Genomic DNA, 57,094 nt, shown 5'->3' with positions numbered 1-57,094 from the left:
CGCCGCCGGCCCTGCAGCCCGTGGCCGTCGGCTTGAGTGCCCTGGGGCAGCAGGTATTCGATGGCCAGAACGCGGAGCGTGGCCGCTCCGGGTTGGCGCCGCTCCGCCTCGATGCCGGCCTGACTTCGGTGGCGCAACGGCGCGCCGCGGACATGGCGACGCGCGGCTACTTTGCTCACACCTCGCCCACGGGCGAGACCGCCTTCTCCCTCATCGACGCGGCCGGCATCCCCGCGCCCTACGCGGCCGAGAACATCGGCTTCAACAGCTATCCGGAGGCGACCAGCGCCGCCTCGGTGCTGGCAGCCTTCCTCGCCAGCCCCGGCCATCGCGCCAACATTCTGAGCAGCCGGTTCACGCGCGTTGGGGTCGGAGTAGCCGTCTCAGCGTCCGGCATCAAATACTACGCGGTCGTCTTCGCCGGGCCCTGAGGCCACCTGGCCGCGGCAGCGCTCCCGCGCCGCTCGGCGCGGCTCGGCCGCGACGGCGGCCCCCGGCGGCCCAGGCCAGCAGGCCGACAATCCAGCCCCCGAGGGTGCTTGCGGTGAGGGCCGCCTCGATCGTGACGAGGCCACCCCTGCCGTACCAGTCGAACCAGTTGAGCGGCCAGGCCCAGCCTCCCACCACGTTCGCGGCCAGGAGCCCGATGGCGCCCGGCACCGTCACCCAGAAGGCGCCGCCACCGATCGCCGCGCCCAGGCCCACGACCCAGGTGAAGTACCATGCCTTCGTCCAGAAGGAGAGCACCAAAAGGTAGAGGAGCAGTATCCAGTAGCTGCCCCTGACCACATCGAGACGGCGTCGCAGCACAGCCAGGAAGCCCAGGGAGAAGATCGCGATCGCTGCCGGGCGCAACCACGCGTAGGGCAGATAGAAGTCCGCCACCGCCGCCAGCGAGGATGTCGAGCGCGAGGCCTGGTCTCGGACGCCGTCGAACGTCGCCGCGCCGGCCCAGAGCGGGGCAAAGAACATCCCGGCAAGCAGGACGGACGCGGCGAGGCCGGTCAGAGCCGCTCGCGGCTCGCGCCGCGCCTGCCAGAGCAGGAGGGGGAACAGTACCGCCGGCACGAACTTGACCAGGACGGACAAGGTCAACACCGGAAACGCCACCTCCCAGCGCCGGTCCAGCGCCAACCACACGGCGGCCAGCAGGAAGAGGAGGAGCAGCGAGTCGTTGTGGCCGTCCACGGCGAAGTGGATCACGGCTAGCGGGTTCCAGGCGTGGGCAACGAAGGCGAAGAGCTCCTTCCCTGGCGTCAGCCGCCTGGCGAGCAGGTACACGGTACCGGCCGCGGCCCAGTGCGCCCCGACGGACAGGGCCTTGGTGGCAAGCAACGCCGCCAGCGTATTGGAGCCGCAGACTTCCGTAAGCGCGGCCATGACCGCAATCCACACTGGGCCGTACACGGCCGGCAGGCCCTTCCATCCCACGGGCGGGTAGTAGGGGTCCGCCGCGAACTCCAGGGGCGGGTGGGTGTACGGGTTCATCCCGTACTCGGACACCACCCGCCCGTTCATCAGGTAGTCGAAGACATCCGCCGCAAGGGCCGGGTACGTGTAGACCAGGGTCACCGGCGCCAGGACCGCGACCCCGATCGCGACCCTCCAGGCGGTGCGGGCCGGCACGCGCGGGAGGAGGAGCAGCGCCGCGACGTAGAGCGCCATCGGCGCCGCGGCCGCGACGGCGTATCTGCCGGCCCCGCGCACGTCGAGGCCGAGGATGGGCCCCAGCGCAAGGGCCTCGCCCGTAAACGGGTTGAAACGCCCGAGCCACAGCGGCTCCAGCCAGAGCGCGGCGTAGGCGGCGAGCGTCGCCGCACCCGTCGCCGCGAACGCGGCCGCGCTAAGGGGAAGGCGCCCGAGGCCGGCAAAGCGATCGCTCCGCCCCTTCGGCCTCAGGACCTCCTGAGTGGCCATGGTCCCTACAGGCGCAGCTCGCTCGAGTGTCCGGGGAAGATGCGGGCCTTCGGGTCCACGCGCTGCTTGGCGGCGTTCGCCGCGATGGCGGCCTGGCCGAAGCCCGTGACGATGAGGTTCAAGGGCTCGGAGCCCTCCACCGCGGCAATGTCGCCGGCAGCGAAGACCCCGGGCAGGTTCGTCTCCATGAAGCCGTTGACGCGGATGTGCCGGTTGTCGGCCATCTGCAGGCCCCACGCCTCGATCGGCCCGAGCGCCGCCTTGAACCCGATGCTGATCAGCACCATGTCGATGTCCAGGTCGCGTTCCTCGCCCGTGCGGTTCTCGTAGATCGTCGCGTGCTCGACCTTACCTTCCCCCCACACGCGTTTGAGTTCCCAGTACGTCAGGACGGGTATCTCCGAGACGCGGAGCGCGGCCAGGCTGGCCTCGTGTGCCCTGAACTCCGCGCGCCTGTGGATCAGGGTGATGCTCGCGGCCCAGTCCTTGAGATTCAGGCACCAATCGACGGCCGTGTCGCCGCCGCCAACGATGAGGACTCGCTTGCCGCGGAAGGGGCGCTTGTCCTTCACGAAGTAGTACACGCCCCGGCCCTCGTACTCGTCAACGCCGGGGCGGTCGAGCTTGTTGGGCGCGAAGGCGCCGATCCCGGCTGTGATGAGCACGGTGCGGCTCAGGTGATGAGACACGCTCGTGCCCAGCCGCCACACCTCTTCTTCGCCGGCGCGCGTCCGCGTCAGCGTCTCGATGCGCTGCTCGTACGCATACTCCGGCGCGAAGAGCTCGTTTTGCAGGAGCAATTGCTGCACGAGGTCCTTCGCCAGGATTTTCGGGTGGCCGGGGACGTCGTAAATGAACTTCTCCGGATAGAGGACGGCGAGCTGGCCGCCGGGCTCGGGCAGCGACTCCACGATCTTCGTCGTCATGCCCCGAAGCCCGGCATAGAAAGCGGCGAACAGGCCCGTCGGCCCGGCGCCAATGATCGTTATGTCGAAGACCCGGTCATCACTCACCTCCCCGATTTTACGCGACTCCTCCTTCCACCCTAGAGCCATTCGGCGGGGCCCGGGTCAGGCCAACCGGCCGTCCGTGAGCCTGCCGGACTCGATTAGCCTCGTGGCCGGCGATCGAGAACGCCACCGCGGGGCTAACCGCCGGCGCCTTCGGGCTGGGCCTTCAGCGGTCCCGTGGGTCCTCACTAGCCTCCGGGTTGGCCGGGGCCTGCCAGGCCGTCACAGGGGAGCAGTCGCGTCTGGGCGCGCTTCGCGGCCGCGGGAGTGGAGGAGCCGGCAAGGCTCTGGCGCTCACCCCTGCCTCTTCAGCCTCCCCGTCTTCTTCGCCCAGCGCTCGCCGGCCGCGAATACCGCCATTCCTCCCGGCAACAGGAGCACCCCGAAGCCCGCCAGCGTGACGAGCGTCCCCGCCAGGTCCGCCGGCGTTTCGCCATCAACCAACGCGCCGCGGATGCCCTCCAGGATGTACGTCGCGGGCGAGATGGTGGACAGCGCCTGCAGCCAACCGGGGAGCACCTCCACGCTGTAGTAAACGCCGGAGACCAGCAGCAGGGCCGACTGGATCATGAAGGACATCTGCGTGCCCCGCTCGGGATAGAGCAGGGGCAGTACTCCCGCCAGGATCGCCAGCCCGGCGACGCTGAAACTGCCGATGCCAAGCACCAGCGCGGCCGAGGACCAGTTCGCCGAGCTCAGGTCCACCGTGAAGAACGGGACGGCGCAGGCGAAGATCAGCAGTGTGCGCACGACGGCGTGCAGCACCCCGAACACAGACATGCCTACCAGGTGCAGCATGCGGGGCACGGGCGCCATCAGCGTGTGCTCGATCGTCCCTTCCCAGCGCTCCCACGTAACCACGAGGCTGATGTCGTCCAGCACCGCGGAGAGATAGGCCCAGACCAGGGTGCCTATGAGCAGGAAGAGGACCAGGCCCGATACGTCCTGCCCGCCGGCGAGTCCCGCCTGGTCAACCTGCTCCGCGATGAACGTAATCGCCAGCGTGTTGACGACGCCGTACAGCAGCCAGACCAGTTCCCAGGCCCAGTAGCGCTTCCACAGGTTCGTCTGGCGCTCGACAAACGCCCAGGCCAGCCCGGCCGGGTTCATGCTCCCGGCGCGCTCGATCCGTTCCGCAACGCTAAGCGCCAACTGCCACCTCCTCCGGCTCCTCGTCCTCCTCGATGCTCCGGCCCGTGAGTTCCATGAAAACCGTCTCCATGTTGATCAGTTCCAGGGGCCGCCCGCCGGCCACGCGCCGCCGCAACTCCTCCGGGGTGCCCTCCGCGGCAATGCGGCCTCCGGCAAGAAAGGCGATCCGGTCGCAGAGCTTTTCCGCCTCGTCCATGTCGTGCGTCGTCAGCAGGATCGTCGCGTCGTGCTCGGCCCGAACCTGGCGGATGAAGGCCTGCACGTCGCGCTTGCTGCGCGGGTCCAGCCCCGTGGTGGGTTCGTCTAGCAGCATCAGCACCGGCGAGGTCAGGAAGGACCGCGCCACCGCCACCTTCTGCTGCTGGCCCCGCGAAAGATGACTCATCGGCTCTGCGGCCTTGTCCCACTCCAGGCCCAACCGTTCGAAGATCACCGGCGTGAGCCGCCTGATCTCCGCCGGCGTCAGCCCGTACACGCGGCCGAAGAACAGCAGGTTCTCCATCGCGGACATGTTCCGGAAGAACGAGGGGTCCGCTGAGACCCGATTGATCAAGGAGCGCACCTTCGCGGCCTCACGCACCACGTCGAAGCCGAAGACCGCGCAAGACCCGTCGTCCGGCAGGAGCAGCGTGCTCAACATGCGGATCAGGGTCGACTTCCCGGAGCCGTTCGCGCCGATGACGCCGTAGATCTCGCCGCGCTCGACCTCGAACGAGACCGACCTCACGACCACGCTCGGCCCCTGCCGGGCGTTGCGCTTTCGCGCCCACGGCAGCACGTCGAGCAGGTCGCGCCCGCCCCCGAACGACTTCGTGAGGTTGTCCACCCTCAAGGGGATCGAGTTCATGGCTGGTGCCTCGCTTCCGGCAAATCAAAAGCCCACCTTGCGGCGCAGGTGGGCTGGAGGGTCTCTCGCTGAGCTCTGGACTCAGGTATTCGTCCTGGACACACTCCTCCTGCCCGCGTGCGGACCGCCGCCAGACGCATCGCGCCCGGCCGCACGGAACAAAGTGACGCCGCTGCCGCTCATGGGTTCTCGCCGCCGCCGACTTGGAACCCGCGCATCATAGGCCTGCTTCGCAAGGTTGTCAACGAATACGTGGCTCTCGTACGAACATGTGGCAACGCCGTGTCCGGCATCGCCGCGGACTTCTCGCCTCCGTCTGCAGACGCGCTGTGCCGTCTGTCACTTTCGTTCGACGACAGCGTGGCCACCGAACTTGTTCCGCAGCGCCGCCAGAAGCCTCGCGGCGTAGCTGTCCTCCTGCCTGCTGACGAACCGCATCATCAGGGACAGCGTGATGATCGGCGCCGGCACGTCGAGGTCGACCGCTTCCGCCACCGTCCAGCGGCCTTCGCCGCTATCCGCAACCCAGGGCCTCACGTCCGCGAGCTCCGCGTCCTCGGCCAGGGCCGCGGCCGTCAGGTCCAGTAGCCACGAGCGCACGACGCTGCCGTGACGCCACGTCTCGGCGATCCGCGCCAGGTCCAGGCTGAAGTCTCGCTTCGCCTTCAGGATCTCGAAGCCCTCGGCGTAGGCCTGCATGAGGCCGTACTCGATGCCGTTGTGCACCATCTTCACGAAATGGCCGGCCCCCGACGGCCCGACGTGGGCCCAGCCGCGTCCCGGCGACGGCGCAAGCGTCTCGAATACGGGCCGTAGGCGTTCCACGGCCGCCGCCTCGCCGCCGGCCATCAGGCAGTAGCCCTCGCTGAGCCCCCAGATGCCTCCGCTCGTGCCGCAGTCCACGAAGTGCAGGCCGCGTGACCGCAGGGCCTCCGCCCGGCGCATCGAGTCCTTGTAGTTGCTGTTCCCGCCGTCGACGATGGTGTCACCCGGCTCCAGGACGTCCGCAAGGGCCTCGACGGTCTCCTCGGTCGGCGCGCCGGCTGGCACCATTACCCAGACGTGCCTCGGCGCAGACATGGCCCCTCTAAGCTCGGGCAGCCGCCTCACGCCCTTCGCGCCCCACGCCTCCGCCTCGGCGACGGCCGCCTCGTTCAGGTCGTAAGCCAGCACGCGGTGCCCGCCGCGCAGCAGCCGCTGCGCCATGTTCCCGCCCATCCGCCCTAGCCCAACCATCGCGATCTCCATATCCCGCCTCGCCTTCTAGCGTCGCTGAGACCCGAGCGTCCTCAGTCGCTATCTTGCCATCCCAGCCAAATGATCCCGGTCGAGAGCCCGAAGCCGCTCCCGACCTGCTACCCTACACCCAATATGCCCGTGATCGTCGAAGCAGTCTGCATCAGCACGCCCGGCCGCCGCGTTGCCAAGGAGCCGCGCGAGCAGGCCTACTGCGCCCCGGCCGGCTTCGAGGGCGACCGTCATGCCGGCGAGACCCGTATCTCCTCCCGCAGCGGTGGACCGATCCCCAACCGGCGCCAGTGGTCCGCCGTCTCGACCGATGAAGTCGAAGCCTTCTGCCGGGAGCTGGGCGTCGCGCCTTTCGCCTTCGGGGAGATGGGCGAGAACATCCGCCTCCGCGGCATCCACCTGGCGTCCGTCACGCCGGGCACGGTCCTCGAATTCCCCAGCGGCTGCCGCCTGCAGGTGAGCACCCAGAACGACCCCTGTGACAACGCCGCCGAGGAGCTCTCCCTGACCTACGGGCCAGCCGTGCGACGCTACTTCGTGAAGGCCTCCTTCGGTCGTCGCGGCGTCGTGGGCACCGTGCTCGCGCCGGGCCTCATCCGCCCCGGGGACGAGGTCAGCGTCCGGCTGCCCAGACCAGCCTCGTCGCTCCCCGCGTAGTCCTGCGGCCTCGCGCCAACGCCGTGGCTGCGCGCTGATCCGTCGGCTTAACACATCGCCGGCGCCCGGCCTGGTATCGTCTTCCCTGTGAAACGCGCCGCCCGCGTGCTGGCCGCCTTTGCCGCACTGGCCGCCCTCGCCTGCGGGGACGCCGGCGACGAGATTCCCCTCGCGCCGTCGCGGCCGGCGCGAGGGGAAGACGCCAGGCCGTCGCCAACGGCCGTGGCCGCGGCTGCCCGGCCGGTCCCTCCCGACCGCCTGCGCATCGTCGAGTTCGCCGTCCCACGCGGTTCCGGCCCGCACGACGTCGCGCCCGCGCCGGATGGGCGCGTATGGTACACGGCCCAACGCACCGGCGAGCTGGGTATCCTCGACCCCGTCAGCGGGGCCACGCGTCACGTGAAGCTCGGGACCGGCTCAGCGCCCCATGGGGTTATCGCCGGCCCTGACGGCGCCGCCTGGATTACGGACGGCGGCCTCAACGCCATCGTCCGCGTCGACCCCGTCACCGACGAGGTGCGCGTCTTTCGGCTGCCGCCCGACCGCCCGAACACCAACCTCAACACCGCGGTCTTCGACCGCGCCGGCATCCTCTGGTTCACCGGCCAGGCCGGTGTCTACGGCCGCCTCGACCCCAGGAGCGGCAACATCGAGGTCTTTTCGGCGCCCGGCGGCCGTGGCCCCTACGGCATCGCCGCGACACCGCGCGGCGAGGTCTTCTATGCCTCGCTCGCTGGCAGCCACATCGCCCAGATCGACCTCGAGTCTCGCCGCGCCGTCCAGGTGCAGCCGCCGACGCCGAACCAGGGGGCGCGCCGGGTCTGGTCCGACTCCTCCGGCCGCATCTGGGTGAGCGAGTGGAACTCGGGACAGGTCAGCGTTTACGACCCGGGGGCGAAGTCGTGGAAGCAGTGGCGCCTGCCCGGCGCCAACCCCATGACCTACGCGGTCTACGTGGACGAAGACGATATCGTCTGGCTGAGCGACTTCGGCGCCAACGCGATGGTGCGCTTCGACCCCCGCAGCGAGCAGTTCACCGTCCTGCCGCTTCCCAGCCCCAACGGCAACGTGCGCCAGATACTAGGCCGCCCCGGCGAAGTCTGGGGCGCCGAGTCCGGCGCCGACAAGCTCATACTCATCCGCACGCGCGAATAAGGCCTCCTGGGCCGCCTGCAGATATAAGCCAGCCTAGGGCACGTGTATTTACGTGTAGGAACGATAGCCAGGCAGACCGCCCCTTAGATCCCCGCCTCCCTGAGGAACGACAGCACCGCCTCGTTGAACGCCGCCGGCTGGTGGATGTTGGCCGCGTGGCCCGCGTCCGCGATCACCACCTTCTTCGCCCCCGGGATCTTGTTCGCCATGTAGTCGGTCGCCTGGAGAAATGCCTCGTCGTTGGCGCCCACGAGGACCAGCGTCGGTACCTTGATCGACTCCAGCGACTCGATTACCCGCGAGTCAAACTGAGCCAGCATTCCCCGTGCGGCCTTTGCCAGGCCCGCTGCTGAGCGGTGCATGCTCTGGCGGACTTCGTCGCCTCCCGTCAAGGACGCGAGCCCGCCCTGCTCCAGGCGCTCCGCGCGGCGGAACGCCGTCTGGTTCCACGCCTCCCGCCCCTGCGGGTTGCGGTAGCCGGGCCCCGTATCGAACAGCATCAGGGCGCGCGTCATCTGCGGGTACTTGAGATAGAAGGCCAGCGACATATATCCGCCGAGCGAGAGCCCGCCGATGACGGCCTCGCTCACCCCGCACTCACGCAGGATCGCCGCCATGTCGTCCACCGTCACTTCTTCCGAGTACAGCGACTGGTCTTCCGGACTGTCCGTCTCGCCGTGGCCCCGCATGTCCCAGGTGATCACGCGATAGCTGTCCTTCAGCGCCGCCACCTGTCCCCGCCACATGCGCCCGGTCGCGCTGTAGCCGTGGCTGAGCAAGATCGCCGGCCCCTGCCCTTCGGCCTCGTAGTAGACCTTCACTCCATCCCGCTCGATGTATGCCATGCAGGCGCCTCCTCCGGCCTGAACCTTCGCCGATTCTACGCGAGCAACGACCGCAGGCTACCGTTTCCGCTGCTCATGAGGGGCTGCGGCAGGCTTCCGACCCCCGGCCACCACCACCCATGCACCGCCGCCGAGGCCACTCCTACCCCGCGTAGGACCAGCCCAGGATCCGCTGCGTGAGCGGTTCCTTCTTGTAGTCGACTACTTCGCCGCTGAGCACCCGGCCGATTACGAGCGTGTGGTCGCCGGCAGCGACCTCGTCCTCGAGCTCGCACTCGAGCCACATCATCGCATCGGCGAGTATGGGGACGCCCGTAAGCTCGCCCTCAAAGTAGTCGACGCCGTCGAACTTGTTGTAGATAACGTGACTTGCGGCCTCGGAGCGTCCCTTGATCTTGGAAGCGTCGCGGGGCTGACAGAACCTCGCCGCCAGCGCCTTGCTCTCGGAGTCCAGCAGGTTCACCGTGAACACCTTCGAATGGCGGATGTTTCGCAGGGTCGTGCTCGTATTTTCGAGTGACACCAGGATGAGCCGTGGCTGGAAGGACACCTGCATCACCCAGTCCGCCATCATGCCGTTGATGTTGTCCTCGCCCCTCGACCCGATGATGTACAGCCCGTAAGGCATCTGTTCCAGCGCTTCCGCGACCGGGTCAAGCTCCACACGCCTCGATGTCATTCGCGAGCTCCTTCAGACCCTGCGAGGACGCCACCCCAGGAGAAGGCCTGGGGGGCAAACCATCGCATCAGGTAGATCGATCATACAGGAGCCCCGCCGGCCCATCTTGTGCCAGTCGCGCGGGGCCGCCACCCACCGTTCGATAAGGCCCGAGCGCTCGTCAGCTTCTACCGGACGACGATCGTCGCCGCGAATGTCTCGGCCGGGGCTGCTGATGAGTCGAAGGGGCGCCGGTAGCTGAGGCGGAGCTCGGCAGTGCCGCTCTTCGCCGCCCTGAAGGTAAAGACCTGCTCGCCAGGGGCCCCGGCCGCCGGCGATGCCCCGCGAGGCGGCACGTACTCCGGTTCGCCCTGCAGCCGAAGCTGGTCCGGGAGCGGCTCCAGCACCGCCCAGCTGAAGCCGCTGGAAGCGTTGCTCGACAGCACGACCATGATCTCGCCGCCCTTCGCGATATCGAAGGTACGCCCGTTGTCTTTGGCCGTCAGGTGCAGATGGTCGTCAACTGACGAGGCCGGCGAGCCGCCACAGGCAGCCGCAGCAAGCGTGAGCAGCGCAAGGAGGAGAAACGCCTTCATGCGCCGAGCATCGCCTGCCGGCCGGCCTGCCGCGAGTGCCATTCGGTCCAAAGCCGCCCGCCTTCAGGCCCAAGCGCCGCCGCGCTGCCATCCGCCCGGCGGATCCTGGCTTCTACACCATCGGCCAGCCGCGCCTCATCTGCCCTGAAATTGCGGCGCGCGCTTCTCACGGAACGCGCGCGGACCTTCCCGCGCGTCCTCGGTCGCCGACGCGATCGTCTGCAGCCACTGCGCCATTCGCAGCGAGGTATCGAGGTCCACTTGCTGCGACTTGTACGCCAATTGCTTGATGTACTGGATGGCCACCGGCGGCCCCGCCGCAAGTTCCTCCGCGAAGGCCATCGTCTCCTCCATCAGCCGCTCCGTCTCGACGACGCGGCTCACGTAGCCGATCGCGAGCGCCTCGTCGGCGTCGAACGTCCGGCTCGTCCAGAGCAACTCCAGCGCCTTTGCCATGCCAACGATCCGTGGCAGGAAGTAGCAGCCGCCGTTCCCGGGGACGATAGCGTTGCGGGTGTACGCCTGGGTGAAGCGCGCGTCCTTCGCCGCGAAGCGGATGTCCGCCATCGATGCCAGGTCCATCCCCGCACCGGCTGCCGGCCCGTTCACCGCCGCGATATAGGGCTTGTCGAGGCCCAGCACCGCCCGTCCGACCTTCTGCACCCCTCGCAGGTTGTACCGCCTGTCAGCGATCGATGGTGGCCGCTCGGGTGTCCCCGCCGGCCCGTCAGCCAGCGTCCTGCCGCTCGGCGGCGTCAGGTCCGCCCCCGAACAGAACCCGCGCCCGGCGCCGGTCACGATGACCACGCGCACCTCGTCGTCCTCCTGCGCGTCGGTCAGCGCCTTCGCCATCCCCGCCGTCAGTGCAGCGGACAGCGCGTTCAGCTTTTCTGGCCGGTTGAGCGTGATAACGCCCACATGCCCCTTCACCTCGTACAGCACGTCCCCGTAGTCGTTCACCCTACCCTCCTCGTATTGGCCACGGATTAGCGCGGATTTCCGCCGACTTGCTCCGGCGTGAAGACCATTCTCTTGAACTTGAGCGACGGCCCACCGAAGTTGATCAAAAGCCCAACTGTCCTGGCGGTGCCCTTCAGGTAGTGAATGAGTTGAGCTTCATGCTCGGGCAATATGTCCCGCACAGCTTTGACTTCGCAGATTACCTGGCCCTCAACCAGCAAATCGGCGTAATAGACTCCAACGAGGCGTCCCTTGTAGAGGACGTCGATCGCCGCTTCGGCGACCACGCCCAGCGATCGGCCTTCGAGTTCCATCTTGAGGGCATTGGCATAAACCTTTTCGAGGAAGCCCGCGCCCAGTTGCCTGTGGACCTCATAGGCGCACCCAATGATGGCCTGCGTGACCTCGGAGTACGGCAGTCTCACACTGGCCATCCCGAACAGTCCGCGAAAATCCGCGCTAATCCGCGGCTATTCCCGCGGCCGCCATCGAAAGCATTGGCACAAACCTCCTCGATAAAGCCGGGGCCGAATTGCCTGCGGACCTCATAGCGCCTCCAATAAAGGCCTGCCTGACTTCGAAATAGGACAGTCTCACACTCGCCATCCTGAACAATCAGCGAAAATCCGCGCTAATCCGCGGCCGCCATTCCCGTACGACGCCGCTCGCCAGCAGCGCCTCGATCTCCCCCGCCTCGAACCCCAGCTCGCCGAGGTACTCCCGCGTGTGCTGCCCCAGGGCCGGCGATGCCGACTTCGCACCCGTCTCCGCGCCGCTCATCTTTAGCGGGCTGTTCGCCATCTTGATCGGCCCCACGACCGGGTGCTCCAGCTCCACGATGAGGTTGTTCACGCGCACGTGCTCGTCCTCGAACATCTCCGCTGGCAACCTCACCGGCCCGCACGGCACCCCGACGGCATCGAACGCCTCGCACCACTCCGCCACGCTCTTCGTCGCGATGATCGCTTCCATCTCCGCCGTGATCTCGGCCGCGCGCTCCGGGCCCAGGCTCATCACGGCGAACTCGTCGCCATCCACGCGCGGGTCATCTACGCCCACCACGTCGCGGACGGCCCGCCGCAGTCGGTTATTCAGGCAGGCGATCACCATGTAGCCGTCGCGGGCCTCGTAGGCCCGGTAGTAGGGCCCGACCGCGCTCGGCGGGCGCCCCGGGCGCCGCTCGCCAAGGATCTCCTCGTACCTCTTGCCGGCCTTCCGCCCTTCCTCCAGGTCGCGCAGCAGCTGCTCACGCGCCTCGCGGTCCTGCGCCTCGATGGAGAGCATAGGCCGGTACTGGATTGCCACGCCGGCGGCGAACAGGCTGTTCTCGATCTTCTGGCCCTTCCCCGTGCGCTCCCGCTGGTACAGGGCGCTGGCCACGGCGAAGGCCATGAACATGCCGGACGAGATGTCCGTTACGGCGGTCGTCACGATCGACCTCGGCAGGCCGGCGCCGCCCTCATAGGCCATGATCCCCGTCATAGCCTGGGACACGAGGTCGAATCCCGCCTTGCCGGCGTACGGCCCGACCGTCCCGAAAGCCGTGTTCTCGACGTAGATGAGGCGTGGATTGATCAGCGACACGCTCTCGTAGTCGAGGCCGAGCCGTTCAGCGACGCCCGGCCGGTAGTTCTGCAGCAGCACGTCAGAGCGCAAGACGGCCCGCCGGAGCACTTCCCGGGCCTCGTCGCGCTTCAGGTCAATGGAGATGCTGCGCTTGCCCTTGTTTACGCCGATGAACCCGCGGCTCTCGGAGGGCGCGATCATATTCGAAAGCCGCCAGAAGTCCCCCTGCGGCGGCTCCACCTTGATCACGTCCGCGCCCATATCAGCGAGCATCTGGCCCGCGTACGGCCCGGCTATGTACTCGCTGAAGTCAAGCACCCGCACGCCGCTGAGCGCACCCTGCATCGCCACCTCCAGTGCCAAGGTGGCAGCATTGTACTAGAGCCTCGCGCCCGGGCCCGGACAGGCGGCCCCCGCATCGCCGCTTGCCTCGCGGACTCCTTATCTCGTGGCTCTCGTCCCCCACGCCGGCTGGAGGGCGCCTTCGCCGGCCGTCACCCGCAGGACGTCGGCACCATCCGCCGCCATCGTATAGAGGTCCCGCGGCCCGTCGCGGTTGGATACGAAAACAATGCGCGCCCCGTCCGGCGACCACGCCGGGCTCGTGTCCGGCCCGGGGCGGTTGGTCAGCCGGCGGTGGCCTTCGCCCGAGACGCCCACCGTGTACAGCTCGAAGTCCCCGTCTCGCAGCGACACGTAAGCAATCCAACGGCCGTCCGGCGACCAGGCCGGGTCCAGGAGCCCTTGCCGCCGGGGGCTCCCCGTTACCCGCCGCATCCCGGAGCCGTCCACGGCGATGGTGTAGACCGCGAGGTCATCGTCCGGCTCCGCGGCGAAGGCCAGCCGCCGGCCGTCGGGCGACCACGACACGTTCGTCTGCAGGACGCGGAGGCCGGCCGGTGTGACCCGCGTTATCTCGCCGGAGCGGAGGTCCATCACGTAGACCGCGTTCTCTCCCTCGCGGTCCGAGCGGAATGCGATCAGGCGGCCGTCCGGCGACCAGGCCGGGTCCGTCTCCCTTGATGGCTCGTAGGTGAGGCGGCGCAGGCCGGAGCCGTCCGGGCGCATGAGGAAGATATCGAAGTCGCCGCTGCGGTCCGAGGCGAACGCGAGCATCGACCCATCGGGCGACCAGTCCGGGAAGAGGTCTTCGCCCGGGTCGTCCGTGAGGCGCTGCTTGCCGCTCCCGTCCGGCGCGATGACGTAGATGTCGAAGTTGTCTCCCTGGACGCCCACGTAGGCGATCAGGCCAGCGTCCGCCGGCTTGGCCACCGCCCCGGGTTCGTCCCCGTCGCAGGAGACTGCCAGCGCGCCAGCCCCGGCCGCCGCCAGGGCGACGACGCCAATGAGAACCCACGCGAGGCCGGAGAGGCGGGGCCAGCCAGCCGGCATAGCGCGCCAATTCTAGCCGGGCGGTCGCAATCAGCGGTCAGCAGTCAGGCCCAAAGCGCTCGCGGGCCGTCCGCTCCCGCCGGGCCCTTCCGCCGTCCCAGCACGGCCCCATCTCCGCCGGCCGGCGAAAGGCCGGACGTGAGGTCTGCCGCGTACCAGACCACCTCGTACTTCGCGTCCAGGTACGCGATACCCACCTCGCGGAAGCCGAGCCTCTCGTACAGGCGCCGGGCGGCGAACTGCGGCGTCGTGGTGTTGAGCACGAGCATGTGGAAGCCTTCGTCCCGCGACCAGTCCAGTACCCGGCGCACCAGCGCCTCGCCTATACCCTGGCGCCGCGCTTCCGGCGCGACCCGCAGGTGCACAAGCTCCGCGATGTCCTCGCGGCCCACCCATGCGATCGCCGGCGCCAGGTCGCCGACCTCGGGACCGTCGTGGAAGCGCTGGACGCCCACGATACCGGCGACCTCGTGCCCGGCGACCGTCGCCAGCCAGATCGCCAGATAGCCCTGCGAAAGCACGGCCTCGAATTCCACGGAGTGGCGGTGGCCCCAGCGGTCGAGCGGCCGCGGCGCCTCGGCAGCGCGCGCGAACATCGCCTCCACGGCGGCCGCGTCCTCGCGCCGGTACGGCTCCACCCGCGCATCGAGCGCCTGCACAGCCTCGAGGTCGGCGGGTGTATAGGCACGGATCGTAAACGTCGAGCTCAGCAGCGTCCTCCCGCACTCTCCCATCTCCGCCGCGCGGAGAAGGGGCCCACGGGTGAGGTCAGACCGTCTCCAGCGGCTCCTCGGAGACCACGCCCCCGGTGATGCGGAACGCGCGCACGACGGGATTCTCGCGGTCGGCCAGCGACACGAGGACGTAGTGGGCGTCCGGATAGGCGTCCAACGGCGGGTCCGTGTTCGGCCAGATCGACATGCGCACGTCCGTCGGGGAGGGATATGCCTCGGAGGCCACGTGCGAGTGGTAGATGACCAGGAACTGCCAGTCCTTCTCCTCGACGATACGGTGGAAGCGGATCAGGTCCTCGGGGTGGATTACGTACCGATACGGGCTCGCCTCCGCGTTCCGCGCCCGGTGCAACTCCATCGCCACGCCGTTTCGGCCCAGGATCACACCGCAGGCCTCGTTCGGCAGGTCCTCGCGGGCGTGGGCGATCATCTCTTCGACCATCGCCTTCGGCAGCCTCAACGCCACGCGCCACCCCCCGCCGCTCGCGCCCGGACGCCCGCACGTCCCGGTGTCAGGACATCGAAGCCCGCCTCGCTTTGCACGACGTTCGAACGCTCGCCTGTCCCGATGTCCCGCCTCGCGCCTACTCCCACTTTCGCGGCTCGCCATCGTCGTGGCAGGCGCCCGGGGCCAGGCGCATCTGCAGGAACATCCGGCTGGACGGCAGAGCAACGGCGAATGACGCCCAGTGCTCGCGCTCCTCGGGGGGCAGCCTGACAAGGTCGCCGGCGAAGGCGTGCAGCAGCGTCTCGTCCGCGGCGATGCCCACGTCCAGCGCCCAACCGCCTTCCTTCTTGATCCGCCCGACACTATCGGTCCGGATCAGCGAGAACCCGGGCGCCCCGCGGTAGCGCTCCAGCACCCCTGCCTCGAAGTGCAGCGGCACGTTGACCAGCTCCTCGCCCGCCAGCGCGCGCCGCAGCAGCACCCGCAGCACCATCGTCTCTTCACCCACAGGCCCGACCTCGACCTCCTGCGCAAGCGCCGTCCGCTCACCGCCGAACTGCCATCTGCTCCCCGCTCCGCCGCCGGCCGCTGGCTGCCGGCCACCATTCCCATCCTCCGGCGCGCCTCCGCCCCTACCCCTTCTCCACCGGCACGTCGACCATGCTGCCGTACTCCGTCCACGAACCGTCATAGTTCCTGACCTTGTCGTAGCCAAGCAGGTGCTTGAGCACGAACCAGGTGTGCGAAGACCGCTCGCCAATGCGGCAGTAGGCGATTATCTCCTTGTCCGGCGTCACGCCCTTGGCCTGGTAGAGGGCCTTCAGTTCCTCCGGCGACTTGAAGGTGCCGTCCTCCCTCACCGCCTGGGCCCAGGGCACGTTGGCGGCGCCGGGGATGTGGCCGCCGCGCTGGGCTGTCTCCTGGAGCCCCGGCGGCGCCAGGATCTCGCCCGAAAACTCTGCAGGCGACCTCACGTCCACCATCGCGACGCCCTGCTTGCCGATGCTCGCCAGCACCTGCTCCCGCTTGGCGCGCAATTCGGCATTCGGCTCGCTCGCCTTGTACGACGTCTTCGCCGGGGTAGGCACGTCCTTCGTGATCGGGCGGTTCTCGTCCAGCCACTTCTTGCGGCCGCCGTCCATGAGCTTCAGGTTGCGGTGCCCGTACATCTCCAGCACCCAGAAGGCGTAAGCGGCGAACCAGTTGTTATTGTCGCCGTACAGCACGATCGTGTCGTCATTGCTGATGCCGGACTCGCTCAGGAGCTTCTCGAGGTCAGCCTTCGAGATTACGTCCCGCCGGACCTGGTCCTGGAGCTGCGACGTCCAGTTCCAGCCGATAGCGCCCGGTATGTGCCCCTCGCTGTAGGCATTCGTGTCGACGTCCACCTCCACCAGCTTCACGTTCGCGTCGTTCATGTGGTCCGCGACCCACTGCGTCGAGACCAATACGTCAGATGCAGCCATGGGCTCCTCCTGTCATGTCTAGGACTGCCTGAGTAACCGATGTGACGGGGATGACGAGACGACGCCGCCTCTGGTGCCCAGATTATCGGACACGCCCGCGGCCCGCGGCTAGAGATTCGCTCCACACAACGCGCGCGGCGTCAGTCCGCTGGCCGCCGCCCGGACGGCCGGCAAGTCCGTCTCCCCGTCGCCGTCTGCTATCCTGTCCATCGCCCGCAGCGGCCCTTCACGCCAGCCAGCCGAATAGCCGAGGAGCCTTCCATGCGCTTCCGATTCTCGCCTGAGGACGAAGCCTTCCGCGCCGAAGTGCGCGAGTTCATCCGCACCGAGCTGCCGAAGTCCCGCCAGGGCGGCGAGTCCTTCACCAAGAAGCTCGCCGCGAAGGGCTGGCTCACCATGTCCTGGCCGAAGGAGTACGGCGGCCAGGACGCCGGCCACATCAAGCAACTCATCTACAACGAGGAGATGTCCTACAACCGGGCCCCTGGCACGACCATGGGCGTCGACCGCGTCGGCCCGACGATCATCCTCTTCGGCACGGAGGAGCAGAAGGCCGAGTTCCTGCCGCGCATCGCCAGGGACGAAATCACCTGGTGCCAGGGCTTCTCCGAGCCCGGCGCCGGCTCCGACCTCGCCTCCCTCCAGACCCGCGCCGTCCAGGACGGCGACGACTTCATCGTCAACGGCTCCAAGATCTGGACCTCCAACGCCCAGAACGCCGACTACATGATCCTCCTGACCAGGACGGACCCCGATGCCCCCAAGCACCGCGGCATCAGCTACTTCCTGCTGGACATGAAGACCCCGGGCATCACCATCAGGCCCCTGGTCCAGATGACCGGCCAGGCCGGCTTCAACCAGGTGTTCTTCGATAACGTGCGCGTCCCCGCGCGCAACATGATCGGGGAGAAGAACCGCGGCTGGTACGTCTCTACCGCCACCCTGGACTTCGAGCGCTCCGGCATCCGCCGCGTCGTCGATGGCCTCCGCACCTTCGAAGAGGCCGTCGCCTACGCCAAACGCACGCCGGCGCACCTACCGCGTCGCGCTACTCCTCCGACCACCGACCACCACCGGCCAACCACCCTGTTTGATGTCCCCCACATCCGCCACGCCCTCGCCGACATCGCCGTCGGCTTCGAGGTCGGCCGCCTCCTCTGCTACCGCGTCGCCTGGATGCAGAGCCAGCAAATGATCCCGAACTACGAGGCCTCCATGGCCAAGGTCTTCGGCACGGAGCTGCAGCAGCGCCTCGCCCGCGTCGCGATCAACATGATGGGCCTGCACGGCCAGCTCCGCGGCCCCGGCGCCCCCGTCAACGGCGGAATCTCGCAGTACTACCTCTCGTCCGTCTCGCTCACCATCGCCGCCGGCACCTCGGAAGTGAACCGCAACATCATCGCCCAGAGGGGGTTAGGGCTGCCTCGCGATTAGCGCCGGAGCTTCCGGTCGTGTCCGGCGACGACGCCTGCACCAGCGCCGCCCACGGCCCGCCTCCATCCTCATCCGCACACGCGTTCGACTTCCCTCCCGCCGTCTGCTAAGATCGACCTCCTACGGCGGGAGCCATGGCCACGTCGAAAGTCGTACCCACCAGCGTCTCCGGACCGCGCGCGCAGACCCGCCGCGGCGCCGGGGCCGCGCGCGCCGCGGAAGTCCAGCGCCCGAAGTCCGGTCCGACCCCCGGCCACCCTCCCCCTGCCTCCAGTCCGCTCTCCGGCTTCCATCCCGTCATCCAGGCCTGGTTCCGGCGCCGCTTCGGCGCCCCTACCGACGCCCAGGCCGCCGGCTGGCCCCACATCCGCTCCGGCCGCGACGTCCTCATCGCCGCCCCCACCGGCTCCGGCAAGACCCTCGCCGCCTTCCTCGTCGCCATCGACCAACTCATCTCCGGCCCTGAGTCCGCACCCGGCATGGCCCCTTCGCCTCCGGCGGTGGCAATGGGCGTGCCAGGTCCCGCATCCCAGAGCCCGGAGTCCACAGTCCAACCGCCCTCCGGCCCCACCACCACCGTCCTCTACGTATCCCCCCTCAAGGCCCTCGGCAACGACATCGAGCGCAACCTGGATGCCCCCCTGGCCGAGATCGAAGAAGTCGCGAGGGAGATGGGCGTTGCCATCCCCGAAATCGAGGTCGCGGTGCGCACCGGCGACACCCCCCAGGCCGAGCGTCAGGCCCTGGTGCGCCGCCCGCCCGACATCCTCATCACCACGCCGGAGTCCCTGTACCTCATGCTCACGGCTGCCCGCAGCCGCGAGCGCCTGCGCCACGTCCGCACGGTCATCGTCGACGAGATCCATGCCCTCGCCCGCGACAAGCGCGGCAGCCACCTCTCGCTCTCCCTCGCCCGCCTCGACCACGTCGTCACCGCGGCCGGCAACCCGCGGCCCCAGCGCGTCGGCCTCTCCGCCACCCAGCGCCCCATGGACGCCATCGCCCGTTTCCTCGTCGGCGCGGCGCCCGCATCAGTCGCCTCCGGCCCTCACCCACCCTCACCGCCCTCCGCTCCCTGCGTCATCGTCGACCTCGGCCACCAGCGCGACATCGAGCTCCACATCGAAGTCCCGCCGACCGACCTCGAGGCCGTCGCCTCCAAAGAGCAGTGGGGCGAGATCTACGACCGCCTCGCCGACCTGATCCGCGCCCACCGCACCACCCTTGTCTTCGTCAACACCCGCCGCCTCTCGGAGCGCGTCGCCCACAACCTCGCCGAGCGCCTCGGCGAGGACTGGGTGAACTCCCACCACGGCAGCCTCTCGCGCGACCGCCGCTTGAAGGTCGAACAGCGCCTCAAGGACGGCAGCCTCCGCGCCCTCGTCGCCACCGCCTCCCTGGAGCTCGGCATCGACATCGGCAGCATCGACCTCGTCTGCCAGATCGGCTCCCCGCGCAGCATCGCCACCTTCCTCCAGCGGGTCGGCCGCTCGGGGCATGCCCTCGGCCTCCGGCCGCACGGCCGCATCTTCCCCACCACCCGCGACGAGCTCGTAGAGTGCGCCGCCCTGGTCCGCGCCGTCCGCGCCGGGCGCCTCGACACCATCGTCCAGCCCGTCGCGCCCCTGGACATCCTCGCCCAGCAGATCGTCGCCGAGGTCTCGTGCGAGGACTGGGGCGAGGACGCCCTCTTCGACCTCTTCCGCCGGGCCGACCCCTACCGTGACCTGAAGCGCGAGGACTTCGACGAGATCGTCGAGATGCTCGCCGAAGGCGTCGGCAACGGCGCCGGCCGCTCGCCGCCCCTGGTGCACCGCGACCGCATCAACAAGGTCCTGCGCGGCCGCCGCAACGCCCGCCTCGTCGCCCTGCAGAACGGCGGCGCCATCCCCGAGATCGGCGACTTCCGTGTCGTCCAGGACCCGGACGAGACTCCCGTCGGCACCGTGAACGAAGACTGGGCCATCGAAAGCATGGCCGGCGACATCTTCCTCCTCGGCAGCACCTCCTGGCGCATCAAGCGCGTCGAGTCAGGCCGCGGCATCGTCCGCGTCGAAGATGCCGGGGGCCTGCCGCCCACCATCCCCTTCTGGCTCGGCGAAGCCCCCGGCCGCACCATCGAGCTCTCCGAGGAGGTGGGCCGCCTCCGCCGCGACATCATCGAGCGCCTCACCGCCGAAGCCCAATCCCGCCTCGAAGCCCTCACCGGCGATGAAACCGCAGCCCGAACTGTCGCAACCCGAACTGTCGCAACCCAAACTGTAGGGGAGGCCTTCAGGCCTCCCGCCGGCGCCCCAACGTCCAAGGCGCCCGCCTCCGCAGGAGCGCCCTCCGACCACCAACCACCATCACCACCAACCCTCAGCACCCAAAGTCCAGACTCCAAAGTCCAATCCCCACTCCTCGCCTGGCTCCAGTCCGAGACCGGCCTCTCCGCCCTCGGCGCCGCCCAGGTCGTCGACTACATACGCGCCACCCACCAGGCGCTCGGCATCGTCCCCTCCGACACCGACATCGTCTTCGAGCGCTTCTTCGACGAGGCCGGCGGCATGCAGCTCGTGGTGCACGCCCCCTTCGGCGCCCGCATCAACAAGGCCTACGGCCTCACGCTGCGCAAGCGCTTCTGCGTAAACTTCGACTTCGAGCTCCAGGCCGCCGCGTCGGACGACGCCATCGTCCTCTCGCTCGGGCCGCAGCACAGCTTCCCGCTGGAGGAGGCCTTCAGCTTCGTCTCCACCCGCAACGCTGAGGAGGCCCTGCGCCAGTCGATCCTCTACGCCCCGGTTTTCCCCACCCGTTGGCGCTGGAACGCCACCCGGGCCCTCGCCGTCCTGCGCCAGTCCGGCGGACGCCGCATCCCGCCCCAGCTCCAGCGCATGCGCTCGGACGACCTCCTCGCCGCCGTCTTCCCCGAGCAGGTCGGCTGCCAGGAGAACCTGACAGGCCCGCTCACGATCCCTGACCATCCGATCATCCGCCAGACCGTCTGGGACTGCATGCACGAGGCCATGGACATCGACGGCCTTCTCCGCGTCCTCGAGCGCATCGAGGCAGGTGAAATCCGCCTCCACGCCCGCGACACCATCGAGCCCTCCCCGATGGCCCACGAGATCCTCAGCGGAAAGCCCTTCACCTACCTCGACGATGCCCCCCTGGAGGAGCGCCGCACCCGCGCCGTCACCCTGCGCCGCACCCTCCCCCAGGACGCTCGCGACCTGGGCGCGCTCGACCCCGACGCCATCGAGCGCGTGCGCGACGAAGCCTGGCCCGCGCCCCGTAATGCCGAGGAGGTCCACGACGCCCTCCTCAGCCTCGTGGCCGTCCGCCCGGAAGACGCCTGGGACTGGCGCCCCGGGTTCGAAGAGCTCGTCGACACCAGGCGCGCCGCCACCGCCTTCCCCGCCGTAACTCCTTCGCCCCTCGCCGAGGCCCCCGGCCACCGGCCACCATCACCACCAACCCTCGGCGCCCAAAGTCCAGACTCCAAACTCCAATCCCCACTCCTCGCCAGCCCCCAATCGTCCGAGGCGCCCGCCTCCGCACCCGACCCCTCCGGCCACCAACCGCCATCACCACCAACCCTCGGCGCCCAAATTCCAAACTCCAAAGTCCAACCCCAAGCCCAACCCGAGGTTTGGTTCGCCGCCGAGAACATCAACCTCATCCGCCTCCTCTACCCCAACGCCCGCATCGAGCCACCCCTCGACCTTCCCGAAGGCGTCGCCTTCGCCGTCGAGGACCGCGAGCAGGCCCGCGTCCGCCTCCTCCGCGGCCACACCGAAGTCCTCGGCCCCGTCACCATCGCCGACCTCGCCCGCCGCACCGCCCTCGGCGAGCGCGACGTCGACTACGGCATCCGCCAGGTCGAAGCCTCCGGCTACGTCCTCCGCGGCCACTTCACCCCGAGCCGCGCAGCCGACCACCGACCACCACTGCTATCCGACCAGACCGGCTTGGCCCAAAATCCAGAGTCCACACTCCAATCCCCAACACCGGAGGTCGAGTTCTGCGACCGGCGCCTCCTGGCCCGCATCCACCGCTACACGCTCGACTCCCTCCGCCGCGAGATCGACCCGGTGAGCGCCCAGGACTTCATGCGCTTCCTCCTGCGCTGGCAGCACCTTGCGCCCGAATCGAAGCTGCAGGGCAAGATGGGCGTGCGCCAGGCGATCGCCCGCCTCCAGGGCTTCGAAGCCGCCGCGTCGTCCTGGGAACGCGAACTCCTCGCCGCCCGCGTCGCCGACTACCGTCTCTCCTGGCTCGACGAGCTCTGCCTCGCTGGGGAGGTCGTCTGGGGCCGCCTCACGCCGCGAAAGGCGCCCGCCAACGGCTCCGGCCCCAGTCCATCCCGCGTCACCCCGGTCTCACTCGCCCTCCGGCCCCGATTCTCGCACCTGCTGGCCGCCGTCCGCGGCGCCTCCGGCGGCGAGACGCCTCGGCCGCGCGCGGGCGCCGCCGCCGAGATCTTCGACCTCCTGCAGTCGCGCGGCGCCCTCTTCTTCGACGAGATCGTGAACCTCACGCGCCGCTTGCGCACCGACGTCGAGCGCGGCCTGCGCGAGCTTGTCGCCTGGGGCCTCGTCACCGCCGATGGCTTCCAGGGCCTGCGCCAGCTCACCGGCGGTGTCGGCGCCGCCGGCCGCAGTCGCCGCGTCCGCGCCTCCCTGTACGGCCCCGGCGGCATCTTCGCCGGTCCCGGCCCCTCCGGCCGCTGGGCCATCTTGCATGCCCCGCCGCCCGACGCCCTCGATATCGACGACCTGGCCGAGTCGATTGCCGAAGTCCTGCTTCAGCGCTACGGCGTCGTGTTTTACGACCTCATCGTGCGCGAGAGCTTCACCCTGCCCTGGCGCGAAGTCCTGCGCGCCCTGCGCCGCATGGAGGCGCGCGGCAACATCCGCGGCGGCCGCTTCGTCTCAGGCTTCGTTGGCGAGCAGTACGCCCTGCCCGAAGCCGTGGACGCCCTGCGACGCATCCGCCGCGAAGAGCGCACCGGCGAGCGCGTCTGGGTGGCCGCGACTGACCCAATGAACCTCGCCGGCATCGTCACGCCCGGCCCCCGCGTCCCCGCCACGCCCCGCAAGGCCGTCCTCTTCGTCGATGGCTTGCCCTCGGATGCCTCCGACGCCCCTCTCCCCCGCGTCCCCGTCCCCACGAAACTTCACCCGCTGGTCGCGGCGCGCCGGTAGGGCCACACGCCCCGTCATGGTGGCCTCGTTGCCGCCATGATCGGCCTCGATCGCGTCTCCTCTGGCCGACAAGCCGACAAGCCGACAAGCCGACCAGCCCGCAAGCCGCCCGCCCTACGCCTCCTCACCACACCCGACGATGATCACGTGGCTCGTCGTCCTCTCCAGGACAGCCCTGATCACCTTCGCCCGCCCCGGCTGGAACCGGCTCCGCCGCACCAGCACGATTGCGTCGCTCCCTTTCTCTCGCGCGAAGTGCGTGATCTCCTCGCCGGCATCCCCGCGACCCAGGTAGATGCGCACCTCTACGTCCTCCGGGCAGCCCGCGCAGCCCTCCGAGAGCCGCCGCATCACCTCGTTCGCCCACTCCGGCCACTCGTGTTGAGGCTGGTCGACGTAGCGCGGCGCGGTGATGCTCCCGCGCTCCAGCGGCGGCTTCTGCCTCGGGTCGGCCACGTACAGGAAGTCGATGCTCGCCTTGAGGTCGTGCGCAAGCTGCGTCACCGGCTGCAGCGCCGCCGCTGTCTTCGGCGTCCCGTCGATCGGCACCAGGAGGCGCCTGACCGGGCCCGCCTCCTTGCCCTCGGCTGCCTCCGGCTTCACCAGCAACACCGGCCGCACCGTACTCGCAATCACCTTCTTCGCAATGCGCCCGAGCCGGTGCCCCTTCTCTCCCACGTCTCGGCCGTGCATCGTCAGGGCCACCAGGCACACGCCCTCGCGTTCGGTCGCCCGCACGATCTCGGCGCTGGGCTCCCCCGTGACCAGACGCACGCTCACACCCAGCCTCTCGGCCTCGGCGCCCAGCTTGGCCTGCCAGCCCTCCTTTTCGGCGGCGTCATGGGCGACATACAGCGCCTCCACCTCCGCCCCGAGCTGCCCGGCGATCCGCCGGGCCACCGGCACTGCCGTGGAGGCAGCCGGCGACCCATCCCAGGCCACGATCACCCTCCTGCCGATCCGGTCCCCCGCGGTCACCATCTGCCTGCCTCCTTCCCCGCCCTCACCTCCACGACAAGCGGGCTGCCTCTTTCCAGGACGAAGCGCTCCCCGTAGACTCGCAGCGGCATCGCCGCCCCCTTCTCGAGCGCTGCCTCCAGGCGGTCCCTTCGCCGCGACACCTCGACGGCGAGCCGGCGCCCGCGCCAGTGCAACCTGAAACGCATCGCCTCCCAGGGCTCCGGTAGCGCCGGCGCGAACGACAGACCCTCGCGCGTAACCGTCACGCCGCCGAACCCGAGCACCGCCGCCTGCCATAAGCCGCCGAGCGAGGCCATGTGAATCCCGCCGGCGCTGTTGCCCATGCTGTCGCCCAGGTCGATGGCCGCCGTCTGGCGGAAGTAACGCAGCGCGGGCTCGAGGCGCCCCAGCCGCGCCGCGACCAGAGCATGCACCGGCGGGCTCAGCGAGCTCCCATGGCCGCAGCGCGGCTCGTAGTAGTCGAAGGCGGCCTCCTGCACCTCTCGCGGGAACTGCTCGGGAAGGAGGGCCATGAGCATAAGCACGTCGGCCTGCTTGGACACCTGAGACCGCCTGGTGCGCTCGAAGCCCAGGATCACGTCCATCGGCGCCGCGCGGTCCGCGTACTGCGAAAGGTCTACATTCTCCAGCTGGAAGAAGCCCGCGAACTGCTCCGGCACGCCCGTCTTGGCGTCCCGTCCCAGGTACATCCGCTCCGCGACCGCCTGCCAGTCGCTCAGCTCCTCATCCCGGAGCTTGAGCTTGCTGGCAAGCTCCACCCAGCGCGCCGGCCAGCGGCGCTGCAGCAACCGCGCCACCTCGAGGCCCCGCTCGATGTTCCAGCGCGCCATCGCGTTCGTGTAGGCGTTGTCGTCCACGTCCTCGTGGTACTCGTCCGGGCCGATGACGTGGCGGATGTGGTAGAAGCCGTCTCGTTCACGGCGGGCGCGGCTTGCCCAGAAGCGTGCCGTCTCCAACAGGATCTCGGCGCCCTCCGCCAGCAGGAAGCGGACATCCCGCGTGCCCAGCCAGTATTGCCACACGCCGTAGGCGACAGCGGCGCTGATGTGGTGCTCGAGGTCTCCGCTCCGGATGGCGATTACCTCCCCGCTCGGCCCGATGGCGTACGGGGGCGTCGTCTCCTCGCCCGTATCCGCCGACTCCCAAGCGAACAGCGCGCCCCGGCATCCCAGGCGGCGCGCTTTCTCCCGCGCCGGCGGCAGAGTGCGGTAGCGGTAGTGGAGCAGGTGTCGCGCCGCCTCCGGCCAGGTGAGGACGTAGAACGGCAGCATGAAAATCTCGGTGTCCCAGAAAACATGGCCAATGTAGGCGTCGCCTGTAAGGCCGCGCGCGCCAACCGACGACCCGCCCGGGCGCGGGTCTGCCGCGCTGTTGAGCTGATAGACCGCGAAGCGGAGCGCCGACTGCGCCGCGTCATCCCCTTCGACCTGGACGTCGCTGTCCTCCCAGCGCTGCTGCCAGGCCCGCGCGTGACTGGCGTAAAGGCGTTCCGGCCCCTCCCGCTGTGCTCGTCTCAGGGCACGCGCTGCCGCCGCCCTGGCCTGTTCGACATTCTCAGCAAGCCCGTACGCCGTAAGCAGGGCAATGTCCAGGCCCGTGCTGCCGTTTGCCCTGACCTCCGCGCCGGGCGCCTTGCGCCAGCCGGGGCCATCCGGGTCCCGGACCAGGACCGCCCTCTCGCAGGCCATGGCAAGCGCACCCTCCCGCGCCGGCTCGCCCGTGTCCTGCGGGCCTTCCCCGGGGACGTCGACATAAATCGCCGCCTCCGAAGGCCGCTGGAGCCGGATGCGGACCACCTGGACGGCCAGGTTGCGCGCCGCCATCGACGCGAAGCGCAAGGAGTCCAGGGCCACCACCTGACCCGAGGGCAGACCCTGCTCCAGGAGGGAGTGCAGGACGCCGTGCCGGTAGTCCAGGAGCCGCCTGGATGTGCGCAGCCGCCTCGGGTTTAGGACCAGGGGGCGTCCGTCGACCTCGAAGCGGGCGCTGAACGCGTCCGGCGCCCGCACCAGCGCGACGGTTGGCGGCGGGCCCGGCACCTCGGCGAAAAGCCCGGCGACGTACGTACGCGGCAGCGACGCCTCCGTCGGCAGGTCGAGGGAGCCGCGGATCCCCAGGAACCCGTTGCCGACGAAGAAGCGGGACTCTAGCTCATGCTCGACGCTCGGCTCGTAGCCCTCTTCACGAAGGCCCCACGTTGGGCCGGTGCTCGCGTCGGCGTCGGCGAAGAAGGGAAGCCGCGTGGGCTCCTCGTCCGTCGCATCCCGGCAAGCGGCACCTTTAGTAGACGACAAGGCTACCGTCGCCCCGCGCGGCCCCCACCGTTGCTCCCTGGAGCGGCTCGACTGTGCGACAGGTACCGGCAAGGACCCTGCGGTACACGGCCTCGTACCCGTCGGCCATGCGCGCCGCGGAGAAGAGCCGCTCGACTCGCTCGCGGCAGGCCCGCCGGTCGATCGACCCTGCCCGCTCGACGGCCTCGACCATCTCATCGACGGAGTCGCAGACGAAGCCGGTCACGCCGTCTTCGACCACCTCCGGCACCGACCCGCGCCGCATCGCGATTACGGGCGTACCGGTGGCCATCGACTCCACCATCGTGAGTCCGAAGGGCTCCGGCCAGTCGATGGGGAACAGGTAAGCGTAGGCTCCGCCGAGGAGCTTGTCCTTCCCGTCCTCGTTGACCTCACCGATGAACTCGACATGCCGGCTCTTCCGAAAGAGCGGCCCCACCACGGTCTCGTAGTACTCGCGGTCTGCCGCGTCTACCTTCGCGGCTACCACAAGCCTCATGCCGGCGCGCCCCGCGATCTCGACGGCCCGCTCCGGTCCCTTTTCCGGGCTTATGCGTCCCAGGAAGACCAGGTAGTCGCCTGGTCGTTCACGGAACCAGAAGCGGTCCACGTCGATGCCGTTGTGCACCGTCCCCACCCAGTGGCACTGGGGCAGCCAGCGCCTCTGGTCGTACGAAATCGAGACCAGGGGCTGACCCTTGCCGCACTCGTATCGGTAGGCAATCTCGGGGAGGTCCAACCGGCCGTGCGCCGTGGTGACAGTCGGCGTGTCGACGAGGTCGGCGAAAGGGAAGGCAAACCAGTCGGCATGGTTGTGGATTATGTCGAATTCCGCCGCGCGGCGATACACCTCCCGCATCTGAAACAGCGTCGCCGTCACTCCGTCCGGCGCTTCCGGGTCCAGCCGCAGAGACTTTGGCGCGCAGGCCACCAGGCGCGCGCTTGTCACCGAGTCGCCGCTGGCGAACAGCGTCACGTCATGACCCCGGCTCACCAACTGCTCGGTCAGGTTCGAGACCACCCGCTCGGTGCCGCCATATAGCGCCGGAGGGACAGCCTCCACGAGCGGGGCAACGATGCCGATGCGCATACGAATTCCCCCTCAGAAAGTGTCTGCTCTCGATGCGGCGGGGCAGGTGCGAAGGGCGGACGCGCGCCGCCTTATGCCTGTGGCGGCGCCTTCACCTCGATCTTCTTCTGTTTCGCCTCCTCCTTGAGCGGGAAGACGATCTCGAGCACACCGTCCTTGAAGCTTGCTTCGGCCCGCTCCGTGTCGGCGCTCGCCGGGAGAGGCACCTGCCGCACGAAGCGCCCGTAGCTCCGCTCGCTGCGGTAGTAGTCCTTCTCCTTGACCTCTTTCTCCTCCCTGCGCTCGCCGGAAATGCGCACTCCGTCAGCCGTGGCCGTCACCTCGAGGTCCTGGGCGGTCATCCCTGGCACGTCAGCCTTGACGACGAGCGTCCCGTTGCGCTCGAAGACATCTACGGCGGGCCACGCCGGCGGCTCGAGCAACCTGCGGAAGCGCGGTAACGCCGGGAAGCTTTCCCAGAGACGGTCCATTTCCTCCCACAGGTCGCCCAGGCTTCTCAGCGGCCTGAAGCTTCGCTCGGTAATACGACGCTCCTCGTTCTCCGCCATTGCCTTCCTCCTTCAGATGTCTCTACCTTCACCCATCCGTCAGCCCGCCAGGAAGTGCCATGTGTCCCAACGGGTTCGAACGGCAAGGCTCGGGCCCACCCAAGGGCGTGCCAGGCAACGGTCCATCTGTCGATATCCGTGTCACGTGCCGGGCGTTGGCGCAGCGCCGGCCGTCCTCCCTGGACCTCTTTCCATCACCGGCTGTCGACGGACAGGGACGGGAGCTTATCTTCTCGATTATACCGTGGGTACCGGCGCCGCAAGCGGCGCCGGGCGCCCTACAGTGGATACCGTAATGCCCGGCTCCGCGTCGCTTCCGCTCAGGGGCCTCAAAGCCGTTATCTTCGACATGGACGGCGTGATCACGCAGACGGCCAGCGTACATGCGGCCGCCTGGAAGAGGACGTTCGATGGCTTCCTGGCCGCCCGCGCCGGGCCAGGCGCTTCCTTCCGGCCCTTCGATGACGCCGACTACCTGCGCTACGTAGACGGCAAGCCCCGCTACGACGGCGTCGCCGCGTTCCTCGCCTCACGCGGCATCTCCCTCCCCTGGGGTTCGCCCGAGGACCCGGCCGGCTACGACAGCGTTTGCGCCATCGGCAACAAGAAAGACCTGTACTTCGCCGAAGCCCTGGAGTCCCAACCCGTGCGTGTCTTCGAGTCGACCATCGACTTCATCCGGCGGCTGAAGGACGAAGGCATTGCCGTGGGCGTGTTCTCAGCCAGCCGCCACGCGCGGGAGGTGCTGCAGAAGGCGGGCGTCCTGTCGCTCTTCGACGCCAGAGTCGACGGGACGGACGCGGCCGGCCTCGGCCTGCCCGGCAAGCCGGACCCGGCGACGCTCGTCGAGCTCGCGCGGCGTCTGGGCGCCCGGCCCGCGGAGTGCGCCGTGGTCGAAGACGCGATCGCCGGCGTCCAGGCAGGGCGCGCCGGCGGCTTCGCCGCCGTGATCGGCATCAACCGCTCCGGGCCGCCCGGCTTCCTCAGGGAGGCCGGCGCGACGATCGAAGTGAGAGACCTGTCCGAGCTCGAGATGTCCCGCTGAGCACTGCCGCCCGCTGCCGCCTCGAGAAGAGCAGAACCGTCCGTTCGGCCCCTGACCGTTCGCGGGCAGCCGCTTAGGATTCCCAGTGATGGGCGCTCCGGCCGGTCATCACGAAGGCGAAGTCTTCGCCCGCATTCGCACGCTGGATGGCCTCTTCGTCACGGACCGCGACCAGCGCATCCTCTACTGGTCCGATAGCGCCGCCAGGCTGCTCGGTGTGGACGCCGCCTCGGCGGTCGGGCGCTCCTGCTTCGAGGTGTTGGTCGGCGTGGACTACGCCGGCCACCCCTTCTGCCGGGAGGAATGCCCGATCGCCGCCAACGCGGCGCGTGGCCGTCCCGTCCGCGACTATGAGGTCACCGTCCAGACTCATGATGGCCAGCGAAAGCTCATCAACAACAGCGTCCTGCTCTGGCCACGGGAAGGCGGCGGCTCCGCCGTGCTGCATCTTTTCCGCGAGGTGCGCCCGTCACGGCGCTTCGCGGCCCGCGGCCGCCGCGCCCGCCCCAGGCGCGAATCCGACAGCCTCGCCACGCCCCTGAGCCGCCGCGAGATCGAGGCGCTACGCCTCGCCGCCAACGGCATGAAGACCGCGGACATCGCCGCCGCCATGGGAGTCAGCTTCTTCACCGCTCGCAACCAGCTAGCCTCGGTCGTCCGCAAGCTGAACGCCCGCAACCGCATCGAAGCCGTCACTCGCGCCACCGAGAACGGCCTCTTGTAGCTCGCCGAAACCCCCGCGATAAGCGCCATCGCTATTGCGCAACTGCTGCACCCGGCGGCCTGACTCGCCGAAAGCCTGACCTGCTGAGGCGCCAATTGGTGCAAAAGCACCATGTTCTGGAATCAGGCCTCGGTTAGCCTCGCATCAAAGCGAAAGCGCGGAGGCCGCCCGGGTGCAGGTCCTGCTCGCCGTCCTCGTCTGTCTGGCGATGCCGCTTGGTATCGCGCTCATCTCCAGGCTCTCCGAGCGGCCCGGCCCCATTGCCCGCATCCGCCGAGACTCTCACCGCACCGCCATAGCCATCGCGCTCGCGCTGTGGGTCGTGCTCACGGCGGCCGGCGTCTGGGCGGCGGCCTCCATCGACTACTTTCCCGTCGTCCTCTCCGACAAAGGGGAGGACATCGAGGGCGCCTTCCGCGCCTTGACGATCATGGCAGTGCCTGTCGCCGCCCTCGTCGTCACTGTGCTCGTCTACGGCATCTTCCGCCGTGGCTTCCAGGAGCTTCCCGGCGACGCCGTCCCTTACGAGGGCAAGGGCACGGCCCCTGCGATCTGGTTTCTCGCTACTGCCGCCCTCACCGCCCTGGTCATCGTCTATCCCGGCCTTACCAGTCTCCACGTGGTCACTGCCCACGAGCACAACCCCGACCTCACAGTGAAGGTGGAGGGTATCCAGTGGACATGGCTGGTCACGTATCCGGACGCCGGCCTCGAGAACGTCCGCGAACTCGTCTTGCCGGTCGACAGGACCGTGACGTTCGAGGTCACGAGCCGCGACGTCCTTCACTCCTTCTGGATCCCAGCGTTCCTCATGAAGATCGACGCCGTGCCCGGCCTCACAACCCGCCTCTCCCTTAAGGCGACCGAAACAGGCGACTTTTCGATGGACCCCACCGTGCGCCTCCAGTGCGCCGAACTCTGCGGCCTGAGCCATGCGAGCATGAGCATCCCCGTGAGGGTGGTCTCTGGCAGTGAGTTCGAGGCGTGGAAGCGGGAGCGCCGCGAGCAGGCGGCCGCGGCGGCGGCCGGTGGCGGCGAAGCCATCTCTCTCGTCGCGAAGGACCTCAAGTTCAACCTCAAGGAGATCACGGTCGCGGCCGGGACGGCCGTGACTCTCACGCTGGATAACCAGGACGCCGGCGTCCAGCACAACTGGGCCCTCTACGAGAGCGAGCGCGCCGCCTCGCGCAACGCGCGGCCGCTGGCGGCCACGCCCCTGAAGGCAGGCCCCGCGAAGGACTCGACGACCTTCACCGTCGCCCGCGCCGGCACCTACTTCTTCCGCTGTGACGTCCATCCCACGACCATGACCGGCACCCTGCTGGCGAGGTAGCCGTGACACCGGAGGCAAGCCTGTGACTTCGACTTACGACGCCGCCAGGCCTGGCGTCTGGCCGGCATTCCTGCCCATCGCCCGCGGCATAGCCGGCGCAGCCGCCGGCTTCGCCCTGGGTGCTGGACTTGCCGCTATTGGCCGCAGTCTTGCCGGGAGCAGCGCCTGGGACACCGACCAGTCCTTCGTCATCGGCTACACCCTCGCCCTCCCCGGCTGGCTCTTCGGCGTCGGGGTATGGGAGCGCTGGGGCCGCGAGTGGTTCGGCCGGCCCGTCAAGGACGGCCCGCCGGGCTGGCACCGCTACCTCGCCTTCACCACCGACCACAAGGTCATTGGCGTGCAGTACCTGGTCACATTCCTGGCGCTGTTCCTGCTCGCCGGCCTCCTCGCCATGCTGATCCGCATCCAGCTCCTGGACCCCGTTGAGCCGGCGTTCGGCGAGGGCACCTACAACCGCATCATGAGCATGCACGGCATCATCATGGTCGCGGTCGCCGTCGCGGCCGTCATCGGCGGGTTCGGGAACTACTGCGTGCCGCTGATGATCGGCGCGGAGGACATGGCTTTCCCGCGCCTCAACGCGCTCTCTTTCTGGCTGGTGCCGCCCGTCGCCGTGCTGCTCCTTCTCGCGCAAGCCTTCGGCGGCTGGGACTCAGGCTGGACGGCCTACCCGCCTCTCAGCGTCACTAACGCCCACGGCCAGGTCTTCTTCAACCTCGCCATCATCACCTTCGGCCTGTCGTCGATCCTCGGCGGCCTGAACTTCATCGTCACCATCGTCTTCATGCGCGCGAAGGGCATGACCTGGGGCCGCCTGCCGATCTTCGTTTGGTCGATGTTCGCCGCCGCCCTCCTCGCCCTCACCTTCACGCAGTTCTTCGCCGCCGCCATGCTGATGGTGACCCTGGACCGCATCGCCGGCAGCGTCTTCTTCAAGGCGGACGCGGGCGGCGCGCCTCTCCTCTACCAGCACGTCTTCTGGTTCTACTCGCACCCTGCGGTCTACATATTCGTCCTGCCTGGCTTCGGCGCGACCCTGGAGATCCTGTCCCACTTCTCGCGAAAACCCCTGTTCGCCTATCGCTGGGCGGTCGGCGGCCTGCTCGGCATCGTCTCCGTAAGCGGGCTTGTCTGGGCGCACCACATGTTCGTGAGCGGCATGGACCACTCGCTCCTCGCCCCTTTCCTCGTTACGACCGAGATCATCTCCATCCCCACCGGGCTGATCTTCCTCTCGGCCGTCGGCACCATCTGGATGGGCAACCTCTGGCTAAAGGCGCCGATGCTCTTTGCCCTCGGCGTCGTCTTCAACTTCCTCATTGGCGGCGTCACCGGCATCTACCTCGCCGACGTCCCGACCGACCTGGCGCTGTCCGACACCTACTTCGTCGTGGCCCACTTCCACTACACGATCATCGGGGCGGAGATCTTCGCTCTCTTCGGCGCGGTCTACTACTGGTTCCCGAAGATCACCGGCCGCATGTACCACGAAGGCCTCGCCCAGGTGCACTTCTGGGTGATGTTCATCGCCTTCAACCTCACCTTCCTACCCATGTTCGCCGCCGGCCTCGGCGGCATGAACCGCCGCGTCGCCACGTACACGCCTGACCTCCAGGACCTGAACGTCTTCATCGGCGTGATGGCCTTCATCCTCGGTTCCAGCTTCCTCTTCTTCCTCGGGAACGTCTTCGTCTCCCTCAAGGCCGGCGCCCGCGCCCCGGCCGACCCCTGGCGTGCGCGCACCCTGGAGTGGCAGACGACTTCGCCGCCGCCGGTCGAGAACTTCCCGGCGCCGCCCGTGGTCGACGGCGGCCCCTACGACTACGGCATCCCCGGGGCCCGGCCCCACGCCGCTTTCCCCCTTCCCGCCATCACTTCGGAGGTTGGCTAGATGAACCGCGACGGCCACCATCGCCTCGAATCCCCGGCAGCCACCAGGCAGACGAACCCCGTTGTCCTTGGCATCGTCGTTTTCGCGCTGCTCATGGTGCTGACTGTCCTCGAGTACTTCGTGTTCCTGTGGCTGGACCGCAACCTGCCGCTGATGATCGCGATGAATGTCGCGGACGCCGCTTTGATCATGGTCTACTTCATGCACCTGCCCCGCGTCTGGCGCGGTCGTGAGGACCACTAACCATGGCCGTCGAAGCAGCCGTCGCCGTCCACCCTCCTGCCGCGCATCCTCCCGCCACGGGCACCGCGCACGGCCACGACCATCCCGCGCGCCGCTCGATGAACCAGGTCGGCCTGTGGCTCTTCTTCCTCTCCGAGTCCTTCCTTTTCGCCGCCCTGCTTTCCGCCCGCTTCTACCTTGCCGGCTTCAAGGCCTCCGAGCACGTCGATCAGCTCCTCGGCCTCGCCATTACGCTCGTCCTGGTCTGCAGCAGCTTTACCGCTTACATGAGCGAAACGGCGATCGCCCGTGGCGACCGCGCGAACTTCATGCGCTTCCTGCTCGCCACGATCTTCCTCGGCATCGTCTTCGCCGTCGGCGTCGGCTTCGAATGGTCGGAAGCCCACTTCAGCATCCATGAGCCCTACGGCACCGCCTTCTTCTCGATGACCGGGCTCCATGCCTCCCACGTCATCAGCGGCGTCGTGATGCTGGCCATCGTGGCCTACCTGGGCGCGCGAGGCCACTTCAGCGCCGAGAGCCACTGGGGCGTCGAGGCGACGATCAAGTACTGGCACTTCGTCGATGTCGTTTGGGTGTTCTTCTACCCCGCCCTCTACCTCGTGAACTGGTGACGGCGTCGTCCTGATGGCCACATCCACCCGTCTCGCTTTCGGCGCGGCCGCGGTCGCTGCCCTTCTCGGGCTCCTGTGGGCGCTGGGACTCCTGTCACCGGCCGCGACGAGCACCGCGACGACGGGCGTGCGGCCGCTTGCCTTGCCGCCGGACACGAACATCGAGACCCCGCGCGCTGGCTCCCTGGCCGTCGGGCTGAGGCCAGGTGAGCTCGCGCCCGACTTCGCTTTCTCCGGTTACCTGGGCGAGCGTCAGCGCCTCTCGGACTTCCGCGGGAGGATGGTGGTCCTGAACTTCTGGGCCAGCTGGTGCTCGCCCTGCAGGGCCGAGATGGCGGACCTCCAGGCGGCGCTTTCGCGCTACGGCCCGGACCGCCTGGCCGTGCTCGCCGTGAACAACGGCGAGTCCTACTCCACCGGCCTTGCCTTCCTGGAGCGCGAAGGCATCGCGCTCACCGCCTTCGCCGTGGATACCAGCGGCGACATTGCCGAACGCTACCGCGTGCGCGGAATGCCGTCCACCTACTTCATCGACTGCCGCGGGGTCGTCGTGGCGGCCATCGCCGGCCGCATCGATACCGCCCTGATCGACGCCACTCTCGCGGGCGCTGGGGCGGCGGGTTCGTGCGCCCGCGGCTAGGCAGATGGACTAAGGCGCCAGGGGCTGGATGACCTGCGTGCGCCACTGCGATGGGTCATCGACCTGGGACGGGTCGGTCCAGTACACCTCCATGGGAGGGCCCGACCGCCTTCGCCGGTTGGCCTTCAGCCACTCGTCCAGCGCAGCGTACGCGTCGCCGATGCGGTCGTAGGGGCCAGTGTGCCACGTCGCCGCCGCTGACCCGCCGGGCAGCTCTGCCGGCACGACCCGCCAGCGCCGCGGCACCTCCGTTGGGGTCGGGTATCCGGCCTCCACGTCGACTCCCTTCGCGTCGACGGCGTAGTAGCGGGCGAAGGGCGGCCCCGATGGCGTCACCTTCATCTCCCGCAGGTATTCGGCCACGGCGCCCAACATCTCTGACAACGCTGCCCCGATGTTGGCGAGAGTCGTGGTCTCTCGGATCACGGCCGCGTTCTGCCCCTCCAGCTCCACCAGGGAAACCTCATACGTCGCGACCATCTGGTGCCTCCTGTCCCGTCGTGCCTCAGCCACGACCGGCTCAGCACCATTGAGCGCCCGCCTCCCGCCGGGTGTCAGGGCCTTGCGGACTCGCCTGCCGGTCCGAAAGTCACGAAAACGGGCAGCCCGCGCGTCAGGGCTCCCGGGTGCCGCGGCGCGGCCGCGCCGCCAGGCCGGTGACTCGCGGTTCCGAGTGCTGCGCGTCACGCTCGATCACTTCGCCGCGCTTCAGCCGGATGTCCCACTCGAGCACCGACGCCAGCATTTGTTCGCTGAGCGCCGCGCTCAGCGCCTTGTGCGCATGCTCCCAGGCCGGGTGCAGGGCGCACACTTCCTCCCAGTGGCAGGGCCCTCCCAGGAGGGTGCAGCGCTCTGGCCAGAGCGGCCCCTCCGCCGCCTCCACGAGCTCCAGGAGCGAAATTTCGGACGGCGCTCGCACGAGCCGATAGCCGCCGCGCTGGCCCGCCCTCGACTCGGCCAGTCCGGCCTTCACGAGCAGGTTGAGTATGTGGGGCGTATAGCCCAGGGGTAACGCCATCTCCGCGGCCACCTCGCGGATCTTGCGCATCTCGCCGCTGTCCCAGGCGCGCGCAAGCGCGAGTGCAGCCCTGATCACATAGTCGCCACGACGAGTCAGCGACAGTTCCAGCCCTGGCCTCCGCTCCGGCGCGCCGCCGCGCGCCCTCCCTTCGCGGACTACGGTACGTGTACCACCGTACTCAACGTAGAGCCGAAAGGCCCTACGGCGGCCTGCCGCTACGCCCTAGTCTCGGATCGTGCACCACATCGGAAGACCTGCGCCTGCTGTCCTCCCGGGGCCGGCCGAGTGAGTAGGCCCATGCCCACCGGGGCGATACCTCTCGTGCCCATCGAGCGGCGCGATCCCGAGCGCTACCGTCTCTTCGCGCTCTCCAGCCTCGCCTTCGCCGTCCTCGGCGGCTTCGCGCTGGCGATTCACATCCCTCTTGGCCGCATCCTGGAGTGGGCGAGCGAAGGGCGAAGGCCCGATATGGTGCAGGTGCACGGCCAGGTCCAGCTCCTCGCCTTCGCCGGTCTCTTCGTGATGGGCATGGCCATGCGGCTCATGCCGAGGTTCGCGTCCACTTCTCTGCGACTCGAGGCGCTCGTCCTGCCCGTCTGGGGCCTGTTCGTCGCCTCGCTCGGGGCCAGGCTTCTCGTGTCGCTCTGGCTGCCTTCGGAACCCAGGACAATCGTGCACCTCGCGACCCAGTTCGGCATCCTTCTCGGGTCGGCCGGTTTCTTCCTTATCGTGTATGCCACGCTGCTCGTCGACACCCGGCGGTTGGAGGCCACTGCCTGGTTCTTCCTCGCTGGCGCCGCCTTTCTGGTCCTGCAGGCCGGCGCGGCTACGTTCGTGGCCATCCGTGAGGCGCCCAGCGACGAGCGCACCCTGCCCTACCTGCCGAACACCGCCGTGCTCTTCCTCCAGCTGGGCTTCGTGATGTCCTTCATCGGCGGTGTCGCGACGCGTGCGATACCAACCATGTCCGGCTGGCGCCGCCCCGAGCCCGGCGCGAAGCGCGCCGCCGTCGCGTTGAGCGCCTCGGTCCTCCTCGCCGCCCTGCCCCTCCTCTGGCTGGAGTACGAGGGCTACTCCACCGGAGTCGCCCGCCTCGCCGACCTCGGCCTCATTGCTTTCGGCGGCTCCCTTGTCGCCATCGCCGGCCTCACAGGGGCGCTATGGCCTGAGGAGCAGCGCCTGCGCCCCGCCTCGCAGCCTCACATGCGCCTCGTGAAGGCAGCCCTCATCTGGATGCTCCTCGCCGGTGGCTACGCCGTCTACGCCGGCGCGGCCGCCTTCGTCGAGGGCTCTCTGCCCCACTTCGACCGTCTGGACGCGCTCCGGCACGCCCTCGGCGCCGGCGTCATCATGACGCTGATCTTCGGCATGGCGCTCATGGTGCTCCCCGAGTTCGCCGGCGAGCGCCAGCGTCCCAACCGTCAGCGACAGCTGTCTTCGGCGCTGCTGCTTCTGGCCCTGAGCGCCGCGGCGCTGCGCGTGCTCCCCTCGCTGTTCGGCACCCGCATCGGCCCCGACGAGCGCAACTTCATGCTCCTGGCTGCCGGCATCGCCGGCGAAGCGGGAGTCCTGCTCTTCACCGTCGCCTTCGCCCGCCTCGTCTTCCGGCGCCGCGCCTGACCCGGGAGTCAGCCGCTTGCGCGCGACGGCGCCAGGCGCCGTCGCGGGACGCTATCGAGATGGTGGCAGGTTGGCTTAGGTGAGGCCGGCGAGCTGGAAGCTCTTGCCCTCCGTCTTGATCGAAGGGGCGATCACCAGCTCCGCCTCCTGGAACTCGCGCACGGTGCGGGCGCCGCACATGCCCATCGCTGTCCGCAGCGCGCCTACCAGGTTTTCGGTGCCGTCGTTCCGCGAGGTCGGGCCGAAGAGGACACGCTCCAGCGTGGTGTTCACTCCCACCGTGATCCGCGCGCCGCGCGGCAGCTCGGCGTGCGGCGTCGCCATGCCCCAGTGGTTGCCGCGGCCCGGGGCCTCCGCCGTGCCCGCGAGGATGGAGCCGAGCATCACGGCGTCCGCCCCGGCGGCGATTGCCTTGCACATGTCCCCCGACTTCTGGATGCCGCCGTCGGTGATGATGGGGACGTAGCGGCCCGTCTCGCGGTAGTAGTCGTCGCGGGCGGCGGCGCACTCGATGGTCGCCGACACCTGGGGCACGCCGATGCCCAGCACTTCGCGGCTCGTGCAGGCGGCGCCGGGCCCGACTCCGACCAGCACCGCGGCGACGCCCGTCTCCATCAGCTCCTTGGTCGCCGAGTAGCCGACCGTGTTGCCCACGACAACCGGCACTGGCAACTCGCGGGTCAACTTCTCGAACCGCAGGCCCTCCAGCGAGTGGGAGATGTGCCGGGCAGTAGTCACGGTGGACTGGACGACGAAAATGTCCACGCCGGCCTCGACGGCTATGGGCGCGAACTTCTTGGTGTTGGCGGGCGTGCAGGAGACCGCGGACGTGACGCCCTGCTCCTTGATCTGGCGCACGCGCTCAGCGATGAGGTCCGGCTGGATCGGCTGGCTGTAGATGTGCTGCAGGAGGGCCGTGACCTTGTTCTTCGGGGTGGCGGCGACCTCTTCGAGCATGGGGCCGGGGTCGGCGTAGCGGGTCTGGATGCCCTCCAGGTTGAGCACGGCCAGGCCGCCGAGGCGTCCGAACTTGCCCGCGAAGGTCGGGTCGACCACGGCGTCCATGGCCGCCGCGAGCACCGGAATGCCGAAAACGAAATCCCCGAGCGTGAAGGTTACGTCCGTCAGCTCGGGGTTTACGGTGAAGTTGCCGGGCACGATGGCCACTTCGTCGAACCCGTAGGCGTGCCTCATGGTCTTGAGGGAGCTGCCTACGTCCGGCCTCCCCAGCACCTCAATTGCGGTCTTCATGCTCGCCACCCCCTGCCTGCTATATTCGAAGAATATAGGGCCCGCTCGCCGAAAGGTCAAGCAATCGGCTATGTTGCCTATACCGATTAACAGGAACCCGGAAACAGGGACCATGGGTTACAGGGACGTTTTCCCCCCGTTCTCTGCTTCCCGTCTCCGGCATCCTCCAGACTAAATGGCCACCCTCTACGTCGTCGCGACGCCAATCGGCAATCTCGAAGACGTCACGCTGCGGGCGTTGAGGGTACTGAGAGAAGTGGGCCTCATTGCCGCCGAGGACACGCGCGTCGCCAGGAAGCTCCTGGCGAGGCACGGCATCGAGGCGAGGCTCATAAGTTTCAACGATCATAACAAATCCATCCGTTTACCGGAGATCATCGGCAGGTTGGCGGAAACTGACATAGCCCTCATCTCGGACGCCGGCACTCCGGCCATCAGCGACCCCGGGGTCGAGCTCGTCGCCGCCGCGCGGGCTGCCGGCCACGCCGTCGTGCCGGTCCCCGGCCCCTCGGCCGTCGTCACGGCCCTCTCGGTCGCCGGCCTGAGGGCCAGAACCTACCGCTTCCTCGGCTTCCTCCCACGCGAAGCGGGGCCTCTTCGCCGCTTGTTCGCGTCGCTTGCCTCGGGTCCCGATACTCTGGTGGCCTTCGAGGCCCCCGGCAGGGTCAAACGCACTCTTCAGCTCCTGGCCGAGACCCTGCCCGAGCGCCGCCTCGCGGTCTGCCGGGAGCTCACGAAGCTTCACGAAGAGGTCCTGGTCGGCACCGCGGCCGACGTCCTCGCGCGCCTCCACGAAGCGCGAGGGGAGTTCGTGCTGGTGATCGAGGGTGCGCGCGCCGCGAAGCCGCAGCCGGCGGACGAGTCCGCCTGGCGGGAGGAGCTAGCCGCCATGCGCGACGTCGGCCTGACGCGCTCGCAGGCCGCGGCGCTGCTCGAACGCCGCTACGGGGTCTCCCGGCGGCGCATGTACGAGCTGTGGCTGGATGCTGGCGGACGCCCCGGCCCGAGGGCCTGAGGCCGCCGCCCGTCTAGAACACGCGCTTCGCCAGCCCCAGCGCCCCCTGGCGCCAGGGGACCCTGTGCGAGATCCCCGATGCCTGTGCGAACTGCTCGCGGTTCTGGATGTACCACTCGAAGTTGCGCAACAGCGCGTCCTTGTTCGAGTACTTCGGCGAGAAGCCGAGCTTCTTCTCCGCCTTCTCGATCGAGACGTAGGACTCCTTCGAAGCCGTCTCGTACACCCACTTGTATAGCGGCGAGATGTGCAAGGCCTCCAGGATGCGCAGGACCCAGATGGCTGGCGCCGCCGGGATGGGAATGATGCGCTTCCCGTGCCCGGCGCGGTCCAGGACCGCCTGATAGTCCTCCTTCATCGTCCCGAAGACCTTCGCGCCGATGTTGAAGGTGTCGTTTACCGCGTCCTCGGGCAACGTGAGGCAGAGACGGATCGCCTCACAGAGGTCCTCGACGTCCAGGAGCTGGTACAGGTTCTTGCCGCTGCCCAGGACCGGGAAATTGTGGCCCTCCAGCGCCCAGTCGTACAGCAGGGCGAAGACGCCCAGGCGTTCGGGGCCGATGAACGACTTCGGCCGGATGATCGGTACCACGAGGCCCTTCGCGCGGTACTCGAGCGCGATCATCTCCGCTTGGATCTTCGCCTGACCGTAGGGCCCAACGCCTTCGAGGCGGTCGTCTTCCCTCAGCGGGTGGTGGTCGGGGATGCCGTAGACAGCGGTGGACGAGATGTGGACGGCCCGCTTGACGCCGTGCGCGAGCGCGGAGGCGAGCACGTTCCGCGTGCCCTCGACGTCCGTAGTGTAGATGTCCCGGGGCTTGTACAGCGGTAGCGCCGCCGCCGTGTGCACCACGTAGTCGGCGCCCTCCATCGCGCGGTCGACCGCCTCGCGGTCGCGGATGTCGCCCGTCACGACCGTGACCTTGTCGCGCATGTCCGGGTAGTCGAACTCCGCGATGTCGAGCGACGTGATAGCGTAGCCGCGCGCGTGCAGGTAGCGTGCCAGGTTGATGCCCAGGAACCCGGCGCCGCCCGTTATCAAGACCTTTGGGGTCGCAGCTTCAGACATCTCTTCTCCATCGCGCGGCGCCCCCGGCCCGGGGTGGCGGGCGCGGCCGCGGAATTGCTGTGGTGGTCCCGGTATGGCGCGGCGCCTCGCCGCGCCCCTGTGCTACTCGATCAGACTGTATCCGGGGCGGCCGTCTCGCGCCATCTCCCAGGTGATCGGGTCGTGCGACTCGAAGATGCCGTAAGCGACCTCGTCGCCGCAGCGCACCTCACAGTGGTGGTCGGCGGCCCCGGCGATGTGCAGGCGCACCGCGGGGTCGGTGGTGTCGTACGTCTCGCCGGACACCACGTTGTCCCCGACGTACATTCCGTGCCAGATGTCGCCGTTCGGGGTGCCGCCCTCGCGGCCGCCGTACATCCCGCAGCGGAGGTAGGCCGTCTGGAAGCCCAGGCGCCGGAAGTGCAGGTCCCTCTTCTCCCCACCCTGGAGCGTGATGCTGACGGTCCCGCCCGTAAAGATGTGGGTGTCCGGCTCGAAGCTCAGACGCCGCTCCATGGCGACGATCTGTCCCGCTCCGGGCCGCTTGTCGCCGAGGTTGTAAAGGATGCGGTTGAGCCAGACGGACCAGTCGCCGAACTCCACCCATACACCGCCCGTGGCGACGCTCGTGCCGCCGGGGTTGAGCATATGGCCCCGCCCGCCCACGCCGTCGCGGACGCCCCAGTGGTGATCGCGAGAGCCGCAATAGAGGTCCGGCGCAAGCTCGAAGCGCTCGCCCTGCACCGTGACCTCCCCGCTGACGCGGCCGAAGGTCTCGTAGCCGCCCAGGCCCCGGATGGGCTGGAGCACGGCCCGCTTCGTGTCCTGCCAGCGCAGGTCGTAGGAGATGCCGTAGTCGTTCGGGTCCAGCGTCAGGCGCCACTCGCCGAACGCCCGTAGCGGCCTGAAGTCGATTGGCCCCACCCGCATGTCGGCGCGGTTCGCCGTGAGGCGCCTGTGCGCCCGCACCGTCGTGTGCTGGCCGCGCAGGTTCACGATCGAGTACGCCTCCACCGTCCGCAGGTTCGGGTAAAGGCCGAAGCCCGTGACCACGAAGAGGTCGCCGGTGCGGTCCTGCGCCGTGAACCAGTAGCGCTCGTAGGCGCGCGGGTCCGTAGTGCTCTGGAAGCGCATCTCCTGCTCGGACCACTGGTGCACAGGCAACTCGTCGAGCGCCGACATCGGCGCGTGCTCGGCGCTGACCGCCTGCCGCAGGTCGAACACGTCATCGGCCATACCGCCACCTCTCGCTCATCAGTCGGGCGAAGGCGATTCTAGCATTCGGCCTCACCATGCTGGCTCGCCCGCCCGCGGCCGTAACAGATCAGGCCGCCGTCCGGCTGGGTCTAACATCGTGCCCCGCGCTTCCGCGCTAGAATTTGGAGCCATGACGGCGATCTGGCAAAACGACGGCGACGGCTGGAAACTGCTCGCTCCCTCCGGGTTTCCCGATGAGGCAGCGCTCCACACGCTGGTTGAACGCGAACCACAGATGCTGCCTCTGGCCGGCTCCCCTTCCCTCGTAATCGTTGGGAGAGAGGTCCGGCTCGGCACCGGCATCGCCGACTTGATAGCAGTTGATCCCAAGGGCCGCTTGGCGGTCATCGAAGTAAAGCTCTCGCGGAATGCTGAGGCCAGGCGGGCCGTCATCGCCCAGGTACTTGCTTACGCTGCGTACTTGCATGGGTTTTCGGTCAGTGAACTGGAAACCTTGTTGGCCACCCATCTCCAAAGTCGCGGCTACGCCACACTGGCGGACATGGTGGCAGCGAACCATCAGGAAGGGAGCTTCGACGTTGGCGAGTTTAATGACGCACTCGCGGCCAGCCTCATTGAGGGCAGGTTTCGGCTCGTATTCGTGCTTGACTCCGCACCGGAAGAACTCGTCATGCTATCGGGATTTCTAGAGGCCGTCTCCGAGAAGCTTTCCATCGACCTCATCGCCGTGGCGTCGTACCACGTCGGCGGATCGCAGGTAGTAGTGCCGCAGAGGATTGCGCCCGAGCAGCGAGCTAGCATACGCGAACAACGACCGATTCCTCAGCGCGAGCGGGGAGGAGGAATCCTGTCACCTGGCGCGTCAGAGTTTCGACGCAGCATCGACGATGCTCTTCCAGAATTCAAACCAGTCCTGGAAGCTCTCGCGGATTGGGCTGAAGAAATGGAAGCGAGGAACCTCGCGACTCTCGCGAGCTACGTAGGAAGATCCGGGGCCGTTACCCTGCTTCCCCGGCTTCGCCCGGACAATGTTGGTCTGATCACGATTTGGAACGAACGCGGCAGGGCGTTCCTCCAGTACTGGAGGAGCGTCTTCGAACGCCGAGCTCCCACCGCAATCCCTCTCATCGAAAGAGAGATCGCTCCAGCAGAGCTCAAGCAAGGAACATATCTACGTGTCCACTCCCTTGCCGAGAGTCTCCTTGAAACCTTGACCTCCGCCTATGCCGAGGCGAACCAAGTCGGTGCGCCAATCAAACTGACATTGCGAGACTCCGGGGGCTGAAGTCGGCTACTTTGCGGAATCTACCGTATTACCTTGGTTAACCACTTCGGAAGTAAACCACGGCAAGACTCGTATCTTGCCTGTTCGGAGTGCCTGGAGCAGAACAGTGGTCAACGGTGCGCTACTTAAGGCCGGCCAAAAATGTCCGGGTGGTCAGCCACCTGAACATCAAAAGGCGAATCGTAGCGTATTGTGATGACTCGATAGCCGGCGTTCTCGAGCGCCTGCCGCTGCGCCGCATCTCTGACTAACTGTCCCGCACTATCGTGAGCAGGGCCGTCGACGAACACACACGCCCCGGGTGATCCGTGCCTCTCGTAGTAGAAGTCCGGTTGAACGGCAATGTCGGCTGCGGGTCGATTCTCGGCATCGTCGGGGAGCAGGTAGCCCTTCTCGAACAAGAAGTCGAGAAACTTCAACCCTAGACCGGACGCTGGGTCCAGCTTTGCCTTCAGCCATTCGTATTGCTCGGACGGCGACCGTCCCTTTGCGGCCCATTCTGTTTTGGCCGAGGTTAGCCTCAGAAGAAAGTCACGGATCTCGCGGCGGTCGATGAAGCGATGTTCTAACTGGTTTGAGTAGCTCAGCAGACACTCGTAGCAGCCGCTTATGCAGTCGCCCGAGTACGCGGGGTCATCCTCACCGGTCACCGGGTCATAGTGGCAGAGGATAAGTGCTTGCCGGGCAAGTTCAGCGATTCCCGATAGTTGGTCGACGAGCCGTTCCCAGACCCCTGTTCCGCCCTCCGCCGCTTCCCAGAGGAGTAGCCGCTGCTCGCCACCTTTCCCGACCAGCTCCGCTGCGATTTCTTGCTCTTCAACCTGATGGACCACCTCAATCGCGCGCCGAAGCGCGTACATCATGGTCGTGGCAAAGGTGCGGTCGGCGTGAGAAGCGTCGAGGCGGAGCAACAGCAGGTTGCGCTTGTCGGTGACGTAGGTCTTGATTCCTGATAGCGCTTGCGGCGCGTCCGGGTCCCCTTCATCCGGACTTGGATCCTCGGTCTGTCGTTGCCAGCGCCCGGTCTCCGGATCGAGCTTGAATCCAGCACTTGGAGCGCGTCTCCAGCCGTGATTGATTCGCCAGAGTTCCCCTGCCGGCACGAAGAGAAGGTCTAAGAGACGCTCCCCATCCGGTGTGACCACCGTGCCGGGCCGGGGTCGCCAGGGTGGAAAGAATCGATAATGGGTCGTGACAACGTAACCGCGCCGAAGCCTCTCCTCCTCCTCGGACGAGATACGTTCCACCGGTCTTGTGCGCATAGTTGGCTGTGAAAGCAGCGTGCTACTCAAGTCTGAGCTCGCCGCATCCATCCGCGTAGAGCAGTGTTCGCAGAGATCTGAGGTGGAGGCGTCGTCAGCATGGACGTAGCCGCAGTTCTTGCACCACCTGGCGCGCCGGAACCGACTCCCCAGGCCACTTTGCGGAACTACGGCGCCATCGATGCGGTACTTTCGTCCTTCGTGGTAGAGGAGACTGTGAGGCGCTAGCTCGGCGAGCCCAATGAAGCGAGGCCTGTCGATGGCTTCGGCCTCGTCTCCGCGTCCGACGAGAGCGCGCACGGGAAGACGCGGGAAGTTATAGCCGGGTAGGAATCCTTCGGCTGCCAGATAACGGTAAGGGTAATAGTCCGTCTCGGTCTGACCGGCCTGATTCAGAAGAAGTGCAATCTCGCGTTTGGCTTCGCGCTCGCGCTGCTCGGCTTGCTCCCGTTCCTGACGGCTTGACATGGGAGAGTCAGTGATGGCTCTTGCCGCGTCGCGCATGCGGACGGCTGCACCATACTCCTCTCGCCAACGTTCGAACGCCCTGTCGAACTCAGTCGGAGCGTTGCCGACCATCTCCAACAACCAATTTTCGGAGTACCACCAACCGCTCTCAATGATTTCGGGAGCTCGTCTCAGGACCTCACGGCAGGCCTCGAGCGCAGGTTGCTCGTACCTGTCCCGGTCGTATATGACATCGCGCACTTCCTGCCGTAGCGGGTAGCCAATAACGTCCGCATCCAGGATCTCGGAAATGCTGTTGCCTAGACGGAGGCCCACGATTGAAAGCCACGTTGCGTGCAGGTGGGCCTCGACGAGCTCCTTATTGCGGAGGTCCATACGAGCCGGTGTGACTGCGCTGGCGATCATCCGGTCGCGTTTGCGGAAGAAGTACTGGTCGTGCACATTCCCCTGAGCAGCGAACGTGACAACGAGAGCGGGGCGGCCGCCACGGCCAGCACGCCCACTTCTCTGGGCGTAGTTCGCAGGCGTGGGCGGGACGTTCCTCAGGTGCACGGCGCGAAGGTCCCGAATGTCGACACCTAACTCCATAGTCGGGGAGCAGAAAAGGGCCGGTAGCCGGCCGTCCGTAAAGTCACGCTCCCGCTCCTGGCGCAGGTCGATTCTGACCTGGCCGGTGTGCTCATGGCCAAAGATCCCGCGCAGGGCTGCCGCACCCTGGCCGTAAAGGTGCGCGAAGTACTGATTCGGCTTGCCGTCTCCGAAGTCGCGTCGACGATGCAGGTCCCGGCTTCTCACCGGGTCCGGCGGCGGCACTCTGCCGTCACCCGGCAGCCAGATCAGCGCACTCTCGCGGATCCTCACGCCACGGTCTTCGCCACTGCGGGAAATGACCGTCAGGATGTGCCCGTTCAAGGCCCGGACGATGGCACGAATGAGGTCTTCAACAGAGTCGCCATCCAGGTCCCGCGTGGTTCCCCAGGTCCGCTGCGATCGCAAGTAGCGCGCAAGGTTAGAGCGGCGGCCCAGGCGCAAGACCCGCTGGCGGCTCTCGCGAGCGTCTGGGAGGACGCCCGGCAACAGGGCGATGGACTGGGTCTCGAGGATGTCACGCTCGTCCAGGGCCCAGGAGTCATGCAGGTCAGACGTGACACTCCTCAAGGCGCGGGTTTCGTCCTCTGTGAGCGCCTTAGCATCGATTGCCAGCTGGAACCGGATGTGGTCCAGGAACGTCCGCAGCGCTTCTTCACGCCGCTGAGGAGGTGCTTCGCCGATTCCTGGCAGGCCCGCCCAGAGGCGGTCATCGGCCGCGAGCGCCGCAAGGCCGTCATAGTCGATGCGGAGTAAGCCAGCCTGTTCAAGGTTTGGCTGGGCTACACGCCAGTCTCGCGCCAGGTCTTCGAAGGCTCGATAAGCCAGGAGCCGTTCCATCGCGCGCCGGCCGCGCTCGTAACCCGGACTGCCCTCCTCGACAGGCGTCTTGAGGAAGTCCGCTGGCTTGAGCGCCATCTCCTTGAAGAGGCGCTCGCCCAGGAGCTCGTGCGTCAGCCTTCCGTGACGCCTTACCGCGCTCACGAGGGCAGCCCGCAGCTGGGCGATCTGGACGAAGTCATTGAGGTGCCCGGCCTGTAAGGAAGCGTCCTGACGGTTGTCCGTGAAGCTCAGGATCTTGCACGCTTCGTCCTCGACTTCGCCGCGCATTCCCGTGACGGCCGCATTCACGATCACGCTCGTAGCCGTGGACCGCCCCGTCTGGCTGAGCGATGACAGTTTTCGGAAGTCAGTGCCGCGCTTGTCGTAGGTAGCCCGGCAGCGCAGACATAGGAGGAACGGGCGTGGCATGAACCAGCCTGCCACTCCCTCTCCGGCAGAGCGCAGTTCGCCGTCGGCTTTGGCGGTGTAGCCGCGCGGCCGGAATTCCTGATAGGCAGGCTTTACGCGCGTGCCGCTGCGGAGTTCCTCCAGCCAGTGCTCTGGCAGCTCGTTGATGTCGTCGACCCAGAGGTCGCCATCATCGACGGCGAAGAACCCGCTCTCACCATCCGTCTCTTCATCGGATGCGCCGACGATCGGCGGGCGCGGGATAAGCCGTTCTTTGCCCAGCTCCACCAACTTCGAGACCAGGTAATACTCCTGCCCGCACTCGCGGCAGAAGGCGAGCGGGTACAGGACGCGTCCCTCGTCGAAGAGGTACTTGCCCTCCATCGTGAGTTCCCGTTCCTGTGGCGCCTGCAGGGTCGCCCAGACGCTATCGCCGGACGAGAGGAACTGGTGCAGCCGGAAGGCGAAGAGCGGCTCACCGGAAGGGAGACGCGACGTGTCGGCGTTGCCGGCGTCGAGCACGGCGCGCAGGCGCTCCCTGCACAGCTCCGGCGGCAGGCCCGACTGCTCTGCGAGCCGGCCCACGGCGCCCTCGAAGGTCTCGGGAGGACGCCGGACCAGGCGGCCGTCCTCCTCCTGAATGCCGAAAGCGTGCTCGACCCAGGCAGCCAGTGGGTGCGCCCGCACCGCATCCAGCGTCGGCGCCGGAGGCGGCGCCTCGACCGCGCGGCGCAGCTCATCGCGGGTCCGCGGTACCGGCGAGGCCGTAAGACGCTGCAATGTCTCGTCGATGACGTTTGTCGGAGGCACCTGCACGCCGAAGACACGAGTCGCCGATTCGGCGACCGCCTTTTGCCGTTCCGCGCGTGAGCCTTCGGACGCCAGCGTGGCGCTGGTGCCGACGAACTGCAGGTCCTTGCCGGCGCGCTGGGCGAGGCGGCGCAGGAGCATGGCCACGTCCGCGCCCTGGCGGCCGCGATAGAAGTGCAGCTCGTCCATGACGAGGAAGCGCAGGTCCTCGGTCGCTGTCCTGAGCAGGTTGCGCTCGAAGGGGCGGGTGAGGATGTACTCCAGCATCATGTAGTTCGTGAGAAGGATGTGCGGCGGGTCGTCCAGGATGCGTGGACGGTCCTCGTTCTTCGTCTGGCCGGTGTACTGATCGAAGCGGACGTCTCTAATCCCGCTCTTCGCCGCGTACTGACGCAGGGCCTCGAGCTGGCTGTTGATCAGCGCGTTCATCGGGTAGACGACGATAGCTCGCACCGAGTGCCGTTCGGGCCGCGCGCGCACTATTGCGTCGTAGACCGGCACCAGGTACGTCAGGCTCTTCCCGGAGCCCGTGCCCGTCGTCACCACGTAGGGCTCCCCACGCTGCGCTATCTCCAGGGCCTCGCGCTGGTGGCGGTGGAGCCGGATGTCCGGCCCGAAGAAGCGGGCCGTCGTCTCCTCGATGACGCCTTGCCGCGCCAGCTCGCCCAGCGTGTCAGTCGCCTCGTAGGCCGGGTTCAGCTGCAGATAGGCCTCCGGCCAGAGGTGGCCTTCCGCCAGCTTCTGCCGCACGAATTCGTCTATCCGCTTGTCGTACACGCGGACGAAGCTCTCGACGTACGAGCGGTACTCGTTAACGACGGCGTCGCGCAGCTTGAAGACGTCCATGCAGCGTTTCAGTCCTTGGGTAGTGTGGCGTTGATCGACTGAAAGAGGCGCTCGAAACGTTCAAATGTCTCAGGGCTGAGTTGGGGTAAGAGCTCGTCCCGGCGTCGTAGCAGTACGTCAGCAGGGCGACCGTGATCAAATCGCTCTACGCCTTGATGGCGCGCTAACCGGTTCACGACGGGATCCGTGCCCGCTAAGTCTGCTTCTGAGACTGATCCTCCGAAGGCTTTGTTGTATAGGTGTAGGTAGTCAGCCACAGTGAACAGGTCCTCAATGTCGGCGAGTCTTCGACTAAGCACCTGTCCAACCGTAATAATCCTCTGCTGATTTAGGAACCCATCGGCTGCTAGCTGCGACAGCCGTTGATGGCCGGCTCGTCGCGAGTCAATCAGGACGGTGACCTCCAAGTGGTGACCAAGTAGAGCAACGAACGTTGGAATCATATCGGCGCTGCCGACAGGAATTATCGACCAACGCTCGTCCAATCCGGTACGACCGGCCTGCTTCAGGTGGTCGGAAATCACCGTTAAGTAGGTATAGTCGGCTGTCCCTTCGACAAGCAGGTTATGAGGTGCAATGAACAAGTGCTGAACGAGGTCATAGCCTAAGGCCCCTTGGAGCGGGAACAGCGTGTCCTGGTCGCTTGTCAGGACATTCTGTGTTACCTCCGCACCTTTCTCCGGACCGTGGTCCTCGACTATTCGAACCCTCTCAAGCCTGCCCGGCTGAATCATGAAAGGGGAGTGCGTTGTGTATAGGACTTGGTGCTTTGTTGCCAAGCGCTCCTCGATGAAGCGAAGGAAGTCTGCCTGCGCGCGGCCATGCAGCCCAAGTGCAGGCTCGTCAAGAAGGATGATGACTGGGGTGTCTTTGTACTCGTATTCCGAGAACGCAGCGAGGAAGGAAAAGAACCATTGGAATCCGGTTGAGTGCTGGTCAAAGGGCAGCGAAAGGGAGTGGCGATCATCCCAGACACGGATCTTCAATTCATCTAAGACGGCGCGCTCCCCCTGTGAATTGGTTTCGGCCACTTGCGTTATATCCGGCTGAACGCGCAGCTCAGGATTCTGGGTCCAATATTTGCGTACGTCTTGAGTGATGCTGTTGGCAACATTTTCGAGCTCGCGCTTACGGCGTTCGTAATCCGGATTGAGGAGAAACTGGTCCTCCGCAGCAGCAAGCTTAAGCAGAGAGCGCGCAGTTAGTTCACTGTCATCTAGAGTGCGCGGATCTTCCTTCAGCACTCGAGCAATCTTTACCGAATAGGGCAAGTTGCTGTACTGGTGATAGTAGAAGAATTCTGGGAGTAGTTCTTCCACGGCGTCCCAGATTACGTCCACTGGTGTCCTGTTGCGCAGTACTTCGCTCAGCCGCTTCTCCAAAGCTTGAGCCGCTTCGCCGGACCCAGACGCCGAGTCCTCGGCTTGAACTGACTGAATGAATTCCTTTAGCCCGTCGATGGTCTCCAGGGGCTTGCCTGCATTCCTGATTTTGGTTGGAATATCCGTCGTGTCGAGTATGTGACGAACGACAGCCTTTTCATTGACATCGAGGTCATGGACGAGCAGACCATCGTACTGGCGTTCAAGAACCAGCGCTTTCTGTTTCAAGACACCGGGCCCGAACTGCTGTTCCAGGGCCACGCGGTCGCTAGTCTCAAACTCAAAGACCCCTTTGACCGGCAGCACTTCTTCCACTTTGACGCCCTGGAGTCTGTCCCGTTTCTCTAGCCACGCTGGGTAATCGTCAGGGGCGGAGAATTTAACGTTGGGCCTGGCGGGGTTTAGCCGGTACAAGGCGTGAAGGAATGCCGACTTGCCCGATTCGTTCTTGCCCACGAGGCACGTAATGTCCGGCTGAACGGCGACAGGAGTTGAATCGATGAAGTTCCGGAAGCGTTGAACTTGAACTTCGACCAGCTTCACGCTCTGCCTCCAACGGCTGTATGGGCAACCCGCGGGTCTGCCGGCGGCGGATCGAGCCATGTCTGATACGGGCGGCCGGTCTTCACTGCCTCGGCCATCTGGTCGTACATCTCCAGGATGACGCGCTTCGTTCGGAACTCGCCGAACTGCTTCTCGTCTTCGCGACGGACGATTGGGAACGTCTCCATGATGTAGTCAACATCCGCGCGCTCGATGCCGTAGAGGTGGAAGAAGGCTGCGTCCAGCTCACAGCGCAGGAGGAACCGACGTTCTTCGTCCCAAAGGAACGGCGGACCGGGAAACCCGAGGTCGCGTGCTAACGATGTCAGGTCAAAGGCTGTGTACGTCAGCTCCAACACCCTAGTACAGCACCATACATCGATGGACTCACCATTGCCCCAAGGAGAAGCCTCGGAGAAACGTGCTGGACTTGGTACTGGAATTTCTTCCAGTAGATTCTTGCCAATTGTGAAACCTATAAGCCGACTTCGGATTAAAAAGTCGAAAGAAAATGATTGACTAACGGCTGCAGCTCTTAGGACTGGAGCGATGTCGGAACCAGATGTTGGCAGTAATACAGGCGCCAGGTCTACGGATGCTGTCAGCGGAATAAAGGCAGCCGAGAAAGTGCGCTTGTTATCACGATTAGACTTTCTCCCATGAACAAGAATCCAATCGTGGCTCCATCCCTTCACGTTCAGCTTGTTCTTTACGACAGCTTTTGGTACCCAGTAGCGCGGCTCAATGGAACGATTCGGGTCCTCTTTGTCAGCTATCGTTAGTTCATATGTTGCTGGAGTCTTGCCATACCGCCGCTCTACGGGAATGCCCTCAAAACTTCTTAAACGATGGTCCAGGATTCCGAAGAGTTTGCCCTCGTAGACCGCGACTACAGCTTCCCCAAACCTATTTGTGCCTTCAAGGGGATTGTTCCCCTCCCCAGGGACGTAGTCAGGAAGAGTGCATCCGCCCTTTGCAGAACTCGCGGCCCCACTGTCAAACATAATGTAACTGTCGAGCTGTGTTTCAGGGCCGAGGAATGAGCTGCCCTTGGCGGATTGAGCAACAGCTCTCAGAATACGCAACAAAGTCGAATCACTAATTGTGGGCAACCGACATGATCCATTGGTGAGCATCCTCAAGTCTGTTCCCGACAGTTCGAAAATTGAGCCGGAGTCCTGCAACTCCGTCGTGGCCCTAGCGAGGAACCTGAATTTGCTCCGAGTCACCGTGCCTGGAGGCGCTAAGGTAACTAACGCGAATCGCTCCTGCCGGTGAACAGCCGGAAAGAGCTCTTGCTCATTGATAAAGTCATAGAATGAGTAAAGCCGCCCTTCCTCGACCAAGTGCTCGAATAAGCGTTGATATTCCAGGTCCGTACCGATCACACTCTTGACGATGATCCCTGACCGGCCGGTTTTGGAGATGGCTGCGGAGAACAACTCTAGGAACAACGGCATCGTGTTCGTCTTGCCTGAGGCGCCATAGGGGAATCGGTCGCTCTCCCCTACAAACAGCTGCTGGCCTTCAATAGACCGAACATGCGCGTCCCACATTCGTGCAAACGGATCCCTCGCCTCTCGGAGAGACTGAATGGTTTGCTCCCGAAGGGATGCGGATGGCGCGCTAACGATGCTCGGATGGATTCCAGCAAAGAACTCGACAGGATCAGCGCGGATATTTTCCCATGGTGGGTTTCCAAGGACCACCTCGAATCCGCGGTCCGCGAATACATCCGGGAATTCCAGTGGCCAGTGGAAGTATGGATGGACGGCCGACTCAGCCATCGCCTTTGCCTGAGCGTAAGCATGTGTGGTTCCACCAGCCATAGCCTCCCAGACCAAGGCCGTGGTCGGGACGGTCTGCTGGGCTAGCTCTGGTTGCGGCTCAAGCGGCGCGAAGAAGGCGTAGGTCCAGAGGTCGCAGGCGACCTTGAGGCGCCACCACTGGCTGCCGCCGGCGCGCAGCCTGGCGTAGAGCTCCTGCTTCGCCCTCACGTCCGGAGGGGAGTCGTCTTCCAGTTCGCCAAGCGCCGCGAAGTCGGGCGCAAGGCTCCTCTCCAGGGCCTCCGGGTCGAACGCTGCCAGCCGTAGCTGGCCCGCGCGCTGCTTCTTGTTGAGGTCGCGCCAGTAGCGCGCCGCGGCCTTGTCGTCGCCGGTCACGGGCTTGTAGGCGTCGTCCGGGATGCCGTCCTCGAGGACGGCCAGGTCGAAGACGCCGACGAGGCTGTCGCCGAGCTTGATGTGGTGGTCGAGGAAGCCCAGCGGCAGGCCGGCGTTGTGCCCCTCGATCCACAGGGCCACCTTGCAGAGGTCGACCGCGAGCGGGTTCTTGTCGACGGCGTAAATGCAATTGCGGATCACGTCGCGCAGGGCGCGGCGGTAGTCCTCCACGGACGGCTCCGCCTCGTCCGTCCGGACGCGCGCCAGCTCTCGCGCCATGCGCCGCGCCGCGGCGAGCAGGAAGTGCCCGGAGCCGGCGGCGGGGTCGATCACGCGCATCGAGAGGATAGCGGCGGCCTTCTCGTCGCGCGTCTTCGCGGCGGCTACGCGCTCTTCGAGCACAGGCACCAGCGCGCTCTGCACCAGCTCCTGCACCAGCGAGCTGGGCATGTAGTAGCTGCCGGTGGACTTGCGTTCGTTGCCGCTCAGGAATGAGAAGCTCTGCCCTTCCACGTCGACAACGGGGTGATACTCGAGCAGGCTCTCATAGACGGAACCGAACTCCTCGACGTCGATGTCGCGGAAGTTGACGCGCCGCCGCGGCCCCTTCTCCTGCCGGTAGGTGGAGAGCTCGCGCACGGCGCGCAGCAGGTCGGCGTTGAGGCAACGGCACGCTTCCAGGTCGGCGCAGGCGTCCTCGCCGAAGAGCTCGCCGTCGAGCGCCCGCAGCCCGAGCTTGCGCGCCAGCGCGTCCTCGCGGAACAGGGCGAAGGTGGACTTGACGCCCTCCCAGAGGTCGTAATGGCGGTCTTCGGCGTAATAGCGCTCGGCGCGCTCGCGCAGGCGGGAGATGCTGTAGTAGCGGTCGTAGATGAGGTGGCCGGAGCTTCCAGCCTCTTCTTCGGGAAACACCAGCCCGCGCTCCTCCGTGACCATGAGGAAGAGGAACCGATACACGAGGCGCAGGAGCTGCCGGTAGTACTGCCCGGCGCTGAGCCGTCCCGAGCGGAACGCCTCGCGCAGGCGCTCGTTGTCGTCATGCTTCAGGAAAGCATTGCCCAGGACTTCGAGCGCGGCCGAAACGCCATCGCGCATGCCCTCGCGCACGCGGCCGCCGAGGTCGTTGCCCTGCTGGTAGTAGGTCTCCAGCCAGCACTTCGCCGGGTCTGAGCCCGGCAGGGGGAACCGCGTCGCGTGCAGGAGCCTGTACAGCAGGGCGAACTCGCTGTACTTGTCGGACTCGATCATGCCTTCGAGGTCGAACTCGACATACGAAGGCTTGGCCATGCGCTCCGTGTCACGCAGGAGCCGGAGCTTGCGGCCGTTGGTAACCAGGCCCCAGAGGGCGTCCGTGCGGTTCAGATACTCCTGGACGAGCGCGTTGGGACTGCGTCTCCCTCCAGCGTCGCTCTTGTCGAGCTCCTGGTCGAAGGAGACGATGTGCACCGGCGTGCCCGGCTCTTTCCCGTGGAGGTGCGAGATCGTGTAGGTCGAGTTGCCCGCGCTCAGCGCCGCCGGCTGGTATTCGAGGTCGAACCCCAGCCGTTCCAGTAGCGGGAGCATCCAGGCCTCGCGCGTGAGGCTCGTGACCGAACCGCTGCGCCGGGCGAGCCGCCGCTGGAAGGCGTCCCAGTAAGAGCGGGCATCAGCGAACGCGGCCTGCAGCTCCTCCAGCAGTCGCGCCGCCTCGAGCCGGAAATCGGCCGGCCTCTGTCCGTCAGCCGTCCCGGCAGCAACGGCGTCGAGGATGTCGGCTGGGAAGAGCCCGCCTTCGACGTTGACGGTTGCCCATCGCGTCATCAGCGCAACCCCGCCGGCACTAGGACATAGACTCCGAGGACGTCGGGCTCGCGCACCTCGACGCGCATGGGCGCGCCGCCGACGAAGGAGCGCAACCGGGCATGGGCTTCCTTCAGGCGCGCCACCCGTTCGGCCGCGATCTCGTCCCACCAGCCAGGCGTCGACTGCAGCATGCCAAGCGCCCATTCCACCTGCCGTCTGCGCTCCTCGGGGGAGATATTCGCCGCCGGCGCTGCTTGCAGGAGCCTCGTGCTCTCCTCCTGGTAAGGCTTCAGCCATTCCAGGCCGACCTGAGCAGACTGAAAGGCCGCCGTCAGGACCTCCTCGGCAAATTGGTTGCCTTCTGCCTGCATCGAGTATCTGAAGCGCAGCAGCAAGACCGCCGTGCGGCCGCGCACAGAGTTGGTGAAGATGGCTCCGCTGCGGGAGAACCATTCGGAGTCTCCGCTGAGCGCTCGTGCCAGCACCGAATCGGCGAGCGCGGCGACTACCGGATGATTGCGGCCGACGTGCACCACGTTCTTCTCCGTCGTCTGTTCGAAGACAACGCGTAGGGGAAAGCGCTCCAGGGTAGTCCTGCGCTGGACGACTGGCCGGAGGTCGCCGGGATCGAGTTCGAACACGCCCGGAGTCTTGGTCTCCCTCAGGTAGCCGTTGAACCGCTGCAGCCCGTTGGCGAGGAAGCTCCGGAGCTCCTCTTTCGAGCCAAGCGCAGGCTCCACCTCACGAAGCTCCTGGGCTACTTCCTCCGGCTGAATCCCCGCCTGGTCAAAGACGTTTCGGATTTCGGCCTCACGGTCCTTTGCCTTGTCCCAGGCCTGATGGAGCTGGCTCACGCGCTGGTCATCGAAGGGTAGGGCCATCTGCCCGGGCGCCGTGCCGCGACCCTGCAGGAGGACGCTGTCGACGAGCGCCTGTATCACCTGCTCGGAATCCACCGGCACGGGCACCGCAACGCCCAAGCTGGCGCGGATCTCGCGGGCCTTTCGGATCAAGACTCTGAGGACAATGAGGTCCATCTGATTGTCTCGGCCGTAGAGCAGCACCGTGCGTACCGTCTTGCTCGGCTGGCCGAAGCGGTCAACCCGGCCCTCCCGCTGCTCGAGGCGGTTCGGGTTCCAGGGCAGGTCGTAATGAAGCACGGCGTTGAAGTGCTCCTGGAGGTTGATCCCTTCACTCAGGCAGTCCGTGGCCACGAGCACGCGGACCTCGTGGTTCTTCACGAGGTCGTCGATCTTCTCCCGGCGCTTCTCATCACCGTCGTTTCCAGTGACGGAAATCACTCGTAGCCCCGGCACGCGGCGCCCCAGCTCACGCTGAAGCTCCTCCGCCACGTAGTCCGCGGTAGCGATGAAGCGACAGTAGACGATTGGCGAGAAGCCATCGTTGAGGAGACTCTCGACCAGGCTGGAGCAGCGCTCCAGCTTGGCGTCGTAGGCCATTCCCGAGAGCTGCCTGGCCTCCCGGAGGAAGCTGTCCAGTTTCTGGATTTCCGCGTCCGATAGGTCGGCGCCCTCCGCCGCAGGCGTGTAATCGGGTGCCTCTTCGTCGCCCTCCAGGTCGAGGACTTGAGGTCGCAACGATGTGTCCACGTCGTCCGGGGTCTCGGGCTGTTCCATTGCCTTCTCCCGGCGGCGCTGCTTACGGTTCTCCAGCATCGCCTCAGCGGCCTTGGGGCTGGACAGAATGCAGCGCAGGATCGCGATTGCAGCCCAGTAGCGCACGCGCTGCTGAGGCCGTCCCAGTGAGCCGTCACTGACAGACTCGCGGCAGTATGCGGCCACGGCATCGAATAGGCGCTGGTACCGTGCCGACATCGCGTAGTCGGCCTCGACGGGGTCGCGGTCGGGAAATGCAGTCGAGGCGCCCATCCACCGCTCGATGCTCTTGCGGCGGCGCTGGACGACATGAGGAAGGAGTCTCTTGGTGTCCAACGGCCTGTCTGCCGGCACGTCGAACGACTCATCAAGATGCCCAAGGAGTGACCGAAAGCCTTCTTCGATACCACTGTGCGGCGTGGCGGTTGCCAGAATGAGGTGCCGATTGGCTAATCGCGCCACGTCTCGGACGCACTCGTATCGCTGATGCTGGCCAGGGTCCGCGCCGCTAGGCCGCGATGCGCCATGCGCCTCGTCAACGATGATCAGGTCGGGCGCGTTGGACAGGAAGGCGTCGCGATAACGGCCAGCCTTCAAGTAATCGATGCTGCAGACGAAGTGGCGGTAGTACTGGAAGACGCCAATGTCACCGCGGGGCAAACTGCGCTCCAGTCCTCCCATGCGCGACGGCTGAACAACCACAGCTTCGAGGCCAAACTTTTCCCGCAGCTCCTGCTCCCACTGGTCGCAAAGGTGAGGGGGGCATAGCACGGCAATGCGTCGGATCTCTCCCCTGTCCAAGAGCTCCCGGGCGATCAGACCGGCCTCGATCGTCTTACCGACGCCAACGTCGTCGGCGATGAGGAGACGGACTCGCTTCTGTTTGAGAGCCAGAAGGAGGGGCACAAACTGGTAGGGGCGAGGCTCGACCGAGATCCGTCCCAGAGAACGGAACGGGCCAGCGCCAGACCGTAGGCTGAAGCGAGCTGCATCTCGAAGTAGGAGCGCGCCAGCGAAGTCTCTGGAGCGCGCGGCATCTGGCAGAGGATACGTAGCTTCGGCAACGACACTGTCGCCTTCCAAGGGAAGGTAAAGACCGACTGCATCAGCGTCGCCTTCATCGACGGGTCTGAGCAGGCAGACATCGTCCTCCTCAGACGGGAGCACGACCCAGTCCCTACCCCGAGACCTGACAAGGGACCCAACCGGGAAACGGTTGGTCTGATACGCGTTTGACGCCACTGGCCGAATTATAAATACCAGCGAA

General features: G+C 67.0%; 44 protein-coding genes. 15 read left to right on the top strand and 29 right to left on the bottom strand.

The annotated features are described in order from the left end of the window. Positions 1-431: CAP domain-containing protein (locus VNN10_04120; GenBank protein HXH21193.1), on the top strand; the 431-nt coding region annotated here is incomplete at its 5' end. On the opposite strand, the gene mptB is transcribed toward VNN10_04120, so the two are convergent. The 5 genes from mptB to gnd form a co-directional block, all read right to left on the bottom strand. Further along, the gene (gene mptB, locus VNN10_04115; protein ID HXH21192.1) at positions 397-1,917 is read right to left on the bottom strand and encodes a polyprenol phosphomannose-dependent alpha 1,6 mannosyltransferase MptB; all 1,521 of its coding nucleotides are present in this window, start codon (positions 1,915-1,917) and stop codon (positions 397-399) included. The two genes, VNN10_04120 and mptB, sit on opposite strands and share 35 nt — an antisense overlap. A gap of 5 nt (positions 1,918-1,922) precedes the next feature. Then, complete coding sequence (locus VNN10_04110; GenBank protein HXH21191.1) at positions 1,923-2,930, bottom strand: NAD(P)/FAD-dependent oxidoreductase; 1,008 nt, start codon at positions 2,928-2,930, stop codon at positions 1,923-1,925. A gap of 291 nt (positions 2,931-3,221) precedes the next feature. Continuing rightward, the gene (locus VNN10_04105; protein HXH21190.1) at positions 3,222-4,079 is read right to left on the bottom strand and encodes an ABC transporter permease; all 858 of its coding nucleotides are present in this window, start codon (positions 4,077-4,079) and stop codon (positions 3,222-3,224) included. Then, positions 4,069-4,926 (bottom strand): ABC transporter ATP-binding protein, encoded by an 858-nt coding sequence (locus VNN10_04100; protein HXH21189.1) that lies wholly within the window; start codon positions 4,924-4,926, stop codon positions 4,069-4,071. The genes VNN10_04105 and VNN10_04100 overlap by 11 nt, the downstream gene beginning before the upstream one ends. A gap of 339 nt (positions 4,927-5,265) precedes the next feature. Beyond that, entirely contained in the window at positions 5,266-6,174 is a 909-nt protein-coding gene (gene gnd, locus VNN10_04095; GenBank protein ID HXH21188.1) for a decarboxylating 6-phosphogluconate dehydrogenase, read from the bottom strand. 69 nt (positions 6,175-6,243) lie between these two features. Here gnd and VNN10_04090 point away from each other — a divergent pair, with 69 nt between their 5' ends. Beyond that, the gene (locus tag VNN10_04090) at positions 6,244-6,831 is read left to right on the top strand and encodes an MOSC domain-containing protein (protein HXH21187.1); all 588 of its coding nucleotides are present in this window, start codon (positions 6,244-6,246) and stop codon (positions 6,829-6,831) included. A 222-nt stretch (positions 6,832-7,053) separates the two neighbouring features. Continuing rightward, entirely contained in the window at positions 7,054-7,986 is a 933-nt protein-coding gene (locus VNN10_04085) for a lyase (GenBank protein ID HXH21186.1), read from the top strand. 83 nt (positions 7,987-8,069) lie between these two features. Here the strand turns inward: VNN10_04085 and VNN10_04080 are convergent, their stop codons facing one another. The 11 genes from VNN10_04080 to VNN10_04030 form a co-directional block, all read right to left on the bottom strand. Continuing rightward, entirely contained in the window at positions 8,070-8,831 is a 762-nt protein-coding gene (locus VNN10_04080; protein ID HXH21185.1) for an alpha/beta fold hydrolase, read from the bottom strand. 142 nt (positions 8,832-8,973) lie between these two features. Next, the gene (locus VNN10_04075; protein ID HXH21184.1) at positions 8,974-9,510 is read right to left on the bottom strand and encodes a flavin reductase family protein; all 537 of its coding nucleotides are present in this window, start codon (positions 9,508-9,510) and stop codon (positions 8,974-8,976) included. Between the two features lie 167 nt (positions 9,511-9,677). Further along, positions 9,678-10,085: a protease inhibitor I42 family protein gene (locus VNN10_04070; GenBank protein ID HXH21183.1), complete on the bottom strand. Its 408-nt coding sequence runs from the start codon at positions 10,083-10,085 to the stop codon at positions 9,678-9,680. 135 nt (positions 10,086-10,220) lie between these two features. Further along, a complete protein-coding gene (locus VNN10_04065) occupies positions 10,221-11,045 on the bottom strand; it encodes an enoyl-CoA hydratase-related protein (protein HXH21182.1) in 825 nt (274 codons plus the stop codon). Between the two features lie 26 nt (positions 11,046-11,071). Beyond that, positions 11,072-11,479, bottom strand: a complete 408-nt coding sequence (locus tag VNN10_04060; GenBank protein HXH21181.1) for a GxxExxY protein — start codon at positions 11,477-11,479, stop codon at positions 11,072-11,074. Positions 11,480-11,660: 181 nt separating this feature from the next. Next, entirely contained in the window at positions 11,661-12,974 is a 1,314-nt protein-coding gene (locus VNN10_04055; protein HXH21180.1) for a CoA transferase, read from the bottom strand. A gap of 78 nt (positions 12,975-13,052) precedes the next feature. Then, positions 13,053-14,003 (bottom strand): hypothetical protein, encoded by a 951-nt coding sequence (locus VNN10_04050; GenBank protein HXH21179.1) that lies wholly within the window; start codon positions 14,001-14,003, stop codon positions 13,053-13,055. A 44-nt stretch (positions 14,004-14,047) separates the two neighbouring features. Beyond that, positions 14,048-14,737, bottom strand: a complete 690-nt coding sequence (locus tag VNN10_04045) for a GNAT family N-acetyltransferase (protein ID HXH21178.1) — start codon at positions 14,735-14,737, stop codon at positions 14,048-14,050. Between the two features lie 34 nt (positions 14,738-14,771). Then, complete coding sequence (locus tag VNN10_04040) at positions 14,772-15,203, bottom strand: M67 family metallopeptidase (GenBank protein HXH21177.1); 432 nt, start codon at positions 15,201-15,203, stop codon at positions 14,772-14,774. A gap of 118 nt (positions 15,204-15,321) precedes the next feature. After that, positions 15,322-15,693: a hypothetical protein gene (locus VNN10_04035; protein HXH21176.1), complete on the bottom strand. Its 372-nt coding sequence runs from the start codon at positions 15,691-15,693 to the stop codon at positions 15,322-15,324. A gap of 124 nt (positions 15,694-15,817) precedes the next feature. Continuing rightward, a complete protein-coding gene (locus VNN10_04030) occupies positions 15,818-16,651 on the bottom strand; it encodes a sulfurtransferase (GenBank protein HXH21175.1) in 834 nt (277 codons plus the stop codon). Positions 16,652-16,912: 261 nt separating this feature from the next. Here VNN10_04030 and VNN10_04025 point away from each other — a divergent pair, with 261 nt between their 5' ends. Further along, on the top strand, positions 16,913-18,085 hold the full coding sequence (locus VNN10_04025) for an acyl-CoA dehydrogenase family protein (protein HXH21174.1): 1,173 nt from the start codon (positions 16,913-16,915) through the stop codon (positions 18,083-18,085). A gap of 134 nt (positions 18,086-18,219) precedes the next feature. Continuing rightward, positions 18,220-23,274, top strand: coding sequence for a DEAD/DEAH box helicase (locus VNN10_04020; protein ID HXH21173.1), 5,055 nt, complete (start codon positions 18,220-18,222; stop codon positions 23,272-23,274). 114 nt (positions 23,275-23,388) lie between these two features. On the opposite strand, the gene VNN10_04015 is transcribed toward VNN10_04020, so the two are convergent. The 4 genes from VNN10_04015 to VNN10_04000 form a co-directional block, all read right to left on the bottom strand. Further along, positions 23,389-24,255 (bottom strand): universal stress protein, encoded by an 867-nt coding sequence (locus VNN10_04015; GenBank protein ID HXH21172.1) that lies wholly within the window; start codon positions 24,253-24,255, stop codon positions 23,389-23,391. Next, positions 24,249-26,549 carry a glycosyl hydrolase family 65 protein gene (locus VNN10_04010; protein HXH21171.1) on the bottom strand — a complete coding sequence of 767 codons (2,301 nt, stop codon included), beginning with the start codon at positions 26,547-26,549 and terminating at the stop codon, positions 24,249-24,251. Before VNN10_04010 ends, VNN10_04015 begins: the two co-directional genes overlap by 7 nt. Next, a complete protein-coding gene (locus VNN10_04005) occupies positions 26,536-27,639 on the bottom strand; it encodes a glycosyltransferase family 4 protein (protein HXH21170.1) in 1,104 nt (367 codons plus the stop codon). The genes VNN10_04010 and VNN10_04005 overlap by 14 nt, the downstream gene beginning before the upstream one ends. 71 nt (positions 27,640-27,710) lie before the next feature. Beyond that, positions 27,711-28,187, bottom strand: a complete 477-nt coding sequence (locus tag VNN10_04000; GenBank protein HXH21169.1) for an Hsp20/alpha crystallin family protein — start codon at positions 28,185-28,187, stop codon at positions 27,711-27,713. 295 nt (positions 28,188-28,482) lie between these two features. Between VNN10_04000 and VNN10_03995 the strand changes: the two genes are divergently transcribed. The 7 genes from VNN10_03995 (at position 28,483) to VNN10_03965 (ending at position 34,680) form a co-directional block, all read left to right on the top strand. Further along, positions 28,483-29,232 carry a beta-phosphoglucomutase family hydrolase gene (locus tag VNN10_03995; GenBank protein ID HXH21168.1) on the top strand — a complete coding sequence of 250 codons (750 nt, stop codon included), beginning with the start codon at positions 28,483-28,485 and terminating at the stop codon, positions 29,230-29,232. Positions 29,233-29,320: 88 nt separating this feature from the next. Further along, the gene (locus tag VNN10_03990; GenBank protein ID HXH21167.1) at positions 29,321-29,956 is read left to right on the top strand and encodes a LuxR C-terminal-related transcriptional regulator; all 636 of its coding nucleotides are present in this window, start codon (positions 29,321-29,323) and stop codon (positions 29,954-29,956) included. Between the two features lie 172 nt (positions 29,957-30,128). Then, complete coding sequence (gene coxB, locus VNN10_03985) at positions 30,129-31,289, top strand: cytochrome c oxidase subunit II (GenBank protein HXH21166.1); 1,161 nt, start codon at positions 30,129-30,131, stop codon at positions 31,287-31,289. 22 nt (positions 31,290-31,311) lie between these two features. Further along, on the top strand, positions 31,312-33,183 hold the full coding sequence (locus VNN10_03980) for a cbb3-type cytochrome c oxidase subunit I (GenBank protein ID HXH21165.1): 1,872 nt from the start codon (positions 31,312-31,314) through the stop codon (positions 33,181-33,183). Continuing rightward, positions 33,184-33,426: a cytochrome C oxidase subunit IV family protein gene (locus VNN10_03975; GenBank protein ID HXH21164.1), complete on the top strand. Its 243-nt coding sequence runs from the start codon at positions 33,184-33,186 to the stop codon at positions 33,424-33,426. 2 nt (positions 33,427-33,428) lie between these two features. Next, complete coding sequence (locus tag VNN10_03970) at positions 33,429-34,040, top strand: cytochrome c oxidase subunit 3 (protein ID HXH21163.1); 612 nt, start codon at positions 33,429-33,431, stop codon at positions 34,038-34,040. A gap of 13 nt (positions 34,041-34,053) precedes the next feature. Then, a complete protein-coding gene (locus VNN10_03965) occupies positions 34,054-34,680 on the top strand; it encodes a TlpA disulfide reductase family protein (GenBank protein ID HXH21162.1) in 627 nt (208 codons plus the stop codon). 9 nt (positions 34,681-34,689) lie between these two features. Here VNN10_03965 and VNN10_03960 read toward each other — a convergent pair whose 3' ends face one another. Beyond that, entirely contained in the window at positions 34,690-35,160 is a 471-nt protein-coding gene (locus VNN10_03960) for a GyrI-like domain-containing protein (GenBank protein HXH21161.1), read from the bottom strand. A gap of 133 nt (positions 35,161-35,293) precedes the next feature. Then, positions 35,294-35,797, bottom strand: coding sequence for an Rrf2 family transcriptional regulator (locus tag VNN10_03955; GenBank protein HXH21160.1), 504 nt, complete (start codon positions 35,795-35,797; stop codon positions 35,294-35,296). 201 nt (positions 35,798-35,998) lie between these two features. Between VNN10_03955 and VNN10_03950 the strand changes: the two genes are divergently transcribed. Next, complete coding sequence (locus VNN10_03950; GenBank protein HXH21159.1) at positions 35,999-37,321, top strand: hypothetical protein; 1,323 nt, start codon at positions 35,999-36,001, stop codon at positions 37,319-37,321. Between the two features lie 75 nt (positions 37,322-37,396). Here the strand turns inward: VNN10_03950 and VNN10_03945 are convergent, their stop codons facing one another. Beyond that, positions 37,397-38,572, bottom strand: coding sequence for a GuaB3 family IMP dehydrogenase-related protein (locus VNN10_03945; protein ID HXH21158.1), 1,176 nt, complete (start codon positions 38,570-38,572; stop codon positions 37,397-37,399). Positions 38,573-38,747: 175 nt separating this feature from the next. Here VNN10_03945 and rsmI point away from each other — a divergent pair, with 175 nt between their 5' ends. Next, the gene (rsmI, locus tag VNN10_03940; GenBank protein HXH21157.1) at positions 38,748-39,587 is read left to right on the top strand and encodes a 16S rRNA (cytidine(1402)-2'-O)-methyltransferase; all 840 of its coding nucleotides are present in this window, start codon (positions 38,748-38,750) and stop codon (positions 39,585-39,587) included. A gap of 13 nt (positions 39,588-39,600) precedes the next feature. Here rsmI and VNN10_03935 read toward each other — a convergent pair whose 3' ends face one another. Beyond that, positions 39,601-40,656: an NAD(P)-dependent oxidoreductase gene (locus tag VNN10_03935; GenBank protein HXH21156.1), complete on the bottom strand. Its 1,056-nt coding sequence runs from the start codon at positions 40,654-40,656 to the stop codon at positions 39,601-39,603. A gap of 102 nt (positions 40,657-40,758) precedes the next feature. Beyond that, a complete protein-coding gene (locus VNN10_03930) occupies positions 40,759-41,871 on the bottom strand; it encodes a hypothetical protein (protein ID HXH21155.1) in 1,113 nt (370 codons plus the stop codon). Positions 41,872-42,022: 151 nt separating this feature from the next. On the opposite strand from VNN10_03930, the gene VNN10_03925 reads away from it, so the two are divergent. Beyond that, positions 42,023-43,138, top strand: a complete 1,116-nt coding sequence (locus VNN10_03925; GenBank protein ID HXH21154.1) for a hypothetical protein — start codon at positions 42,023-42,025, stop codon at positions 43,136-43,138. 125 nt (positions 43,139-43,263) lie between these two features. On the opposite strand, the gene VNN10_03920 is transcribed toward VNN10_03925, so the two are convergent. Genes VNN10_03920 through VNN10_03905 form a run of 4 tightly spaced genes read right to left on the bottom strand, consistent with a single transcriptional unit; the run spans position 43,264 to position 56,733 of the window. Beyond that, the gene (locus VNN10_03920) at positions 43,264-48,342 is read right to left on the bottom strand and encodes a DEAD/DEAH box helicase (protein ID HXH21153.1); all 5,079 of its coding nucleotides are present in this window, start codon (positions 48,340-48,342) and stop codon (positions 43,264-43,266) included. 8 nt (positions 48,343-48,350) lie between these two features. Next, positions 48,351-50,267, bottom strand: coding sequence for an AAA family ATPase (locus tag VNN10_03915; GenBank protein HXH21152.1), 1,917 nt, complete (start codon positions 50,265-50,267; stop codon positions 48,351-48,353). Next, entirely contained in the window at positions 50,264-54,229 is a 3,966-nt protein-coding gene (locus tag VNN10_03910) for an N-6 DNA methylase (GenBank protein HXH21151.1), read from the bottom strand. The genes VNN10_03915 and VNN10_03910 overlap by 4 nt, the downstream gene beginning before the upstream one ends. Next, the gene (locus VNN10_03905; protein HXH21150.1) at positions 54,229-56,733 is read right to left on the bottom strand and encodes a helicase-related protein; all 2,505 of its coding nucleotides are present in this window, start codon (positions 56,731-56,733) and stop codon (positions 54,229-54,231) included. The genes VNN10_03910 and VNN10_03905 overlap by 1 nt, the downstream gene beginning before the upstream one ends. Between the last annotated feature and the right edge of the window lie 361 nt (positions 56,734-57,094).

The sequence above is a fragment of the Dehalococcoidia bacterium genome (assembly GCA_035574915.1).
In the GTDB taxonomy this organism is placed as follows: Bacteria; Chloroflexota; Dehalococcoidia; order DSTF01; family WHTK01; genus DATLYJ01.
Note: the sequence above shows the minus strand (reverse complement) of the source record. Positions and strands in the feature narration are given on the sequence as shown.

What these genes read in the sequence shown, in the direction of transcription:
- mptB (HXH21192.1), bottom strand. Translation starts at nt 1,917, where the DNA reads ATGGCCACTCAGGAGGTCCTGAGGCCGAAGGGGCGGAGCGATCGCTTT.
- VNN10_04100 (HXH21189.1), bottom strand. Translation starts at nt 4,926, where the DNA reads ATGAACTCGATCCCCTTGAGGGTGGACAACCTCACGAAGTCGTTCGGG.
- gnd (HXH21188.1), bottom strand. Translation starts at nt 6,174, where the DNA reads ATGGAGATCGCGATGGTTGGGCTAGGGCGGATGGGCGGGAACATGGCG.
- VNN10_04090 (HXH21187.1), top strand. Translation starts at nt 6,244, where the DNA reads ATGATCCCGGTCGAGAGCCCGAAGCCGCTCCCGACCTGCTACCCTACA.
- VNN10_04080 (HXH21185.1), bottom strand. Translation starts at nt 8,831, where the DNA reads ATGGCATACATCGAGCGGGATGGAGTGAAGGTCTACTACGAGGCCGAA.
- VNN10_04075 (HXH21184.1), bottom strand. Translation starts at nt 9,510, where the DNA reads ATGACATCGAGGCGTGTGGAGCTTGACCCGGTCGCGGAAGCGCTGGAA.
- VNN10_04070 (HXH21183.1), bottom strand. Translation starts at nt 10,085, where the DNA reads ATGAAGGCGTTTCTCCTCCTTGCGCTGCTCACGCTTGCTGCGGCTGCC.
- VNN10_04060 (HXH21181.1), bottom strand. Translation starts at nt 11,479, where the DNA reads ATGGCCAGTGTGAGACTGCCGTACTCCGAGGTCACGCAGGCCATCATT.
- VNN10_04050 (HXH21179.1), bottom strand. Translation starts at nt 14,003, where the DNA reads ATGCCGGCTGGCTGGCCCCGCCTCTCCGGCCTCGCGTGGGTTCTCATT.
- VNN10_04045 (HXH21178.1), bottom strand. Translation starts at nt 14,737, where the DNA reads ATGGGAGAGTGCGGGAGGACGCTGCTGAGCTCGACGTTTACGATCCGT.
- VNN10_04030 (HXH21175.1), bottom strand. Translation starts at nt 16,651, where the DNA reads ATGGCTGCATCTGACGTATTGGTCTCGACGCAGTGGGTCGCGGACCAC.
- VNN10_04025 (HXH21174.1), top strand. Translation starts at nt 16,913, where the DNA reads ATGCGCTTCCGATTCTCGCCTGAGGACGAAGCCTTCCGCGCCGAAGTG.
- VNN10_04020 (HXH21173.1), top strand. Translation starts at nt 18,220, where the DNA reads ATGGCCACGTCGAAAGTCGTACCCACCAGCGTCTCCGGACCGCGCGCG.
- VNN10_04015 (HXH21172.1), bottom strand. Translation starts at nt 24,255, where the DNA reads ATGGTGACCGCGGGGGACCGGATCGGCAGGAGGGTGATCGTGGCCTGG.
- VNN10_04005 (HXH21170.1), bottom strand. Translation starts at nt 27,639, where the DNA reads ATGCGCATCGGCATCGTTGCCCCGCTCGTGGAGGCTGTCCCTCCGGCG.
- VNN10_04000 (HXH21169.1), bottom strand. Translation starts at nt 28,187, where the DNA reads ATGGCGGAGAACGAGGAGCGTCGTATTACCGAGCGAAGCTTCAGGCCG.
- VNN10_03995 (HXH21168.1), top strand. Translation starts at nt 28,483, where the DNA reads ATGCCCGGCTCCGCGTCGCTTCCGCTCAGGGGCCTCAAAGCCGTTATC.
- VNN10_03990 (HXH21167.1), top strand. Translation starts at nt 29,321, where the DNA reads ATGGGCGCTCCGGCCGGTCATCACGAAGGCGAAGTCTTCGCCCGCATT.
- VNN10_03975 (HXH21164.1), top strand. Translation starts at nt 33,184, where the DNA reads ATGAACCGCGACGGCCACCATCGCCTCGAATCCCCGGCAGCCACCAGG.
- VNN10_03970 (HXH21163.1), top strand. Translation starts at nt 33,429, where the DNA reads ATGGCCGTCGAAGCAGCCGTCGCCGTCCACCCTCCTGCCGCGCATCCT.
- VNN10_03965 (HXH21162.1), top strand. Translation starts at nt 34,054, where the DNA reads ATGGCCACATCCACCCGTCTCGCTTTCGGCGCGGCCGCGGTCGCTGCC.
- VNN10_03960 (HXH21161.1), bottom strand. Translation starts at nt 35,160, where the DNA reads ATGGTCGCGACGTATGAGGTTTCCCTGGTGGAGCTGGAGGGGCAGAAC.
- VNN10_03950 (HXH21159.1), top strand. Translation starts at nt 35,999, where the DNA reads ATGCCCACCGGGGCGATACCTCTCGTGCCCATCGAGCGGCGCGATCCC.
- VNN10_03945 (HXH21158.1), bottom strand. Translation starts at nt 38,572, where the DNA reads ATGAAGACCGCAATTGAGGTGCTGGGGAGGCCGGACGTAGGCAGCTCC.
- rsmI (HXH21157.1), top strand. Translation starts at nt 38,748, where the DNA reads ATGGCCACCCTCTACGTCGTCGCGACGCCAATCGGCAATCTCGAAGAC.
- VNN10_03935 (HXH21156.1), bottom strand. Translation starts at nt 40,656, where the DNA reads ATGTCTGAAGCTGCGACCCCAAAGGTCTTGATAACGGGCGGCGCCGGG.
- VNN10_03930 (HXH21155.1), bottom strand. Translation starts at nt 41,871, where the DNA reads ATGGCCGATGACGTGTTCGACCTGCGGCAGGCGGTCAGCGCCGAGCAC.
- VNN10_03925 (HXH21154.1), top strand. Translation starts at nt 42,023, where the DNA reads ATGACGGCGATCTGGCAAAACGACGGCGACGGCTGGAAACTGCTCGCT.
- VNN10_03920 (HXH21153.1), bottom strand. Translation starts at nt 48,342, where the DNA reads ATGGACGTCTTCAAGCTGCGCGACGCCGTCGTTAACGAGTACCGCTCG.
- VNN10_03910 (HXH21151.1), bottom strand. Translation starts at nt 54,229, where the DNA reads ATGACGCGATGGGCAACCGTCAACGTCGAAGGCGGGCTCTTCCCAGCC.